This is a genomic window from Lacticaseibacillus hegangensis (assembly GCF_003946465.1).
Lineage (GTDB): Bacteria > Bacillota > Bacilli > Lactobacillales > Lactobacillaceae > Lacticaseibacillus > Lacticaseibacillus hegangensis.
On record NZ_RHOL01000019.1, the window covers coordinates 1 to 56,082 of the forward strand.

Sequence of the window (56,082 nt, forward strand, 5' to 3'; positions counted from 1 at the left end):
CAGCGCCTTGAGACGCAGCCAGCAACAGGGGCTTATAGCCCCAGAGAAAACCACCCGTTCGACGGGTGGTTTTTATTCTCAAGCGGCCGCCAGTGAGGGAGGACATAATGGAAACCATTCAGGATCAATTCTTTGATGGCGAGCGGCCGTTGTTTGGCCAGCACGACGCGCGCATCATCCGCACGACCTTTGGCGAAGGCGAGTCACCGCTGAAGGAAAGCCGCGACATCACGCTGCGGGATAGCACCTTCACGTGGAAGTATCCGCTTTGGTACAGCAAGCACGTCGATGTGATCAATACCATTTTTGAGACGATGAGTCGCAGCGGCATCTGGTACACTGACGATATTTCGCTGCGCACTTGCAGTTTTCAGGCGCCGAAGCTGTTTCGGCGCGCGCATCACATTACCCTGCAAAACGATTTCTTCGCTGATGCCCAGGAGACGCTTTGGTCCTGCTCGGACATCGCAATCGAAAATGTGAACGTGACCGGCGATTATTTTGCCAAAGACAGTGAGAACATCTACGTTGATCACCTGAACTTGGTGGGTAATTACGCCTTCGACGGCTGCAAGTACGTCGAGGTGCACAACTCCACTTTTGTCACTAAGGATGCGTTCTGGAACTGCGATCATGTGGTGATTTTTGATTCCGTGATTTCCGGCGAGTACCTGGCCTGGAACACGAAGCACCTGACCCTGATCAATTGCACGATCGCCAGCGACCAGGGCCTCTGCTACAGCGATGACCTGACGCTCAAAAACTGTCGGATGATGGAAACCGATCTGGCCTTTGAGTACTGCACCAACATCGATGCCGAGGTGACGACGCCGATTCGCAGCGTGAAGAATCCAATCTCCGGCAAGATCCGGGCCAAGGCAATTGGTACCCTGATTTTGGATCCGACCAAGATCGACCCGGCCAAAACCGAGATCAGCACTGACAATCAGCCAAAGGTGGTGCAAGCATGAGCGAGTTTGACCAGCTGATCGATCGCACCGGGACCGACTCGATCAAGTGGGCGGTAAAACCCGGTGAGCTGCCGATGTGGATCGCTGACATGGACTTCAAGACCGCACCGGCCATTATTGCCGCAATGCAGCAGAAAGTGCAGTTTGGCGTGTTCGGGTACGAGGAGCCGCCCGCGGCGTATTTCACCGCCGTGGCCGACTGGTATGAAAGTCAGCACGGCGCGCGGCCTGACCCGGCTTGGATGCTGTATTGCACCGGCGTGATCCCAGCGGTGTCCTCAGTGGTGCGGCGAGTTTCGCATCCCGGGGACAACGTGGTGGTCCAGGCGCCGGTGTACAACATGTTCTACCACTCGATTGAAAACAATGGGCGCCACACGCTGTCGTCGGATCTGGTGTACGACCAGGCAGCCGGCACCTACCACATCGATTTTGAAGACTTAGAGCAAAAGCTCGCTGATCCGCTCAGTACCCTGATGATTCTGTGCAACCCGCACAACCCTGTCGGCAAAGCCTGGTCAAAGGCGACGTTGACGCGGATCGCCGAGCTTTGCTTGAAGCACCACGTGGTCTTGCTTTCAGACGAGATTCACGGGGACCTCGTCTTCGGCGCCCCCGCTTACACGCCGGTGTTTGCCCTGCCAGAGCGGCTGCGCAACAACGCGGTAATCTGCGTGTCACCGTCTAAGACGTTTAATGTGGCGGCACTGCATGCTGCCACCGTAATCGTGCCGGGAGCGGCGCTGCGTGAATCGGTCACCCGCGCCCTCAATAACGATGAGCTGGCCGAGCCTAACCTACTGTCGCTGCCGGCCAGCATCGCGGCATACACCCAAGGCGCGGCTTGGCTGGCGGATTTGAAGGCGACACTGCTGGCCAACCGGCGGCAGGTCCAAGACTTTCTGCAGTCGTCGCTGCCTGCCGTGAAACCAGCGTTTGAGAATGCGACGTATCTGCTGTGGCTCGACATCTCGGCGCTGCACACCGACAGTGAGACCTTCTGCCAATTCCTGCGCGAGCAAACCGGGTTGATTCTCTCGGCCGGCGGCGAGTACCGCGGCAATGGCGCGCAGTTCATTCGCATGAACATCGCCTGTCCCAAGGCGCAGATCACCGATGGGTTGCAACGCCTGGCCAAGGGTGTTCATTTATTTGAGGAACAAAATCTATAGGAGGCATTACAATGGCATCTTCGATTTTGACAGAAACCTATGAGTTGGCAAATGGCGTTAAGATTCCCAAAGTTGGCTTTGGCACGTGGCAGATTCCCCAGGCCGAGGCCCAAGAGGCAGTCTATAACGCATTGTCTCTCGGCTATCGCCACATCGACACGGCGCTGGCCTATCACAACGAGGAAGGCGTTGGGGCGGCCATCAGCTACTCCGGCATTCCCCGCAATCAGATCTTTGTGACCACCAAGCTGCCGGCTGAGACCAAGACCTACGAGGGCGCTAAGCAGGATTTTGAGACCTCGCTTAAGAATCTGGGCCTTGATTACGTCGACTTGTACCTGATCCACGCACCGTGGCCATGGGCCAAGCGCGGGAACTACGACAAGGAGAACAAGGACGTCTGGAAGGCCATGGAAGAGATTTACCAAAGCGGCCGGGCCAAGGCCATTGGGATCTCAAACTTCGGCGTGCCGGAGATGAAGAACATCTTTGACGGGGCCACCGTCAAGCCGATGGTCAACCAGATTCAGTACCATGTTGGCTACACGGAAAACCCCATCACGAAGTTTGCCAAAGATAACGGCCTGCTAGTCGAGGCCTACTCGCCGCTTGCCACCGGCCGCCTGCTGCAGGACCCTGATTTGACGGCGATGGCCGAGCAGTACAACGTGTCCATTGCGCAACTGGCCATCAAGTTCTGCCTGCAAAATGGGGTGTTGCCGCTGCCGAAGGCCACCCACCGGTTCCACGCGGAAAGCAACGCCCAGTTGGACTTCACCATCAGCGATAAAGACATGGACCAGCTCAACCGGCTGGAAGAAGAATAATAAAGGATTGATCCGCTTTACGCCGTTGCCTTCGGGTGACGGCTTTTTTGGCGCGAACGAAAATGCGTGTCACTCATCTGCTTGTTAACGAACTGTAATGAAAACGTAGGGCTTTTTGCTTGAATTCGCCTCCTGACCCGGTATAATAGGCAAAGCGTACTAAACTTATGGTTTAGTTTGACAAAACCGACGCTGGGGGTGGCCGAATGGACATAGGACAGAAAATCCGTGATTTGAGGATCCAGAAAAACCTGACTCAAGAGGAGTTGGGGGAACGCACCGATTTGACGAAGGGCTACATCTCACAGCTGGAACACAACCAGTCCTCACCGTCGATGGAGACGTTCTTTGATATTTTGAATGTGCTGGGCCAGACGCCGGCGCAATTTTTCACCGAGGATCAAAACCAGCAGCTGGTGTACGCCGTGGCGGATCAAACCGAATACGTGGATGAAGAACGCGGCTATCAGCTGCGCTGGCTGGTGCCGGAATCCAACGAGAATGAAATGGAGCCGGTTCACATCACCTTTGAGGCTGGCGGTGAATTTAAGACTTTCGAACCGTCACCGGCGGAGACCTTCATCTATGTCGTGTCAGGGCGCGTGAAGCTGGAGCTCGGCAGTGCCACCTACCTGGCCAAGCGTGGGGAGACGATTTATTTTCACGCGACGCAGCAGCATCGCATTGTGAATGCCGCCCGCGGCAAAAGTGTGATTTTGCTGGTGGCAACGGCGTCTTACTTATAGGGGGAGTGAAAATTGAGCAAAACGATCATCGAATTGAAGCATGTCAGCAAGGTTTATGGGGACACGACCGTACTAAAGGACATCAACATTGAAATCGAGCAGGGCAAGTTTTACACGCTGCTTGGCCCCAGCGGCTCTGGCAAGACGACAATTTTGCGCGCCATTGCGGGCTTTCTTGACCCGACCTCTGGCGACGTGCTCTTTGACGGCAAGCGCATCAACGACATTCCCGCCAATGAGCGCAAGGTCAACACTGTCTTCCAGGACTACGCGTTGTTTCCGCACCTGAACGTTTTTGAAAATGTTGCGTTCGGGCTGCGCATTCAAAAGCACACGAAGGGTGAAATCAAAACCCGAGTGGAGGATGCGCTGAAGATGGTGCGCCTGGAGGGCCTGGCCGACCGTGAAATCGCCGAGCTTTCAGGCGGGCAGCAGCAGCGCGTCGCCATTGCCCGGGCAATTGTGCTGGAGCCTGAGGTGCTGCTCTTGGACGAGCCGCTGTCAGCCCTTGACGCTAAGCTGCGCAAGGACATGCAGTACGAACTGCGCGAACTGCAGCAGCGCCTCGGGATCACCTTTCTGTTTGTGACGCATGATCAGGAAGAGGCATTGGCCCTGTCCGACGAGATTTTCGTGATGAACGATGGTGAGGTGCAGCAATCCGGCACGCCGGTAGATATCTATGATGAGCCGGTCAACCATTTCGTCGCGGATTTCATCGGCGAATCAAACATTGTGTCAGGCCACATGGTCCAGGATTACCTGGTGGAATTTAACGGCAAGCAGTTCGAGTGTGCCGATGCGGGGATGCGGGCGAATGAATCGGTTGAGGTCGTGCTGCGGCCTGAAGACCTGGACATCACTGCGGTTGGCGCTGGTAAGGTGACTGTTGACGTCGACACCCAGCTGTTCCGCGGCGACTATTACGAAATTGTGGCTTACGACGACGCGAAGAACGAATGGCTGATCCACTCGACGAACCCGGCGAAGGATGGTGATCGCGTCGACTTGACTTTTGATCCGGAAGACATCCACGTCATGCGGCTAAATGAATCCGAAGAGGACTTTGACGCGCGGCTGGAAAGCTACGAAGGCGAATAGGAGGCCGGCGATGAAAAAATCAACGCAAAATCTGGCCTTTTACGTGCCCTACATCCTTTGGATCGTCCTGTTCGTGATTGCGCCGATGGTGCTGATTGTCTACCAATCCTTCTTCAACATTGAAGGTCAGTTCACCCTGAGCAATTACGCCACCTATTTTCAATCCGGGACATACATCATGATGACCATCAACTCGGTCTGGTACGCCTTTTTGATCACGGCCCTGACGCTTTTGATCTCGTACCCGGCGGCGTACCTGTTGCATTACGCCAAGCACAAGGAGCTGTGGCTGCTGCTGATCATCTTGCCGACCTGGATCAATCTGCTGCTGAAGGCCTACGCCTTTATCGGCATCTTCAGTCAGGACGGCGGGATCAACACGTTCCTGCGGATGATGGGGCTGGGGCCGCACCAGTTCCTGTTCACCGACTTTTCGTTCATTTTCGTGGCCAGCTACATCGAGATTCCGTTTATGATCCTGCCGATTTTCAACGGCATTGAGGAGCTCAACGAGGGGCTGGTCAATGCCAGCCGCGATCTTGGTGCCAAGTGGTGGCAGTCGTTTACCCGTGTGATCTTGCCTTTGACCATGAGCGGAGTCAAGGCAGGAGTGCAGGCGGTGTTCATTCCCAGCTTGAGCCTCTTCATGCTGACCCGTTTGATTGGCGGCAACCGGGTCATCACCTTGGGGACGGCAATCGAGGAGCACTTCCTGACGACGATGAATTGGGGGATGGGCTCAACCATCGGCGTTGTGCTCATTGTCGCCATGGTCATCATCATGTTCCTGACCGGTGAGCGGAAGAAGAAGGGAGGACGGCAAGCATGAAAAAGTGGAAATGGTCGAATCTCTACCTGATTTTTGTGTTTATCATGTTGTACGTGCCCATCGCTTACCTGATCATCTACAGCTTCTCCAAAGGGGACACCATGAGCAACTTCCGCGGGTTCACTTGGGCGCATTACAGCGAGCTGTTCGCGGATACCCGCATGATTCAGATCGTGGTCGATACCCTGATGCTGGCGCTGCTGTCCAGCTTGATCGCGACCATCGTGGGAACGCTGGGGGCGCTGGCCATTAGCCGCACCACCAAGCCGGTGTTGAAAAACTCAATTTTGTCTTTGAACAACATCCTGATGGTGTCTCCTGATGTCATTATCGGTGCCAGTTTTCTGATTTTCTTCACGGCGCTTCACGTGCCGCTCGGGTTCTTGTCCGTGCTGCTGAGCCATATCGCATTTTCAATTCCGATCGTGGTGCTGATGGTGCTGCCGCGGCTATCTGAAATGAGCCCCTCACTGCTGGACGCGGCGCGGGATCTGGGCTCGACAAACACGCAGACGCTGACGCGGGTCATCATGCCGTTCATCACGCCGGGGATCCTGTCTGGGTTCTTCATGGCCTTCACCTACTCCCTGGACGATTTTGCCGTGACCTTCTTTGTCACCGGCAACGGGTTTGAGACCCTCTCTGTCGAGATTTACGCCCGCGCGCGGCAGGGTATCAGCCTGGAGATCAACGCACTGTCCGGCGTGATGTTTATTTTCTCGCTGGTGCTGGTGGTGGGGTACTACTTCATCCAGCGCGGCAGTGCGTCCCACAAGGCCAAGTTGAAAGCAAAGGGGGCGGCGCTCAATGAAACGACTCATTAGTATGGCCGCGGTCATTTTGGCCGCCGTCATCGGGCTTGCCGTGTGGAGCAACTCCCTGCAAAAAGCGCAGGGGGCGACCGGCGACAACACGCTGAATCTGGCCAACTGGGGGGATTACATCGACCCGGCGCTGGTCAAAAAGTTTGAAAAAGAGTCCGGTTACCACGTCAACCTGGAGACTTTTGATTCCAACGAAGCTATGTACACCAAAATTCAGCAGGGCGGGACGTCCTATGACCTGACCGTCCCTTCTGAATACATGGTCGAAAAAATGGCCCGGGCGAAGATGCTGGTGCCGCTGGATAAAAGCAAGCTGCACGGGCTGAATAATTACGGCTCGCTGTACATGAATCGCTCGTTTGATCCCGGCAACAAGTACTCACTGCCCTATTTCTGGGGTACCCTGGGGATTATCTACAATGACAAATACGTTTCTGCCGATGAGGTCCAGCATTGGAATGACCTGTGGTCCCCGAAGTTTAAGGACAACATCATGCTGATCGATTCGGCGCGTGATATCATGGGCTTTTCGCTGCGGTCGATGGGCAAGTCGATGAACACTACCGACCCCAACACGCTGGCTTTGGCCAAGGCCAAGCTGGACCAGATGTCTCCGAATGTGAAGGCCGTGGTCGCCGATGAAATCAAAATGTACATGGCGGCCGATGAATCCGAGCTGGCGGTCGACTGGTCCGGTGAGGCGGCGGATATGATGGCCAACAACTCGCACCTTCACTACATCGTGCCGAGTGAAGGGTCTAACCTGTGGTTTGATAACTTGGTGATTCCTAAGACGGCCAAGCATTACAAGGCGATTTACGCCTTCCTCAACTTCATCACTGACCCGAAGAACGCGGCCCAAAATGCCGAGTACGTCGGTTATTCGACCCCCAATACCGCGGCCTTAAAGCTGCTGCCAAAGTCAGTGCGCAACGACAAGCAGTTCTACCCGGACGCGACCGTGATCAAACGGTCTGAAGTTTACAAGGACCTGGATCCTAAGACGGTTGGTCTCTACAACGATTTGTACTTGGAATTTAAGATGTACCGAAAATGAGATAAGACACGAGAAAGCACGAGCTAGATTTGCTGATTGTCCGGCATTTCTGGCTCGTGCTTTTGTCGTCTGTTCGTGTGTTCTCTCGTCCGAATGGGGTACATTTTGTGGGTACACTATTTTGTACCCCAGTTTTTGTCGTGCGTCGCATTGTCTGTCTGCTTCTTGCCCTTCTTATTGATCTCATGAAAGTTATTGAAGGATATTGACTGGAGTATTTTTTTGCAGATGAAGGTAACGAAACGAAACCATCGAAGGAAGCGAGAGTATGATGTGGTTGCTGATTTCAATCTTGGTTGTTCAAATTTCGATTCTAATCCTCCTCGTCAAAATAAGCCGGGGCTATTATCTCATGTCTGTAAAATGGAAGGTGGCATTGTTTTGGACTTAATAGTAACTTTACTTGGTTGTGCCGTGGCCGTTCTCGTCAGCGGTATTTTTACCCTGGTGGCGAATCGCCTCGCGGAGAGAGCCAAGCGATTTCTTCGGAATAATCAGCATAAGTAGCGTAAAGATGCTAATCAACGAGCTGAGGGCCGCGAACTGAGTAACGTTAAATGCTTCTAGGGAAAAGACCGAAATCCCTACTAAGATACTAATCCTTGTACTCAGTCGCATCACTGTATCAACAGTATCGGCAGTGTTTTGTTTGTTAATCCACAGTCTGGAAATGCCAAGCAATGCATTGGAAATTGAGAAGACAAACGCTCCCGTCAAAAAGCCTAGTTGTAAGGCAACCTCAAGATGCTTTGGACTGATGAATATCTTATCAAGAATGCTTGCTTTAAAACTTGGCAACAGTGAAATAACGCCAATCAGGATGAAAACGCACAGGGGAAATTGCAGCACATATAAAATCGTGGTTCTTCGACGAGTGCGTTTTGCTTCTTTCGCTGCATCTCCGGCCTCACTAATGATACTGTCAATATTTTCATCCAGGGTGTGTTTGAGCTCTGGGTGGGCCTCAATAAGTGACTGGTATCTTTCTGATTCTCGCTCGTGCTTATAGCTGTCCTGAAGTTCAGCAGAGGTTTTCAAAATAAGACGAAGTTCCGTATCGGTACGCTCTGCATTCATCACTGCATTGATTTGTTTGCTTGTCTCAGACGTAATCGCCTTCAAGTTTGACAGGGCGTCGTGATTTTCTAGATCCTTCATTTCTCCACCTCGTTGTACGGGGGAAAGTCGAGGAGTTCAGTGAGCGGCATCTCTAGTCCAGCAGCAATTTTTCTGAGTGTCCCAATTTTTGGGCTTGCGCTTGCACCTCTAAAGATGGCATTGACTGAGGACTGTCCCATTCCGGACAGTGTGGCAACACGATTTACCGTCAAATTTCGTTTCTGAAGAATGTGCAGCAGATGGGCTGCAATCAATTCTGAGTCAGTTTTCATAAATAGGCTCCCTCAGCAAAGTATTGTTAAACACCAGTTTATCAGGCACATGAAGCAATTCTGTCAAAGTAGCAAAGCTTTGTTTAAAATTAACAAAGAAATGCTAGTATGCGTTTATGGATGCTAGCAAAACTTTGATACTCCCATTAAGGGGGTAAAGAACTTGAAGGCAGGTGAGTTAGTTAAACAGTATCGTAATGCTCAGGACATGTCCCAGACGACGCTATCTGATTGGAGTGGGGTTTCGCAGACAACAATCAGTGCTATTGAACATGGCGCTGACCCGACATGGGGAAACATGCGAAAACTTGCAATTGCCCTGTACCGAAAATAGGAGAACGGCCTAACAAAAACACGAGCCAGGGAATCGCATCAAAGCGAACTTCCGGCTCGTGTTTTGTTGTTGGCGGTTGAGAAGCAGCTTACGATTTGCTCACTCAGCGACCTCAAACTGCTTATAATCCGCTGTCTGAGAGTGGGCCACGATGGTTTTATCCGCGTACAGTGCCACGTAAATGCCGCGGTCGCGAATGTGATTGGTGAGGCGCTTTTGCTTAGCCAGTGCGGTCAAAGCCATCTCTTGCGCGTGACCAGCGAGTTCTTTGCGCGACTCTGCCACCAGGGCGGAAACTTTGAAGTTATCCGCCTGGGCAACGATCTCTTGCTCACTGGTCAGAGTCACGCTTTTCAGATACAAGGACCAGTCGTATGAGTGGTCCGGTGTGCCGGTTTGAACCGCGTGACCGCTGGCGTCGAGCGTGCCTCGTGATTGACCCTGGAACAACTTCAACTGGTCGGCGAGCGTCATGTTCACCGCGGCCAGGGTCTTCGCATCCGTGGGTACGCCGGCTGTGTGGTGGCGCGCGGGATGACTGCTGGTTGTTTGCTCAGTGTTCTTTGAGGAAGAGGCGCTTTGCCTGGGGTCAGCTCGGCGGTTTGCAAATTGGCCCGGCAGGTTGGGCATAATGAGGCCAATCGCGACTAGAAACAACCCGACTGCCACAGTGAATCGAGAAAGCCACCGGCCCCGGCGCGCAAGAAAAAAGCCAATCGAGACCAAAATGATGATCACGCCGCTCACGATAAGTGGCAGTCTAATGGCTGACATGGTTTCCCCCTTTCCCAGCGCTCAAGCGGCACTGGTATCAGTGGTTAATGGCATGCCTTATATTAGCACGTGCTCAATTGATCTGGAAGCTTTTACTCATTCCTCGTTGGAAATTCGGGCAGGTGGTCGATTTTTGCGGAATGTATGCACAGACCAACGAAAGCGGGTTGGCCATCACAAGAACGGAGGGCTGTGCAATGTTTAATCACGTGTCTTTGACCGGTCACTTGGTGAGAGAAGTTGAGCTGAAGAAAACTTCCAGTGGCCTTACTTTTGGAGTGTTTACGTTAGCGGTGTCACGCGGCGCAAGGGACAAGCAAGGAAATCGGCCAGCAGATTTTATTCGTGCGATCGTCTGGGACAAACGGGCGGAACTCATGTCGACGTACTTACACAAGGGGGCTTTGCTGGGCATCGAGGGCCGGCTGCAGTCCTATTCGCATGAAACCGGAGAGGGTCAGCGCCGAACGGAATTGGAAGTCGTTGTCCAAAACGTGATATTTCTTGAATCGCGCAAGGTTTACGAATTCAGGCAGGGTCAAAAGGCCCAGGCGGCCGGTTCAGACACCGCAGGGGCGGGCTTCACGCAAGCCGATCCATTTGACCCAGTCAAACCCGATGTCGCAGTTCCCGAGGAGGATCTGCCTTTTTAAAGTGGTCATAAGAAAAGCGCCTGTTCAAGGCGCTTTTCTTATAAAATTCACTTCTCGCTGTGCAGGGATGCGTTCTTACGTTGCACACCTTTCAGCGCGGTATCGTACAGTAAGGCGACGTCCTCCGGCGATTTATCGCGCAGGTCCTGCTGGCGGAGCCATTCCAATGCAATTGCCTCATCGCGGCAGGTTGGGAAAAACTGGGTCGGGTGTTCTAATGGCATACTCTCATCTCCTGAAGATATTATGCCACATGCGCCCGTAAAACGGCCAGAATTAATCGCCTTGGCGTGCGTTGGCTGGCTTGTGTAATCCTGGTTTCTCCCTTATACTGAACGCCAAACCGAGTTTAGTCGAGGACGGTGCCGCACAATTAGGCAGGGCGCAGTAAAGGAGACGGTCGCATGTACAAAGCAGCATTGGTTCTTGAAGGCGGGGCGCTGCGGGGGCAGTATACAGCCGGGGTGCTTGACACCTTTTTGACGCATGAGATTTGTTTTGAGCTGGTGATCGGGGTCTCGGCTGGCGCACTGTGTGGGACGAACTACCTGTCCGAGCAGATTGGCCGAACCAACGTGATCAACACCAAGTACCGCACCGACAAAAACTACATTTCCGTCAGCCGGGCTTTGCACCGCCAGGACATCATCAATTTGGATTACCTCTTTTCTGAGCACGGTGGCGACTGGGAGGACTTCGACGACCGGACTTACCGCACTTCCCCCAGCGAGTTTGTGGTGGTGGCAACGTCGATTGAGCAGGGCCACGCTGTGTACTTCCGCCATCCGCAAGGCCGAGACATGGTCGCGGATCTTAAAGCCAGCGCCGCAATGCCGTTCATTTCGGCCGAGGCCTATACCAGTGCTGGCCCGTGTCTAGACGGCGGCATTGCGGATTCGATTCCGTTCGAGTACGCGCAGCAGCGTGGCTACGACAAGGTCGTGGTGATCCGGACTCGGGAGCGCGCCTATCGCAAGTCGCCGACTAGTGCGGTCCTGCGGCGGGCGTATCACCGCACCTTTGCGGCGCACCCAACGTTTGTGCAAACCGCGATCGGCCGCCCGGAGATGTACAATCGGCAAGCTGAGGCCTTGGAAGCTCAGGAGAAAACCGGGCAAGTATTTGTGATTGCGCCCAAGCAGCCGGTGACAGTGGGCCGGTTGGAGCATGATGTCAACAAGTTGGCCGCGCTTTATCAAACCGGTGTGAGTGAGGCGGCTGCCGCTTTGCCAGCCATGCGGGACTACTTAGATCTTGCCTGATGGGCGGTTTGAGATGACTGCTTGTACTAGTCGCACCGCTTTTATATACTGAAGAAAAGCCAAGGAGGGGTGCGCATGCTGGAATACGATGAGATCGCCAGTCAGTTTGAGAAAGACCAGAAAATCAACTTCGACAAAATTCTTCAGCGAGTGATTGCAGACTGGCAGCAACATGATCGGCGGCCGCGGCTGTTGATGCATTCGTGCTGCGCCCCTTGCTCAACATACACGTTGGAATACTTGACTCAGTATGCAGACGTCACCATCTACTATTACAATCCCAACATTCATCCACGGATGGAGTACGAACGCCGCAAACTGGTGCAGGAGCAGTTTATCGCGGACTTTAACCAGCGGACGGGCAACGCCGTGAATTTCATTAGCGCAGATTATCGACCCAGCGACTGGCTGGCCCACACCAAAGCACTGAAGGATGAACCGGAAGGCGGCGCCCGCTGCAAAGTTTGCTATAATTTCCGGCTTGATGCCGTGGCGCAAAAGGCCCAGGAGCTTGATTTCGACTATTTTGGCAGTACCTTAACCATCAGTCCAAGCAAGAATGCGCAGTGGATCAATGAGGGCGGCCTTGAGATCCAGCACATTTACAATGTGGCCTATCTGCCCAGCGATTTTAAAAAGCGCGGTGGGTATGCCCGGTCGGTTCAGATGTGCAAAGAGTACAACGTCTATCGTCAATGTTACTGCGGCTGCTTGTTTGCCGCAAAAGCGCAGGGTGTTGACCTCAAGGCGGTCAACCGCGACGCTACCGCCTACGTGGCTCAGCATGAGAATGATGATTTTGCGCAAATTCAATTTCGGCTTCACCGCCAAGCTGAGTAGCTCGCACTTGCTGCGGGCTTTTTGATTGTGCTCAGTTGTTTTTGACGAGGCACCGGCTTAAACTGAAGCCAGATGGATTCGATTCAGTCTGGAGGAGGCGAGTACCATGGCAAAAGAAGTGACACCGGTAGCCGCCGGCATTGGCGTTGACTACATGCTGAGCTTTGATCAGCCGCAGCCTGATCGTGAGGTGCGACTGGCGTTGAACCCAGTTGTTGCGTACTTACGCCCTTATCAAGGGGGTTATCGCTTCAGCTCAAATATGGGCCCGACTAGCCTCCGAGTGCGCTTGAAGCATGCGCTAGGCCTCGATCCTAAGGCATTTACGCTTCAATCAACCAGCGCGGCTTTTGACCAGCTGCTGTGATGGGTTCCTGGTCTTCTCATGGGGTACGAAAAAATCAGCCACTTTCTCGAATAGAGAAGGTGGCTTTTTGATGATTGCACAAAAAATCCGCCCAGTTTGATGACTCAAACTGAGCGGATTCATTAGTTAAGCGACTGCTTGGGCGGCTTTCCCGAGCCGGCGCCGGTCGATCCATTTGCGTAGCTGTTCGATTAAGAAGATCGGAATTGGAATGGCGAAGAGGAAGAGCCAGTCGGCACCTTGAAGTACGGTGGTGTTGAAGAGTTCTTGAACCCCTGGCGTCATGGTCAGGAAAGCGAACAGGATGACTTCAAACACGATCCCATACCAGACCCGGCGGTTGGAGAACAGGCCCACTTGCATGACCGAAGCGGTCTTAGTCCGGCAGTTAAGCGCGTTGGCGATCTGGGAGAAGACGATCGCGCCGAGCACCATGGTGGTTGCCCGTGAGTAAACCTGACCGGAGGCTGCTAAGGCAATGCTTGGCCAGCCGTTTTGGACGTTGACGAAGAAGTAAGCAAACGTCGAAACGACTGAACTGATCAGACCATACCAGAGGAACGCTTTCCAGACGACGGATTTGTTCATCAGGTGCGCATTCTTAGCGCGCGGCGGCTGCTGCATGATCCCAGGTTCAGCGCGTTCAGAACCCAGACCCAACGCAGGCAGCATGTCGGTCCCAAGGTCAACGGTCAGAATCTGCATGACGGTCATTGGCAGTGGAATCAAGCCGCCAGAGAACAGGAACAAGGCTGATGGCACCGCTTCTGGCACGTTCGAGGTGAGAATGTAGGTCAGGAACTTTTGCAGGTTGGAGTAAACGGTCCGACCTTCTTCAATCGCCGCAACGATTGAAGCAAAGTTATCATCGGTGAGGATCATGTCTGCGGCATCCTTAGCAACATCCGTGCCAGTGACCCCCATGGCGACGCCGATATCGGCCTTCTTCAACGCTGGGGCATCGTTGACCCCGTCACCGGTGGAAGCGACGATTTCGCCGTTCTTCTGCAGCGTGGATACAATCTTGTACTTCTGTTCAGGGGCGACCCGGGCAAAGATGATTTCACCCTTCAGCGCATCCTGCAGTTCGGCTTCACTCATGGCCTCAAGCTCGGTACCAGTAACGACCCGGGCCTTGTCTGAGGTCAACCCGATTTTAACCGCGATCGACTTGGCGGTCAGGGAAGAGTCCCCGGTGACCATGATGATCTTGATGTTGGCTTCGTGGCACTTCTTGACCGCGTCGTAAATTTCTGGACGCGGCGGGTCAGCCATCACAGTTAACCCGACGAAGGTCAAGTGGTTTTCAGCTTCTTCAATCGTCATCGCGTCCAGCTGCTTTTCTTGGTCTGCTTCAGCCGGGATTTCCCGGTAGGCAGCCGCCAGGGAGCGCAGGCCCAACTTTGCGTACTTAGTGTTGGCAACGTCGATGGCGCGACGGTCGTCTTCGGTGATTGGCCGGACTTTGCCGTCGACTTGAATCGTGTCGCACTGGTGAACAATGTCAGACAGGGAGCCCTTGACGCAAATGGCCAAGGTCGAGTCATTGATCTGATGCACCGTGCTCATCCGCTTGCGGTCGGAATCAAATGGGAATTCCTTGAGCCGCGGCGTTTCTTTGGTGGCAGCCGCCAGGTCGAAGCCGGCTTTTTGAGCCAAGATGACCAAAGCAGCTTCGGTTGGGGTACCCAAAATCTTGGGCTTCCCGTTTTCCTTGTCCTGCTGGACTTGGGTGTCGTTGTTCAAGGAGGAGACGCGCACCAGCAGGCCAAGCTCTGGTTCCTTCATCGGGTCGACTTTTTGCCCGTCCAATTCGATGTGACCATTGTTCACATAGCCCTGACCCGTAACTTTGTATTCCTTGCTGCGAGTCCAGACGTGATTGACAGTCATTTGGTTTTGCGTCAGTGTCCCGGTTTTATCCGAGCAGATGACGGTGGTCTCGCCAAGGGTTTCAACGGAGTTCAGATCCTTGACCAGCGCGTGTTTCTTGGCCATGCGCGTGACGCCTTGCGCCAGGCTCAAGGAAACGGTCGGGAGCAAGCCCTCAGGAATGAAGGCGACGATCATGCCCAGCGCAAAGATAAAGGCCTTGGCGACGGGGTAGTGGACGAAGAAAATTGAGGCAACGAAAAATGCGACGCCGATCCCGATGGCAATGATAGAAATCTGGCGAGTCAGGTGATCCAGTTCAATGGCCAACGGGCTCTTGGCCTTTTCCTGCTGCTGGGTCAGCGCCGCGATTTTACCGAACTCAGTGTGCATCCCAGTGGCGATCGCGACCGCCTTACCGGTGCCGGCACCAATCGTGGTCCCAGCGTAAATCAGGTTGCTTTCGGCAAATTGACCCTCGCCTGGGTCGTACTTCACAAACTTGGACTCTGGCACGGATTCACCAGTCAGCGCGCTTTGGTCGACCTGCATCGAAGTTGCTTCGATCAACCGGGCATCAACTGGAATCGCGTTACCGGCTTGAAGCATAAAGACGTCACCTGGCACCAGCTCGGTCGCGTTTTTCTGCTCCAACTTACCATCGCGGTAAACCTGGGTGAATGTTGGCAGCATGGCCATCAACGAATCAGTGGCCTTTTTCGCCTGAAATTGTTGCCAGTAGCTGAACAGGCCGTTGATGATGTCAACCAACCAGATCGCGATCCCCAGTTCAAGTGTCCCGGAAAAGATCGCCACAAACCCCGAGACCCACAGAAGAATCGCCATCAAACTGGTGAAGTTCTTGATGAATGCTTTGAAGCGTGATTCTCCCTGAGCTTTGGTGATCGTATTATCCCCGTACTGGGTGAGCCGCTTTTTTGCTTCGGCCTCACTAAGCCCAGTGGCGGTGGTGTTGAGGTCCTTCAAGACCTCATCGGGTGAATCAGTCGCGTACTGCGCTTTTTTTTCTGTTGCAGACATAATCTATCTAACCTCCACGTTTCGGCAAGCGCCGAAAAAATGGCCCGGCTGGGCCGGGCACCCCAAACTTTACGGACCATAAAGCCGCATGGTTCATAGGGACATTCTAACGCTTTGCGCGAAATTGAACACCCATTTTTGCGCTTTGTTCAAGCGGGTTAAACGCATGCACGCAAAACGCCAGCCGACTCGCGCTGGCGGGCCAAACTGGCGTGCAGACAAAATGAGAAAAAGATTAATTTGCGTGGATCAAATCACGGAGTTCACCGATCAGCTCGTTGGGATGGCGAGTAGCGCGCGCCACGGTTTTGATGTTCAGCAGGTCCATGGCGGTCAGGTTATGTGAGATGGAATTCTTGCCATAAGAGCCCGTCCCTAGCGTCAGCGACGGGGTCAAGTGGTTGAACAAACCGCCAATTCCGCCCAAGGACGCAGGCGAGTTGACCAGAATCCGGCACGCTGGCATGCGTTCACCAAACGCGGCGATCACTTTTTCGTCGGTGGTGTGAAGCGCCGCGGTGTGGCCGAGGCCGCCATAGTTAAGCAGGCCTTGGCACAGGTTGAAGGCGCTGGCCTGGTCATTGGCGATGTACAGGCCGAGCACTGGGCACAACTTCTCCCCAGACAGCGGGAAGTTCTGGCCAATCCCATCAAGTTTGGCAATCAGCAATTTGGTGCCTTTCGGGACTGTAATGCCGGCCAGCCGCGCGATTTTCTCGGCACTTTGACCGGCAATCGGGCCGCGTACGGTGTGTCTTTGCGGATCGATGACGGTCCGGCTGAGCTGCGCGATTTCACTTTCAGGCACAAAGTAGGCACCGCGCTGGCTGAACGCCTTGCGAACAGCCGGGTAAATGGCCCGATCGACAACGATGCTGTTTTCTGAGGCGCAGACCATCGAGTTGTCAAAAGACTTACTTAATAGGATATCGTTGACCGCTGAAGCGATGTCCGCGGTCTTTTCTATATAGGCAGGGGCGTTGCCCGGGCCGACGCCCAGGGCGGGCTTACCAGTCGAATAGGCGGCTTTGACGAGACTCGGCCCGCCGGTCGCCAGCACCAGTGCGACGCCTTGATGATTCATGAGGGCACTAGACGCCTCGATGCTGGGGTGGTGAATGCATTGAATGAGGCCGGCTGGGGCTCCGGCCTTGACCGCGGCAGCTTCGAGGATTTTGACTGTGGCGGCGCCGCACTGCTGGGCCTGTGGGTGCAGGCCGAAGATGATGGCATTGCGGGTTTTAAGTGCGAGAATGGCTTTAAAAATAACTGTGGAGGTCGGGTTGGTCACAGGGGTGACGCCGGCCAAAATGCCGAGTGGTTCTGCGTATTTAGTCAGTCCGTTGACGCGGTCTTCCTCAATCATGCCGACGGTTTTCACATCTTTGATCGAATTCCAGATGTATTGGCTCGCGTAGATGTTTTTGATGGCCTTGTCTTCGGCATTGCCGCGGCCGGTTTCCTTCCAAGCGAGAAATGCCAAGTCCTTGGCGTGCGCACGGGCGGCGGCTGTCACCGCCTGGGTGATGTTGTCGACTTGCTTCTGGGTGAATCGAGAGTAGGTGTTGAACGCGAGCTGAGCCGTGCTGACCAATGTGTTGACTTCGGTGCTTGGGTCTGCCTGATATTCCGCGTGTTTCATTGCAGCAACTTTTGCCATGATGATCGACCTTTCCGTGTCTGATTACCTTCATCCTAACGTCTTGAAAACAAATGTAAACACGCTGAAAACATGGTATAACAGGTGATGAGCGACGTTTCAAACAAGCCTTGGCCAGTGCGCTGATGACGCTCAGGGCACAGTGTCTGTTCATGATTTCACTAGAGGTTCCCATTTTTTGCAACCGAATACATATTTTCTGAACTGGTACAGAAAAATATTTTGCCGAAACAGGCGCGCAAAAGGGCTGAAAGAACGATGGGGCCGCCGTGGTATAATAAGTCGATAATAAAGATGGAGGACAGGCTATGCAGGATTTTCTCAGTAATATACTGCGCTGGTCGACAGTGACCAATCTGATCGACATTCTTGTCGTTTGGTATGTGGTCTATCGCCTGATTATGCTGGTTCGTGGGACCAAGGCCGTCCAGCTGCTCAAGGGCGTGTTCGTGATTGTGGCAATCAAGGTCGTGTCACTGATCCTGCAGCTGCACACCGTCGGCTACATGGTCGACATGATCATCACCTGGTCGGTACCCGCAATGGTCATCATTTTCCAACCAGAAATTCGGCGCGGGCTGGAGCACCTGGGCCGCGGCTCGGTCCTGCCATGGACGCGCACCGACGAGCATCAGCAGGAAGAGCGACTGGTCAAGGAGCTGGACAAGGCCATTCAATACATGAGCAAGCGGCGGATTGGCGCTTTGATCACGATTCAGCAAAACACTGGCCTCGAGGATTACATTGAAACGGGGATTCCCATTGATGCGGATGTATCGGGCGAACTGCTAATCAATATTTTCATTCCCAACACGCCGCTGCATGATGGCGCGGTGATCATTCGCGATAACCGCATCGCCGTCGCCGCCGCCTACCTGCCGCTTTCGGAAAGCAGCCTAATCCCCAAGGAATTAGGGACTCGGCACCGGGCCGCAGTCGGGATCAGCGAAGTGACCGACGCGCTGACGGTTGTCATCTCCGAGGAAACAGGCGGGGTGACCGTCACGACCAACAACCATTTGATCCGCGATTTGACGCGGACGGATTACCTGAAGCTGTTCAAGGCTCAGCTGATTCCACAAGACACCGAGAAGCAGAATCGGTTCCAGACGTTCTTCTCTGATTTAAAGCGCAAGGGAGGGACCAAACGATGAAATTTGACTTTAGCAAACTCTGGGACAGCAAGTGGTTCTACCGGGTCCTCGCCTTAGTGCTCGCCATCGCGCTTTTCGGTTACGTTAATGCGGAGCAGATCAATCGGGCACAGAATAATGGCAACAATGGCGCCGCAGTCACGGCGACGACCAAACGCACGCTGCGAGTGCCCTTGGAGTTAAAAGCGGACACCGACAAGTATTTCATCACCGGTTATCCGCAGCGGGTGACGGTGGATCTGGAAGGCAGCACCAGTTTGGTTACCATGACTGCCAACACGTTAAATTTCCGTGTTGTCGCGGATCTGACTGGCCTTGGTGTGGGCACCCACACCGTCCGGCTCAAGGAGCAGGGATTGAACAAGGACCTCACTTACGCCATCAAGCCGCGGACCATTAAAGTGACGATTCAGGATCGGCGCACGCGCAAGATGCCGATTCAAGTCAAGTACAATGCAGATAGTCTGGCGCCCGGTTACAGTGCGGATACGGCCCAGTTGAGTTCGGAAACGGCTGAGGTCACCGGCGGTAAAGGCGAAATCAACCGGGTCTACCAAGTGGTCGCGAACCTGGTGATGACGCGCAACACCAAAGCCGACGTCGATCAAGAAGTCCTGCTTCAGGCGCTGGATGAGGACGGCAACACATTGAACGTGGTCCTTTCTCCAGCGACAGTTCACGTTCACCTGCCAGTCAGTCTGCCGAGCAAGAAGGTCGCGGTGGTCTTGAAGCAAACCGGGACGGTGCCCCATGGCACCAGCTTCACGTTGAATACTGACACCACGACTGCCACGATTTATGGCACACGCGCGGCACTGAAAAAAATTGACACGCTGACCGTGCCAATCGATATTTCAAAAATCAATAAGAGCACCTCCCTGACGGTTCGCCTGAGCACGGCGGCCACTGGGATTGTTTCCAGTGATCCGCGGACCATCAAGGTTCAGGTGACCCTGATGACGGATCCCACTGCCGGCGGTACCGGCGCAAGCGAGTCGAGCAGCAGTAGTGACTCGACCAGCGTCTCGAGCGCATCGAGCAGTTCTGTGGAAAAATAAATCAACCATAAAAAATTCAGAAATGAGGCATTTGGCATGACGAAGTATTTTGGCACTGACGGGGTTCGAGGTATCGCAAATCAGGAGCTGAGTCCGGAGCTCGCGTTTCGGCTTGGGCGCTGCGGCGGGTACGTACTGACTGAGCACGCGAAGGACACGGCAAAAAAGCCCTTGGTGCTGGTTGCTCGCGATACCCGTGCATCTGGTGAAATGCTGGCCGAATCTCTGATCTCAGGCCTGCTGTCGGTGGGCATTGAGGTGCTGTCACTGGGCGTCATCACGACGCCTGCAGTGGCCTATCTGATCAAGGTGCAAAGCGCCGACGCCGGCATTCAGATTTCCGCCAGTCACAACCCGGCAGAAGACAATGGCATCAAATTCTTCGGCCCGGATGGCTACAAGCTGTCAGATGAAACCGAAGATGAGATCGAAGCCTTGCTGGATGCCCCGGAGGATACCTTGCCGCGCCCGGCGGCCGAGGGTCTGGGCCACGTCAATGACTATCCTGAAGGCGCACTCAAGTACACTCAGTTTCTCGAGCAGACCTTGTCAGATGATTTGACCGGGATTCACGTCGCACTGGATGCGGCGAACGGGGCCACGAGCGCTTTGGTGGCGCGTCTGTTTGCTGATCTGGACACGGAGTTTGACACCATGGCGACCCACCCTGACGGCATCAATATCAATAAGGGCGTTGGCTCGACGCATCCGGAGGCGCTGGCCAAGTTTGTGGTCGAAAAAGGGGCCCAAGTCGGGCTGGCTTTCGATGGTGATGGTGATCGGTGCATCGCGGTGGATGAAAATGGCCAGATCGTTGACGGCGACAAGATCATGTTCATTCTAGGCAGCTACATGAAGGCCCAGGGTCGACTTAAGCAAGACACTGTCGTGACCACGGTTATGTCCAACCTCGGGATGTACAAGGCGCTTGAAGCAAACGGCATGAAGTCGGTTCAGACCGCAGTTGGCGACCGGCATGTGTCCGAGGAGATGCGGGCGCACGGGTACAACATCGGCGGCGAGCAAAGCGGCCACGTGATCTTGTTCGATTACCACAACACCGGGGATGGCATGCTCACCGGCATTCAGCTGCTGAATGTGATGAAGAAAACGGGCAAGCCGCTGTCCGAACTGGCCGCACCGGTGCACACTTACCCACAAAAGCTGGTCAACGTTAAAGTTTCGGACAAGAATAACTGGCAACAGTACCCTGCGATCCAGGCCGCAATTGATACGGTCGAAAAAGAGATGGCCGGCGACGGCCGCGTGCTGGTCCGGCCAAGTGGGACCGAACCGCTGCTCCGGGTGATGGCTGAGGCTAAAACCACAGACCTGGTCAATCAGTATGTCGATCAGATTGTCGCCGTCGTCAAAAGCGAAATGGGCGGCGAAGCGTAAAACATTGGCTCTTCGTCAAGTGAAGTTGCGCATCATTTATGAGAGTATCTAGACCTTAATTGGTCTAGGTACTCTTTTTTAAGCTGCCAGGTTGTGGGCTTTGGGGTTAAACCAGACACGCTCAAGGAAAATACGGTTGATAAAGTTATCCCAGTTTTTATAACCATAGGCAGTGTTCTTGATTTTCTTGATAAGACTGTTAATGCCTTCTAGAAAGCCATTTGAGTAGTCGAACCTCAAGGCGTTCAGGACCTGCTTTTTGTACTTTCGCAGCGAGGTAATTGATTGATCCATTCGGTTTTGAAGAGGCTTATAGGAGCTTAGAGCCTGATCAAGAGCGACTGCGTCACGCGCTTTGACAGCTGAGAGGATAGCTTGGTATGTCTCGTATGTGGCGCGAAATGTCGGGGAGAGATCAAGACACTTGGAGACGAGGTTCACTGTGGTTTCGTAATAGCCCACACTCACGTGGTATGTAGGCCTAACGGCTTCGAGTTCCTCAAAGCGTTTCAGGAACACCTTCCATTCTCGCTTCATGAATCGGTATTCGCCGCTGGTTTTGGGTACGGTCTTCATGACCTGAACACGCACCATATTGAGAGCAGTAGAGACCATTTGCACGATGTGGAACCTGTCGACGACGACCTTGGCGTTAGGAAACAGGCGTGGAATCAAGTTAATATAGCCTGCATTTAAGTCTAAGGATACTGTTTTGACCTGTCGGCGTACTTTGAGTGGGAACCGTTCAAAGTACTTGGTGATCTGATAAGAGGTTCGAGAGGGCAGAATGGCTCCGATTTCACGCGCGTCACTATCAGCCCAGATGAAACTCATCTTGTTTGTGGATTTGAACTCGTCGAATGCTAGGTGTTTCGGTAACCAAGTCGCTTGGGTGAAATTATGAAGCTCTGCCTCAGCATCTATGATTCGTTGAATCGTTTTATCCGAGACATGATAGCGTTGAGCGATGTCTGTCAAAGAATGGTTGGATAATGCCTCATACAGTAGCATGCGGCGCACAGGCTCACTGATTTCGCAGTTGGGGCGGACGTAGTCGGTCTGACTTTGAAAGATTGAGTGACACCGTTGGCAGCGAAATTTCTGGCATCGCAGTTTCAAGTATGTCGGTCGGTAGCTGAATCCGGGAGCAATGATTCGCGACTGATTAAACCCATAACGAACGATCTTATCGGTAAAGCCACAGTTCGGGCAGCAATCTGGACGAGCCTTCAGGTCAGCCGTGTACACAAGTGCGGTCTTATCCTCAATCTTCTCGAGCTTCGCGTCCTCCGTGAAAACTATATTTGGGTCTGTAATTTCAAGGGCAAATCGAATAGACTTACTAGTTAGGGACATTACACACACTCCATTTCTAATTTCTTTGGTCGGAGAGCAGACAAGGGATAGTGTAATGTCCTCTTTGTGTGCTCAGACATAAAAATGGTATATAAAAAGGAGTTTCCAGGCAACCCGCCTTTCAACTCCAAATATCGTAGCGCCAAAACATTTTAATCAGGCCCTTGGCTCAGTGATGACGAGCCAAGGGCCTTTTTTTGAGGCTGTTCACTATACCAATTTTATCAATAAGTCCTATACCACCAGACATTTTTGTTGACAATATCCAGACACAGCACTATATTTGGACATAAATCATCTTAACCAATATTCAGAAAATGGTTTATACCAATAAATGAAACGGATGTGGGATTATGTGCGGAATTGTCGGTGTCGTTGGTAAGGAAAATGCCCCGGAGGTCTTGCTCAAGGGATTGGAAAAGCTGGAGTACCGCGGGTATGACTCGGCCGGTCTCTACGTGAACGACGGTCAAGGCCACGATCACCTCGTCAAGCGGGTGGGGCGGATCAGCCAACTGGTGGCCGCCGTCGGGCCCGAGGTGCAGGGGACCATGGGCATTGGCCATACGCGTTGGGCGACAAACGGCAAGCCGACGATTGAAAATGCGCACCCGCACGTCTCAAACGATGAGCGGTTCTACCTGGTGCACAATGGCGTGATCACGAACGCTGCGGCCTTGCGGGCCAAGTATCTCAGCGACGTGCCCTTCGCCGGTCAGACGGACACCGAGGTGGTGGTCCAGCTGGTGGCCTTTTTTGCCCGCGAAGGACTGAGTGCCAAGGCGGCCTTTGCCAAAACGCTGAGCTTGCTTGAGGGCTCCTATGCCTTCTGCCTCGCAGATCGCACGGATGCCGATCACCTGTATGTGGCCAAGAACAAGAGTCCACTGCTGGTTGGCAAGGGGCAAGGCTTCAATGTCGTCGCCTCAGATGCCTTGGCGATGCTTCAGGAAACCGATCAGTTCATCGAGCTCAATGATGGTGAACTCGTCACGCTCACTGCTGATGACATCGCGGTTGAAAATGCGGCTGGCGAGCGTCTGGACCGGGCGCCAATCACCGTCAGCATCGACGCGGCTGACGCGGAGAAAGGTACTTTCCCGTTTTACATGCTCAAGGAAGTTTCCGAGCAGCCGGCCGTGATGCGGCGCTTGATTAGCCGGTACGTCGACCAAGCCGGCGCCCCACAGTTCGATCAGGCGATGCTCGAGGCGTTGGCCTCAGCAGATCGGCTTTACATTGTCGCGGCCGGCACCAGCTATCATGCCGGGCTGGTGGGGCAAAGCCTGTTTGAGCAGCTCGCCAAGGTGCCAACGGAGGCTTACCTTGCCTCTGAGTTTGGCTATCACCAGCCGCTGCTGTCAGCCAAACCGATGTTCATTTTTCTCACGCAAAGCGGCGAGACCGCGGATATTCGGCAGGTGCTGGTGAATGTCAAGCAGGCAGGCTACCCGTCATTGACCTTGACCAATGTGATCACCTCAACTCTGGCGCGTGAGGCAGACTATGCCGTTGAATTGGCCGCTGGGCCGGAAATCGCCGTTGCTTCGACCAAGGCGTACACGGCGCAAGTGGCCGTCGAGGCGCTGCTGGCCAAGGCGTTGGGCATGGTGAAACAGGTCCCAGCAGCGGCCGCGTTCGACGTCGCCCACCAGCTCAGCCTGGCCGCGACCGGCCAGCAGGCGCTCATCGACCAGCAGGAGCAGCTCCATCTGCTAGCCACAGACATGTTCGGTAAAACGCGTAACGCTTTTTTCATTGGGCGTGGCACCGATTACTTTGTGAGCCTGGAAGCGGCGCTGAAACTGAAGGAAATCTCTTACGTGCAGGCTGAGGGATTTGCGGCAGGGGAGCTGAAACACGGCACGATCGCGCTGATCGAGCAAGACACGCCGGTCGTCGCCTTCATCACCGATCCGGTGACGGCGGCCCGCACGCGCAGCAACGCCGAGGAGGTTGAAGCGCGCGGCGCCAAGGTACTGCGGATTGCTTCCGCCAGCTTGGCTGAGCCGGGCGATCAGGTGATCGTTGATGACCTCGATCCGCTGCTGACACCGCTTCTGACCATCATTCCCGGGCAACTGCTGGCCTACTTTACCAGCCTGGATCGCGGTTATGACGTTGATCGGCCGCGCAATCTGGCCAAGTCGGTGACCGTCGAATAATCAACAAAAAAGGGTCCCCATCATCGGCCTGCGCATAACAACGCGCAAGTTGATGGTGAAGGCCCTTTTCTTGCCCATTCATGCTTTGCTAGCCAATGAAGTTGTGGCTTTGCAGAGCAGTTTCGGAGTAATCATCTGCTGGGCCGTAGCCATGGCTCAGCAGGTCGTTGATGTACAAGCGATTGTAGATGAACGAGAACACAAGGCCGACCAGTGCCCCACCAAAGCCGAGCGTCGGCACGCCCAAGATGATCGTGATGGCGAGAAGAATGAAGAACCATTTCCAGTCGCCTCGAATTAGCGGAACGAACAGACCAAAGAAGAACACTGTCCACGAAAAGCCGATCTTAACTTGCTTGATCTGCCGCGTGGCCGGATTTGTCAGATTGATTTTCATATTATTGCCCCATCCCAAAGTTTAATGACATCATGCCTGCGCTTATTATAGCGAAATGTGTCTGCTTTAGATAGAAAAAATGCGGCGCCAATGATGTTTCTGCTTGACGCTGCGAGCGCTGGTCTCAAGCCGGGTTTTGATGTGATAAACTGAGGGTAGCGGAGGCATGTCGATGTTCAAAAAATACAACTGGCTGTGGCTCGACCTAGTCGTGATAATCGGTTTGTTCATCAGCTCCAGCATGCCGTATCACGCCCAAAGTCTTGTGCCTGAGCTGAATGCGCTGCTGCCGGCGCGTTCAGGCTGGGCGTTTGTGAATCAAATCGATTTTTTCTGGGCGGCGCAGCACGTTTCCATTCAGGCGATGGGACTGTCGGGGCTGGTTGAGTTTTTCCTGCGTAAGCTGGCACATTTCGGGAGCTTTTTTCTATTTGGGCTGGCCGCTTTTTTGGGGCTGCGAGACTGGGTCAAGCCGCGGTGGCTGCGGCTGGTGCTGGCGCTGCTCAGCAGTACTGGGGTCGCGGCCTTTGATGAGTTCCACCAGATGCTGACTGCCGACCGCACGCCGCTGTTTCAGGATGTGATGCTCGACACGGCCGGGGCGTTTTTGGGCATTTTGGTTGCGTTGCTGGTTGCCGGTCGGCGGCAGAAGCACAAGAAGGCCGCCAGGGCGCGTTGAACAGCCCCTGTTTTTTTGCTATACTCAATAGCGTTTATGTCCATACTAATTTTTTCGAAAAGAGGGTTTAAGATGTCAGGACATTCCAAGTGGCACAACATCCAGGGCCGTAAGAACGCTCAGGATGCCAAGCGCGGTAAAATTTTTCAAAAAATCTCCCGTGAGCTTTTCATGGCAGCAAAGCAAGGTGGTTCTGACCCAGACAACAACCCGTCGCTGCGGTTGGTCATGGATAAAGCCCGGGCGGCCAACATGCCCAAGGACAATATCAAGCGCGCGTTAGATAAAGCTGAAGGTGGCGACACCACTCAATACGATGAAGTCCAATACGAAGGCTACGGTCCAGCCGGTATCGGCGTTTTAGTCGAAGCACTGACCGATAACAAGAACCGCACCAGCTCCGATGTGCGCGTGGCGATCACGCGTCACGGTGGCACCATGGCTGGCGCTGGTGCAGTTTCCTACATGTTTAATCGTAAAGGCTACTTTGTGATTGATCGCGAAGGGCTGGATGTTGATGAGGATCAAATGCTCGAGGCCGTACTTGAAGCCGGGGCAGAAGATCTGCAGACCTCAGACGATGAGTTTGAGATTTACACCGACCCTAAAGATTTCGCCGCTGTGCGCGATGCGCTTGAGTCCCAAGGCTTCCATTTCACGACTTCCGAGCTGACGATGGTTCCGGAAAACACGGTGCCGATTCCAGAGGACAAGCTTGAGACCTTCCAGAACATGATTGATGCGCTGGAAGATAACGACGACGTGCAAAACGTCTACACCTCGGCCAAGTGGCCCGATGAAGATCCCGCCAACTAAGGTCATTTGAGTCAAATGCGATTCTTGCACCCCTCAACTTCTGAGGGGTGTTTTTGTGTCCCTAGCGAAATCTTTTGGCGAGGTGAGAAAGATGGAGGCTGGACTGCTTGAGATATTTGAAAAGGCGCGCGCCGCACTGGCCAGTGATGTTTATTTTCTGCCCAAACCCACTGGCGTGACTGTGCTGATCCGAACGGCAACCGGCTGGGGCGAGGCTACGGTTCGGACGCTTGGGGAAGGGGCCAGCTGGATCAGGGCGTTGAAGTATGACGCCGGGATGAACGTTGCCGAAACCAGAAGACCGCAGCTCGGGGCGCTGCCGTTGGCGCAGCTTGGCATCACGCTGCGACTCAGTACAGTGGGCGACTACACGAATCAGGAGGCACTCGTCGCACGGCTGATCTACGGCGTACCAGGCCTAGACGAATGGACCGCCCCGATTGTCGAAGACTTGGTCGATCGGTTGAATCGGCAGCGGATGCTTGCGTTGTGTGGCCCGACCGGCAGCGGCAAGACGACGCTCCTGTATCAGGTGGCGACGGCGCTGGGGCAGGCGCGCATGGTGATGACGATCGAGGACCCGGTGGAAATCGCCGCCCCGGCGTTTTTGCAGCTGCAGGTGAATCCCGAGGCGGGAATGAGCTACGCCAGTTTACTGAAGGCAGCGCTGCGGAAGCGGCCCGATGTGCTGGTGATCGGCGAGATCCGGGATTTTGAAACGGCGCAGGCGGCGTGTGAGGCCGCAATTTCCGGGCATGTGGTGCTGACGACGGTGCACGCGAAGCAGGCGGCGCAGGTGCCGCTGCGGTTGACTGCGCTTGGGGTGGCCAGGCCGCTGGTGCAGGCGGCGCTGCGCATGAGCGCGGATGTGCACCTGGAAAGCGACCCAGTGGTCCACCCGGTGGTTTCGGTGCTGGTGCACGAGGAGGGAGCAAATGACTAAGCGGCGGTTAGCCTTGGCCACTCAACTGGCCGTTTGTGAACAACTCAGTCAGGGATTGTCCGCTGGGTTTTCACTGCGCCAGGCCCTGACATTGATCACATTGACCTTCAAGGAGCAAGCCGGATTGTGGCGGCTGCTGGACGAGCGGCTCACGGCAGGCAACGGTCTGGGCGAAAGCTTAGCCGAGCTTCACTTTCACCCTCAGATTATCGCGCAGTTAAGGTTGGCGGAGCACCACGGCCACCTGGCAAGCGCGCTTCACGATGCTGTGGCACTGGTGCGCGTGCAGACGACTAGCCGCCACAAACTCAGACAGCTCATGGTGTATCCGGTGCTTTTACTGGGCCTGCTGGGAGTCATCCAGACAGTGTTGTTGGTGGGGGTTTTGCCAATGCTGGGCGGCACTCACGCGAGCTTCGTCCGTACGGAGCTGATTGGCGGCGGTGTGCTGGCCATGCTGTTGGGCGGTGGGTTCGTTGCCCTTCGCCGGCTGACCCCGGTCGGGCGAGCCGGCCTGTTTCAGCGCGTGCCGGTCATTCGAGTGCTGGCAATCGAATACTATCAGTATCAATTTGTCAGCGGTCTGGCGCAGTATCTAGGGGCCGGTCTGCCGTTGGTCAGTTACTTTGAGGCGCTTAGTGAGGACGCGGCCAATCCCTTGGTCCCGGTAGGCTTGATGGTGCAAGCCCGCTTGACTGCAGGGGAGTCGATCGAGTCAGCACTGAATCATCGCCTGATTTTTCCCCCGGCGCGGGAACTGCTGCTGATGGGTCAGCCGCAAGCTCTCGTGGAGGCGGGGATGGCGCTGTTTGCCCAGCAGCTGTTGGCGCGATTTGAAGAGCGCATTGAGCGCTGGCTGGCGATGGTGCAACCGGTGATGTTTATTTTGATCGGACTGCAAATCGTCATGATGTATCGAGAATTATTGCTACCGCTTTACGACAATTTAGGAGGATTGCCATGAAGAAACGCAAGGCGTTTACCTTGATCGAGGTGCTGGCAGCATTGGCGCTGATTATTGTGCTGACGTTGACGTTAGTGGTCACGATCCAAGGACAGGTTGAACAGGCGAAGGTGCGTCAAAGCCGGGCAATGGTCAAAACCGTCAACGCGCAAATCACGATTGCGTACGAGCAGCCTGACAGCGACAAAACCGAGTTTCGGAGTGTTGAAGCTTTGGTGCAGGCCGGAATCATTACTAGGGCTCAAAGCAGTCAGCTGGGAGACGTGGCCAATTACTCGGCGGACTCGCCACCAGGATTTAAGCTCAAATGAGACGCGCATTTACAATGGTTGAGGTGCTGCTGGCACTAAGCATTTTCATCATGATGAGTGCCGGCGTGATGGTGGTCGGTCGCGGCCTGGTGATCCGCGAGCGCGAGGAGCAGTTTTTGGCTCAGGTCGTCGACGGGTGGGACCAACTCCGCCAGCACGTCAGACAGGGCGACGGGCAAGGATGGATGACCATTACGACTCAGCGCGTGAGGTTTCAGGAGCAAGGCGCACTCGGTGCAGGTGATTATTTCATTGCGCTGCCAGATTCGCTGTCGCTGTCCCCCATTGGGGTGTTAACAGCCAGCGGACTCAAGACTTCCAAGGTGCAGTACAAATTTTTTGCGAGTGGGGCCGTCGACAGTGGCACCATCGTATTTCGCCGAGGCAATGGCAAGTATGTGAGGCTGGTGGTCATGATGCAGTGGGGGGTGATGGTACGCAAGAACGAATGAGAAAGGCGAGTGTGTTGGCGGAGCACCTGGGCGCGCTGATCGTCACCGCCATTTTGGTGAGCTGGTTGACCCTGCTGGCCCATCAGTATCAGGTGCAGGTGATGCCAGTGCGGCAGGCAGTGGCGGTTCGCTATGCCGCTCGCACCGCGCTGGCGGCCCATCCCGGTACTGGTGAAACGACGGTGTGGTTTGGAAAAGAGACCTACGCGGTCGCAATCAAGGCCGATGGGGTGGAGGTGCGGCAAACGGATGGACAAAAATTCTGGTTTCCATTCAGCGATGACGCTCGCTGAGGTGCTGGTGGCCTTGGCGCTGATGAGTGGCTTGCTGCTGATCTGGCGGCCGGTACTGGGTGCGGTGCGTCAGCTGCCCAATCTAAATCAAGAGGTGGCCATGCTGCAAATGGCGAACACGCTCACCCCGTACATGGCCAAAAGGGCTGAATTCAAAACTGTCATGCCGACTTCTTTATACTATAACGTGCCGGACCGCGACCCAACTTCCGTGACCGGTGGCGTTCAATATCAGCACCTCAAACTAGAGGTTCGGCGCACCGCTTCTGGATCCTACCTTCAAGGGTCAGGGACCGAGAGTGGCCCCGGCACCACACCGCTGATTTATGGGGTGGCCAAGATTCGGTTGACTGACATTGGTCCGGGCAGCGTGCGTTATGAGTTGTTTATGCTCAGCGGCGCCCGCCTGACAGGAGTGCTCAATGATAAAACGACGCGCTAGTGCACTACTGAGTGCTATCATGCTGCTGCTTTTGGTGACGCTTGTCAGCACTGCCGCGTTGCGGCAGTTTGCCAGCTGGCGAGTCACCTATACCCGGCAGCTGCAGCTCGAAGAGCAAGCGTTCACTGCAGCATACGAAAAATGGAAGCGGACCCAATCCCCGGAATCCGGGGGTGAAGTTGTGCAGCCCTGAACATTATCAGCTTGAATAAGCCCCCCTGCATCGGTAGAATGGTTTTGTACGATTATAAGGGGGCAACAGCGTGGCCAACGAGCACATGGAAACACTGTATCAGGCACTGGATCAAGCAACCAGCCTGCTGCATAAGCAGGTCAAGACTAGTTACCTTGAGGCGGCAACAGAGGCGGGTGAGGACCTGCTTGCCGGCACGATCACCGTTCAAGACGGCGTGCCGGATCAGGGGACCGTCAGCAAGCTGACCGCCATTTTTGATCCTCTGGATCTGACCACTTTTACCGCCGAGGAATGCCGGCAGGCGTTGCAGCTGGTCCTGGTCAAAGCCATTCAAATCGATGCTATCGAACCGAATAAGCAAGTGACGCCGGATGCGATGGCCGAGCTGGCAACCTTTATTGCCAGTGTCTTCCTGCAGCCGGTTCCTGAGGCGCTCACCGTTGCCGATTTGGCGGTGGGCACAGGAAACTTGCTGTTTGCAGTGATGAATCAGCTGAAAACAGCCCTGAATGTTAAGGTCAAAGGCGTGGGTGTCGATAACGACGAGACGCTGCTGGCGTTTGCGGGAATGAGCAGCCAGATGCAACACCAAGATGTTGAGCTGCTGCACGAGGACGCACTGGGGCCGCTTGCGACCCACGATGCGGCGCTTGTCGTGTCCGACCTGCCAGTGGGCTTTTACCCGCTTGATGAGCGAGCTAAGCAATTTGCCACTGCGGCCAAAAGCGGGCACTCGTATGCGCACCACCTGTTGATCGAGCAGAGCCTGCGGGCGCTGAAAGCTGGCGGCCTCGGGCTATTTTTCGTACCGAGCACGGTGTTCCAGTCGAGTGAGGCAGAAGGCTTGACGGCCTGGCTGACGGCCAGCGCCCACTTTCAGGGCTTGCTCAACTTGCCGCAGTCGCTGTTTGCCAAGGCCTCGGCGCAAAAGTCGCTGTTGATCCTGCAAAAGCCAGGGGCAGGGACCAAGCAGGCCAAGCAAGTGCTGATCGGGTCGTTCCCTGAGCTTACCGATCGGGATGCATTCAGTAAATTCATCGACTCAGTGCACAGCTGGGCCGCTCAAAATCTAGCGTAGGAGAGATGTTCAAATGCCAAAAATTTTAGCCATTAATGCCGGTAGCTCAACTCTGAAGTGGAAACTGTTCAACATGCCTGAAGAAAAAGTCATCGCCGAGGGTATGGTTGATCGCATGGGGCTGCCGAATTCCGAATTTAAGGTCAAGTACGGCGACGGCCAGAAGTACGTGGTCAACCAGGACATTCCCACCGCGGACATGGCCGTGGATATGCTGCTCAAGGCGCTGCTGGACCTGAAAATCATCAGCGACTACCAGGAGATCCAGGGTGTTGGCCACCGCATTGTTGCTGGGGGCGAACGCTTCAAGGAGTCGGAGAAGCTCGACGAGAAGTCCTTGAAGGAAGTTGAAGCCTTGTCCGAGTATGCGCCGCTCCATAATCCAGCGGAAGCCGAAGGGGTGCGCGCCTTCATGAAGCTGCTGCCTGGCGTGCCGGAAGTTGGCGTGTTTGATACCTCTTTCCACACGACGATGCCAAAGATGAATTACCTGTACTCCATCAAGCCGGAATACTACGAAAAATTCGGTGCCCGCAAGTATGGCGCGCACGGCACCAGTCACCGCTACGTGTCCCACCGCGCTGCTGAACTCTTGGGTAAGCCGCTAGAAGACCTGCGAATGGTCACCATGCACCTGGGCTCTGGCGTTTCGATCACGGCGGAAAAAGACGGCAAGTCTTTTGATACCTCGATGGGCTTCACGCCACTGGCCGGGGTGACCATGAGTACCCGCAGCGGCGACATCGACGCCTCACTGGTGGCGTTTCTGATGCAAAAGCTCAACATCACCGATCCCGAAAAGATGATCGATATCTTGAACAAGGAGTCCGGAATCTACGCGTTGTCAGGCCTGTCCCCGGACATGCGTGAGCTTGAAAAGACCCGCGATACCCGCCCGGCTTCGCAACTGGCCATCGACATCTTTGCCAACCGAATCATCAAGTACGTCGCCGGTTACATCGCCGAAATGGGCGGTGTTGATGCCCTGGTCTTCACCGCGGGCATGGGCGAAGGCGACATTGTGATGCGCAAGCGGATCATCGATGGGCTTGCTGTCTTTGGCGCCAAGATCGACGACGAGCGCAACAACGTCATGGCTAAGGAACGCCTGATTTCCAGTGACGATTCCAAGGTTAAGGTGCTGTTGGTGCCAACCAACGAAGAGCTGATGATTGCCCGCGACGTGGTGCGCCTCGGCAAGTAGGCAAAAGCGGCCCCTGTGGCCGTTTTTTGAATGGGGGAGCCCAATGACGATTTTTAGTTATGTCTATCTCGCGGTGTTTGTGATCGCAGCTGCGGTGCTGGTCTACGTGCGGACGCAGCTGGTGTTCACGGCCCGGCCCAACCGCTTTTTCCAGTGGTTTTACTGGGCGGCCGCGGTGATGATCGGGATTTTCACGGTGCTGACCAGTCGCACGCCAGCCGACTACATCAGCGGCTTCTTCATCACCGGGATGTTGGGACTGTTCGGCTTTTGGCGCAATGGCGTGACCGCCGATTCCCTGATCACGCGAATCGGGGCGGTCCGCGGGCTGAATTCGCTGACGGCGCTGCATCTCACGGTGCTGCCGACGGGGTTGACCGAGGTGGCGCCAATGGTCGGCAGTGTGACGATTGCCAAGTTGCGTTTGACGCAGTCCCCGGCAGTCCTCAAGGCATTTTTGGATAAAAGAATGGATCCCGCGCGGGTCATCATTGATGAGTGAGATAATTTCATCAAATAATTAAGAAAATGAATACAGCCGCGGTCTCATCGCGTTGAGGCCGCGGCTTTTGCGTGAAACCGGCATGCTTGGCTTTGAATGGCGGTAAATCGGCTATTACAATGGAATTACTATGTCGGAGGGAAGTTCATGCAAGCCAAACCAGAACAAGAGCTATCACGCAGTTTAAAAGGGCGCCACGTTCAGCTGATCGCCATCGGCGGCACCATCGGGACGGGCCTGTTTCTTGGAGCGGGCCAGTCGATTCACGTCGCCGGGCCTTCGATCCTTTTGGCGTATCTGATTGCCGGGCTCGTGTGCTTCCTGATGATGCGTGCGATGGGCGAGCTATTGATGTCCGATCTGTCGCAGCATTCGTTCGTCGACTTCATCAAGCGTTACCTTGGCGCGCGCGCGGGGTTTGTTGTGGGGTGGACTTACTGGATCTGCTGGCTGGCGATCGCGATGGCAGAAGTCACGGCGATTGGGCTGTACATTCGGTTCTGGTTCCCAAGCTTGCCGCAGTGGCTGCCGGGGCTCATCACGCTGGTGATCTTGTTGCTGATGAACCTGATTTCGGTTGGCGTATTCGGTGAAACCGAGTTTTGGTTTGCCCTGATCAAAGTGGGGGCCATCATCGGGCTGATTATTATCGGCTGTTGGATGATCGCGACCCATTATCCGACTGCCAGCGGGCACGCCGCCGTGTCCAACTTGGTCAATTACGGGGGCTTTTTCCCCAAAGGCGTGCGCGGATTTCTAGCGTCGTTTCAGATGGTGACGTTTAGTTTTGCGGGCATCGAAATGGTCGGCATGACCGCTGGGGAGACGGCCAACCCGAAAAAGGTGATTCCTGAGGCCATCAATGAGCTGCCGGTGCGGGTGATCCTATTTTATCTGGGCGCGCTGGCGGTGATCATGTGTATCTATCCGTGGTCTGCGGTGTCACCGGACTCGAGCCCCTTCGTTCAGGTGTTCAGTAATGTGGGCATCAGGGCCGCCGCTGACATCATTAACTTCGTGGTCCTCACGGCCGCGGCGTCGGCCTGCAACTCCAGCCTCTTCACCACCGGGCGGATGCTGTTCTCGCTGACCATTGGCACCAAAAACCGAGTCCTAAAGCCGTTTGGACGGTTGTCCCGGCGGCAGGTGCCGGCCAATGCGATCCTGGGCTCGGCGGCTTTGATCGCCATCGCAGTGCTGCTCAACATTTTCCTCCCCAGTGCCGTGTTCACGCTGATTTCAAGTGTCGCAACGACCAGTTTCCTGTTCGTGTGGGGGATGATCATCCTGGCGCACATCCGTTATCGCCGGCAAAATCCGCACGCGCAGGGGTATGTGGCGCCGTTTTATCCGGTAGGCGATTATTTGGTCTTGCTGTTCTTTATCGCAGTTGCTATTATCATGCTTATGTCTAAAACGACCGCGATTCCGGCGCTGCTTGCCGCGGCCTGGGTGATGCTCGTCACCTTTGGCCGGGTCTGGCACGACCGGCACGAACAGAAAGGATCATTGCATGGCTGACCATAACACTCAAGATGAACTTGCCCGCAACCTCTCCGCCCGGCACATCCAGCTGATGGCCATCGGCGGTACAATCGGCACCGGCCTTTTCCTGGGGGCGGGCCAATCTATTCACGTCGCCGGCCCGGCGCTGATTTTTGCCTACCTGCTGGCTGGCGTGATGTGTTTTTTCCTGCTTCGCGCGCTGGGAGAGCTGCTGCTGGCCGATTCCGGCGACCGGTCGTTTCTCGATCTCATTCGACATCACCTGGGGCCACGAGCCGCTTTTGTGACCGGCTGGACGTATTGGTTTTGCTGGGTCGCGATCGCGATGGCGCAGGTTACGGCGATTGGGGTTTACATTCGTTTCTGGTGGCCAAGCTTACCGCAGTGGCTGCCGGCGTTGGTTGCACTGGTGCTGCTGTTGGCAGTCAACCTGAGCGCGGTGGGATCATTTGGCGAGTTCGAGTTTTGGTTTTCGATGATCAAAGTCGTCGCGATTGGCGCCTTGATCGGCATTGGCGCATTCATGATTTTTGGCCACGCGCCCACCACTGCAGGCGCCGCAAGCCTTGCCAACTTGACCGGCCACGGTGGCCTTTTTCCCAAGGGGCTGTGGGGCTTCATGCTGTCCTTTCAAATGGTGGCTTTCTCCTTTACCAGCATCGAGCAGGTGGGGCTAACGGCCGCCGAGACCCATGATCCGAAGCGTACGCTGCCGCGGGTGCTCAATTCGCTGCCAGTGTTGGTCATTGTGTTGTACGTTGGTGCCTTGATTGTCCTAATGAGTATATTTCCGTGGTCAAAGGTCGCGGCAAACGGCAGCCCGTTTGTGCAAGTGTTCAATAGTCTGCACATTCCCGCCGCGGCCAGCCTTGTCAACTTCGTGGTGCTGACTGCCGCCGGTTCGGCCTGCATGGCGGCGATATACAGTGCCGGGCGTTTGTTGTTTGAACTCAGCATTACCCGGCCGCGGCTGCATGCACTGGCCAAACTGTCAAGGCGCCAGGTCCCGGTGCGCAGTTTGCTGGTCAGTAGTGGGGTCATCGCCATCGCAGTAGCACTGAACGCCGTGCTGCCGGCCTCTGTGTTCACCCTTGTCACGAGCGTTGCCACAGTCTGTTTCCTGTTTGTTTGGATGATGATCATCATCGCCCATTTGTGGTATAAGAAACGTCACCCCGAACGCGGGCTGTTCTCGGCGCCGCTGTTCCCGCTTGGTGATTGGTATGTCCTGGCCTTTTTGGCCTTTGTCTTCGTGGTGATGTTTTTCAGCCGGGACACTGCCATCGCGACTGCCGCGGCCCTGGCCTTGCTGCTGGCGCTCGCAGTGTTGGCCCGGTTGCAGTATCCAAAGAAGTCGTGAGTCAGCAAGTGAAAGCGCACCGTTAGTTCGGGTGATAAGCGAATCTGCTTATCGGCGAGCTTGCCGGTGCGTTTTTTTTACGGTCAACTAGTCGTGATTGACTAACTGACACCAAGGCAGTAGAATATTTCTGATTATTCATAACTTATATGCAAAAGTCATTCTTATGGCAGGAGGTCGCAGGCATGAATTATGGTTACGCACGGGTCACATCAGCAGCTCAGACAGTTGGTCAGCAGGTTGCGCGGCTTAAAAAATATGGCGTTGATCAGGTTTTCAAAGAAAAATACACCAACAAGCGCGTGAATCGGCACCGCCTCAATTCATTGCTGAATCAGGTGCGGCAGGGTGACACAATCACGGTGACGAGACTGAGTCGGCTGACTGCCAGCCCGAGCGAGGCACTGAATCTGATTAAGACGTTGCGGGAAAAAGGCGTTGCCCTCAACGTTCTCAATTTAGGTGTGATCGACGACACAATCGTTGGGCGGCTGACTGTTAGAATTTTGGCGGCAGTCGTGGAGATGGAAAACACCGGCATTGTTGAGCGCACCCAGGCGGGCAAGGATTTTGCTAAGGCGCACAACCCCGACTATCGTGAGGGCCGCAAGCCGGCACTCACACCAGAGCAAACGCGCAAGATGCTCCAACTGATCGACGAAGCCGGCAAGTCGCAGGCTGAGGTCGCCAAGCTGCTCGGTGTTTCGCAGTCGACGATCTCGCGAGCCTATCGAACTGAAAAGCTAACGATTCAGGCGTATGCGGAAGATGGCGGCATCAGTGCAGCCAGCGCCTATGACCGCCTGGGTGAAGGCGGTCGGGCAATTGTTGCACAAGCTCAGGCGGATGGTAGTTGGCCAGTTGAAGACCCGATTTATGATCAAAAGCCGGCGGGGGTTGACGACGTGACAGCCGCCGAAAGGGCCAAGATGGCCGCCCAGATTGAAAAGTATTTTGGTGACCCGGCTAAGGGCGGCGAGTCCACTCCCAAATAGTGGCTAAAATACGAAGCTGGAGAATTAGCTTGGGTTTGACAGTTTCCGGCCATCGACTCGGCAGGTTTTTGTTCAGAAACTAGTCGTTGCTATCATAAAATCTTCATAATTTAATAGCGGGTATTTCGTACCCGTGCGAGATACTGTCTGTGTACTGAATGTGCACCTGGAATTCTAAACAATGCAATTCTGACTCAAACAAAAACGCCATAAACCCGTTCTCACGGTATTTATGGCGTTTAATACAAACCAATACTCACTAACAATGGAGACGAGGGGAATCGAACCCCTGTCCATCAGCCTTCCTACCAACAGCTCTACACTCATAGTGCGCCTACTTGGGATTTCGCATTGCGCGAGCGCCGACGCGCAGGGCTAACGGCACAATGCTAACCTGATTATCTCTTGGCCGCGCCTTCAGGTGGGAAGGCGACCCGTAGCACTATTGATTGAGACCCAGAGCCGGCGCTAGTGCGACACCGGGAGGATCACGCTAAAGACTGTTGTTAGGCAGCCAGAGCGTAAGATGATTCATTATTGTTTGCAGTTAAAAACTGTGTTCCGTTGATGACGGAGCCGAGCCTCCGGAGTGCACCACTGGCGAAACGACCAATGTCGAGACCATTACGTCCCCATAACTTGCAAACTACATCCTATCACGCTGTTAAAACCTTTGTCAAAGAACTGTGCAGCGTGCTACGCTGGAATTATAATGTGATAGTGAACGATTAATTAGAAGAGGCTGTCAAATGAAAATCTTGATGATCGAAGATAATGAAAGTGTTGCCCAGATGATGGATATGTTTTTCAAAAAGGAACAGTGGGAGGTCGAAAATGCCTACGATGGCGAGTCCGGTCTGGCCATGTTTAAGGCGGCGCCGGACTCCTTCGACATCATTACGCTGGACTTAAACCTGCCGAAAATGGACGGTATGGAGGTGGCCCAGGAGATTCGGAAGCTGTCCAAAACCGTGCCGCTGATCATGCTGACGGCGCGCGACTCCGAAAGTGACCAGGTGCTCGGCCTTGAGCTGGGTGCGGATGACTACGTGACTAAGCCGTTTTCCCCGATCACCCTAGTGGCGCGCATCAAGGCGCTGCATCGCCGGGCCGAGACCGTCGAGCCGGCCGCGGCAGAGCAGCAAAGCGAAGACGATTTTGATGTGGTCACAGATCACTTCAAGCTGAGCACGAAAACCCGTGAGGCCTTCCTGGACGGCAAGGAGATCGAAGGCCTGACCCCCAAGGAATTTGACCTGCTCCACACCTTGGCGGCGAACCCGAAGCAAGTCTTTTCCCGTGAGCAGCTGCTGCAGCTGGTTTGGGACTATGAGTATTACGGTGACGAGCGGACCGTGGATGCGCACATCAAAAAGCTGCGCCAGAAAATCGAAAAGGCCGGGCCGCAAATCATCCAGACGGTCTGGGGAGTCGGGTATAAGTTTGACGATTCCGGGTTGGACCAGTGAAACTGCTCTATCAACAGATGCTGGCATTTTTCGGCGTCCTGATCGTGGCAATGGCGATCATTTCGGTGATGTTCATTCGCTCGACCTCAAGCACGGTGTGGCAGAACAGCTTTGACCAGCTGGAGGAATACACCGACGTGCTCAAGGATCACGCGGTGGATCCAAACACCTACCTGATCAACACGGAATTCATTGCGCACTCCGAGGAAATTCTGAAGAAGCAGAATGTCCATTTCATGATTTATGATGCCACCAATACCGTGCGTTACCCGCAAGCAGCAGAGGAACAAGGCACGGCCATCGCCAGCAAGTACTGGAAACAGCTGGAAAATGGGGATGCGGTGGCGCTGCCGGAGCTCACGACGAACCCGCGCAACGGCAAGCAGCAAAGCATGACGATTTACTACAAGCCAGTCTTTTTGTCCGGCAAGCTGCTGTTTGTCATCGCGGCCTTCGCGCCGGTCGACAACATTCAAAGCTCGCTTAGGCGGACTGAGTACAATTTGTTCATCGCCTTTTTGCTGTCGCTTTTGGTCGCCATTGTCCTCAGCTATGTGTTGGCGCGGTATCAGGTCAACCGGATCAACCGGTTGCGGCAGGTCACGCATCAAGTCGCGGAAGGCAATTACGATGTCGATGTCAAAATCAACAGTCGCACTCATGATGAGGTTGCCGGTCTGGCCGATGACTTTCAAGACATGGTCGGCTCGCTGCGAGACAGTCAGGCAGAGATTCACCGCCAAGAGGAGCGCCGCCGCCAGTTTATGGCCGATGCCGCGCACGAAATGCGCACACCGCTGACGACTATCAACGGCCTGCTGGAAGGGCTGGCCTACGATGCGATTCCTGAGGAAAGTAAGGGTGAGTCCATCCAGCTGATGCGCAATGAAACCAACCGGTTGATTCGCCTGGTCAACGAAAATCTGGACTACGAGAAGATCCGGACCAACCAGATTTTACTGAAGAAACAGACGTTTAATGCGACTGAGGCACTGGGCGAGATTAAGGTCCAGCTTCAGCAGAAGGCGGCTGACGCCAAGGATAAACTCGTGCTCAAGGCCAGTCCGGACGTTCAGGTGTACGCGGACCGCGACCGGTTTGTTCAGGTGATGGTCAACATCATCCAAAATGCGATTCAGTTCACTCAAAACGGGACGATCACGGTCACGGCCAAAACTGGGTACCATCAAACTGAGTTGAGCGTTGCCGATAGCGGGATCGGGATGACTGAAGACCAGGTTAAGAACATCTGGGAACGTTACTACAAGGCCGACCCATCCCGGAAGAACACGAAGTACGGCGAATCCGGGTTGGGGCTCGCCATCGTGCACCAACTGGTCACGCTGCACGGCGGCACGATCGATGTGCAGTCCAAGCAGGGTGAGGGGACGACTCTCACCGTCGCTTTCCCGGACCAGGAGACTGCGCCGAAGCAGGCGCCCATTACGCATACGAAATAAGCAGACACCCAAGCGCACTTCAGTTGGCTTGGGTGTTTTCGTCGTTTAGGCCGGACTTTCTGTGCGCAACTGTTCACCACACGTGATACAATAGGGCTATTTGATAGGGAATCGAGGATTTACTGTGGAAAAATACTATATCGTCGATAGTTCAATTTTGCCTGACGTGGTTGAGAAGGTCATCGCGGCCCGGACGATGATTGAAAACGGTCAGGTCCGCCAGGTTTCAGAAGCGGTCAAGCAGGTGGGCATCTCCCGGGGGACCTATTACAAGTACAAGGATTATGTGTTCCTGCCTGACGCCGGCCTGGCTCAGCGCAAGGCCGTGATTTCGCTGATGCTTCACCATGATCGCGGGATCCTGTCTGAGGTCTTGACGACGCTGTCTAACGCCGATGCGTCGATTATTACGATCAACCAGAACATTCCGATTCACGACTGGGCCAGCGTCGTGATTTCTTTCGATATCAGTAACCTGACCGGCACGGTTGACAGTCTGCTCGCCGCCTTGAAAAAGTCGCGCGGGGTGACCGATGTGACCCTGATCTCAGTGGAGTAGCGCAAAATCGTCAGATTAAACTTGCAAGTGAATTTAATGAGGTATATTCTAATTTGCAAGTACAAACGTGGGTTATGGGAGTGACCTGCGTTGTCTGAGACGATTATTGTCGTTGGGGGGCTTTTCTGAATGAGCCGGATTGTGAAGCTGTTTTGTGGTATTTTATTCGCACTGATCGCGGTACTGCCGGCGCTTTTGCTGGTGGCAATGATTCTACTGATTTCGGTTGCTTTTGCCGGGGTCAGCGCCCCGATTGCCTTGGGGCTGGTACCGCCGCTGCTTGTTCTGGGACTGATTGGTGTCCCGCTGCTTTCAGCAATCCTGCTGGTGGGCCTCTGGTTTGCCCATTTTCATCAGGCGACGCTGCATGTGCTGGATAACGGGGTCAAGCGTGAGCTGACAATCAAAATCAACTTGACCGGCCGTCAAATCTTGCGCCAGCTGCAAAATGAGACCGTCATCGCACATCACCACGGGGGCAGCTGGTTTTCCGCCTTCGACCACGCCCTTGAAGGATTCTTTCACGACGAGCTGCGCGACTACCTGCTGCATCAGGTCAGCGAGCAGTACGGGCTGGACGTTGAGGAAGTCATGCGCCTGGCGGATGACCGGGATTACCATTTCTCACTTTAACTGAAAACGCGGCTGAGCTATAAAGCGGTTTTAGCCCAAAACACAAGGACCTCTGGGCCACGATTCGTTCTTAGAATCGCGGTGCAGAGGCCCTTGTGTACTTGGATGTTGCTTTATTATGTCTGGCGCCGATTTTGGGCCCTCATTCATAGCTGTTGCCGCCGTTGTGGCCGCCGACCAGGCTGGCCCGCTGAATCGCGGTGCCGCCGCGCAGTTTACTTTTGGCGTAGACCACTGCTGTAAAGCCAAATTTCGTGCGCAGCGTGTCCACGGTGCGGGCCAAATCGGTCGTGCGGACCTGCTCGGCCACCGGTTGCAAAAGACTGAGCTGCTCGCCGGTGTCTGGACCCAGCCGGCCGGTGTACACGGCGATGTTGCGGATCACCTCGCCGTGCCAATAGCGGCGAAACAGCATGATCAGGGCTTCGTTCAGCTCGTCGTTGCGATTGGTGGGAAAAATGCGCAGCGCGTGGCTGAAGCCGCTTTTGCCCGAAGCCTCTGCGGCCGCATAGGAAAAGCCAATGCCGAGGCTGATGCTGCCGGCCTTCTTGTGATGATGGCGGAGCCGGGCGGCCACCTGCTCACCGATTTCCTTGATCACCAGCTCGATTTCGCTTTGAATCGCGTAGTCGCGTGGCAGCACTTGTGAGTTGCCGATGCTTGGTGCTCTAGTCACCACGCGCTTGGCGATGGTGGTGCGATCGATGCCCCAGGCCAGGGCAAACAGCTGCTGGCCGATGATACCCATTTCCTGTTCCAGTAGGTAAGGGTTAGCGTGCGCCAGCTCGTAAATCGTGGTAATGCCCAGCCGCCTAAGATGCGCGGCGGTGCGGTCGGCGATGCTCCACACGGCAGTCATGTCGTCGATCGACCACAGCTTTTCCGGTACCGTGGCGTAGGAGATCTCGCCAATGAGATCCGGCTGATGTTTGGCGTACACATCCAAGGCAATCTTGGCCTGGACCGGATTTTCGCCAATGCCGACGGTGGTGTAAAGGCCCAGCGCATGGTACACCGCCTTCTGGATGCGCTTGGCCACCTCGCGCGGGGTCTTGCCGAAAAGCCGCCAGGAGTGCGTGAGGTCCAGCACCGATTCGTCGATCGAATACGGCCATAGATCAGAGTCCGCGACAAAGCGCCGGAAGATGTCGTTGATCTGCAGATTGCGCTGGATGTAGAGGTTCATGCGCGGCGGGACCACCATCAGGTTGGGGTCGTCAGGCAGGTCGCGCTGACGGCTGACGTTTGCCTGCAAGCCGTACTCCTTTTTCGCGATCGGCGAGGTGGCCAGAATCAGGCCGCCGTTGGTATTTTCCTGCTCAGACATGACGACTAAGGCGACCTTCAGCGGGTCCCAGCCGCGGGCGACCGCCTCAACGGAAGCGTAGAAGGATTTATTATCGATTAAAAAAACGACCCGGTGCGGCTCGTTTGCATAAATAGACGGTTCACTCATCGCCAATCACCTCGAGGTTCATTATACGAACAAACGTTCTATTTTGGCAAGCAATTTGATTCGCAGTGAGTGCTATAATTTTAATGTTCAGATTAAAAAATGAGGTGAAAGAATGTCAGTATTAACAGATTCATACACCCTGCCAAATGGGGTCAAGATCCCGCAGGTCGGCTTTGGGACCTGGCAGATTCCTAATGGAGACAAGGCTTATCAGGCGGTGACTGAGGCGTTGCGCCAGGGTTATCGTCACATTGATACGGCCCATGGCTACGGCAACGAGGAAAGCGTGGGCAAGGCGATCCGCGATTCTGGGATCCCTCGCGATCAGATTTTCGTGACCTCGAAGCTTCCGGCAGGTGCGAAGACGGCGGAGGCAGCACAACAAGCCTTTGCGGAGTCCATGGCGCGGCTGGACCTCGGCTACATCGACATGTACCTGATCCACGCCCCGTGGCCGTGGGAGGAGTTTGGGGCCGACTACCGGGTGCAGAACCGGACGGTGTGGGCCCAGATGGAATCCTTCTACACCAGTAAAAAAGTGCGTGCGATTGGGATTTCTAACTTCAACCTGCGCGACCAGGAGGATCTGTACGCGCACTGCAAGATCAAGCCAATGGCGCTGCAGCTGCAGTATTACATCGGTTTTACCGAAGATGACAACGTCCAGTGTGCTAAGGAGAACGGCCTGTTGGTCGAGGCCTTTTCACCGCTGGCAACTGGCTTCTTGCTCAACAATGATGCGGTCAAAACCGTGGCGGCGCATTACGGCACCGGGGTGGCTCAGGTGGCGATCCGCTACGTCCTGCAAAAAGGGCTCCTGCCGCTGCCAAAGGCGACCAGCCCGGCGCACATTAAAGCTAACACCGAGTTGGACTTTACGCTCAGTGCTGAAGACATGAAGACGCTGGACAGCCTGAAGGACACCGCACCAGGTGAGGACAATAACCGGTACTGAGACAATAAAAAACACGCCTGATTTTTAGGCGTGTTTTTTGGTGCCATCTGACGCGGCTGCCAAGCTGGGGGCGCGTGTGAAGCTGTGGTCTGGATGGGCGTCGATCAAGCTTTGATCGGCTGTGAGAATCACAAACCGCGAGTGAGTGCCTGCCAGCGCCTGGTTGGCGAAGCTCAGGAAGGCACGCGTCTCGGTCGGCACCATTGCGGCGGGCAACCCCTTGGCCAAAATGACGGGTCGCTTGCCCATGAGGCCGCGGAAGAATTGGACATAAAGACTTTCCGCTGGGGTCAGCTGGCTTGCGGGCTGATCTAAGAACAGAGTGTCTTGGCGCAGTGCTTCGGGCAGCTGGTTCAGGGCCTGGCCGCGACTGTTGATGAGCAGGTTGGCGCGGACCGACAGATAGGGCACGATGCCGGTGTCGGTTTCATCGACCAGGGCCAGCGCTTTGGTGCAGCCGCCGCTGACAAAAGCCTGGGTGTAGGCGGCGAACGTCTGACTCAGCGAGTCAGCGGAAACAAAGACAAAACTGGTGGTTCCCGGCGCGAAGAGGGTCTGAACATGATCGCGGAAACTTTGTGCCATTTGGGGATGGAAAAGCGTCATAGACAAGGCTCCTTAAGAATTGACTTGATCGGTTGAAGACGCGGTGTGCAGCAGCTGCCGCCTGAGTAAACTCAATTCGGCAAGCGCGGCAGTGCCTTGCCCTAAAATAATCGTGCCACACCCGGTCAGCAGGGTCGGGACAAAGCCATAAAGTTGGTGCGACGGCTGTGGGGCATTCGGCGGCGGGCCAGGAAAGAAGAGTCCGGGGCCGGTAAACTCAGTCAGTTTGTGTTCAAACAGTGCCTTGAGGCTTTGGGTCGCCGTGCTGCTGGACACCGTGCTGCTGAACTCGGCGGTCAGCGCGTTGCGGCTTTGCGTCATCAGCAGGTGATTGAGCGAGTCGCTCAGCAAGAATGTGACCAACCCGACGAACAGGAAGGCCCCGACAAACACCAATAGGCTTTCCACCACGTATTGGGCAGCGACGTCAAACGGACTTTTGCCTAAGATCAGGTAGGTTTCCGACTCTGCCCGCCGGTTGTGTGCGGACCACCAGCCGAACCCTAAACTCAGCAGCAAGGTGATCGCAACCGCCAGCCACCAGGTGGCCACATACCGGCCATCAAGGGAGGCATAGCCGGCCTTGACCGCTTGCACGACTCGGCTGGAAGTCGTCTGACCATTGGTCGTCAGCATTTCCAGGCGGTTGAGAAAGCCTTGGCGCATATTGGCATTAGCGTGGCGAAGCGACCATAACGCCAGACTAGTGAGGCAAAACAGGGCGGCAAGCAGCAATTCGCCGAAGTAAATGCGTTTACGATATCGAATGGCACTGGTTACGCGCTCCATGAACCGCATGCTTGTCACCACCTTTTGACTCAAAGTATAACGGGCAGTTTTGAACAAAGTGTGAAGCCGACGCGAAAAAGTGAGTGTCAAAAAAGGCCCTGATTCGCATCAGAGCCAAACAAGGTTATTTGCTGGTTTGCTTGGATTGCCGGACCTCGCCATTGGCTTGGTCGGCAACCTTGGCAGGGTAGCTGCTGAGCACGCTGGAATCATTTGCGACCTCGGGGGCGTCAGTGCTGAAGTCAGACATAGTTGACTGGTCATTGTTTTGGCTGAACACCGAGGTCGACTTTTTCCCGGCCTGTTGCTCCACGTGCATCATTTGTGCCAAGCTCTGCGAAAAGTCGGCCTGGGCCGGGTTGACCGGGGTATAGCCTTTTGGCACGTAGAAGCGGAGCAGATTTTTGTTGGCGAGGGTGTCCGAAAGCGCCAGTTCCTGATCGACGTGCTTTTGTTTTGCGTCAATTTTGGCCTGCTCAGCGGCTGGCAAGCTGACCAGTTGGCCGGTCTTATTGTCATAGACACTGCCGCTGAGCACGGTGTAGCGCGGGGTGACAAAGTCATGGTCGCGAAAGGCGACGGTGGTGTCATGCTGCGGGGAAAGCAGATCGGTGCCGAATTGGACAAAATGCTGCGTGTTCACACCAAGCAGGTGGAGCAGTGTCGGCAAGACGTCGATCTCGCCACCGTATGTGTGGTTGATGCCGCCCTTGAGCCCCGGCATGTGGAAAATTAAAGGCACGCGCTGGAGCTGAGCGTTGTCGAAGGCGTCCCAGTCGTCTGCAGTGGCGTCGTTGGTGAGCTTCGCGGCCGTGGGATTGGCGTCCGGCGTCAGCATGGCGGCGAGGTTCTTGTTGCGGTCGTCCGACAGGCCGTAGTGGTCACCGTACAGCATGACCAGCGAGTTTTTCTCCAGCCCAGACGTTTTCAGGTAGGTGAAAAACTCTGCCAGCGCTTGGTCGAGGTAGTGGGCGGTTCGGAAGTAACCTTTGATATAGGCGTCATCGGTGTTGGCCTCAGGAAAATCGGAATCCTGGTCGGTGATGAAAAACGGGTAGTGATTCGTCGTCGTGATGACCTTGGCGTAAAACGGCTGCTGCAGGTGTTCCAAGTACTTGACCGTCTCGCCGAATAGCAGCTTGTCCTTGATGCCATAAGCCGTGCGGGTGTTGGCGTCGTGATTATAGAAATTGCCGTCAAAAAAGTAGTTATACCCAAGGCTCTTGTACACGTTGTTGCGGTTCCAGAAGGTGCCCACGCCGCCGTGGAACACGGCACTGGTGTAGCCGGCGTACTGCTGCAGCAGGCTGGGCGCACCCTGGAAGGTGTTATCCGTCCCGAGCGCGGAAAATAGCGAGCCAGAGGCCAGCCCAAACGTACTGGTTTCGAGCATGTTCTCGGCGTCGGAGGTCTTGCCGGGCCCGACCTGATGGTAGAAGTTATCAAAGCTCAGCGTGTCCTTCTGCTTGATCAGCGCGTTTAAAAACGGGGTGACCTCTTGGCCGTCCACCTTTTGGCCAATCAGGAATTGCTGGAACGACTCCAGGTGGATGATGATGACATTTTTGCCTTTCGCCGTGCCTTCGTAGCTGACGTTAGGGGCGGCGTAATGGCTTTGGGTGTACTGCAAGATTTTGTCCATGTCGGCGCTGTCGGCGCTGGCGCGCACCTGATTGTTGCGCGCGGTTTGGAAGCCATCGTAAGCCGTGAACGGCACCAGACCCAGGTACTTGACGGTGTAATTATGATCGAAGTTGCGCGTCAGCAGCTGGGGCCGGTTCAACTCGCTGACTGCCATGGTGACGCCAAAAAAGGCGACGGCGACCAGTGACACGGCCTGGGCGAGGTGATAAGTGACTGGACGGGGGTCCAAAGTGAGGCCAAAGTGCGGCCACTGCAGGGATTCGTGGTGAATGTAGCGCCAGAGGTTGCGCAAGCCGTAGACGAGGTAGGCCAAGACCACCAGTACGACGTCGAGCCAGTAAACTAAGTCGCGCGGGGTCAGCATGTTTAAGGTGCTGGTGCCAAGCCCTTGACTCACCTTGGAGACGCCCAGCATCGTCTGCACCGTCATGAAATCGCTGAATTCTCGGTAGTACAGGACATTGGCAAAGACCAAGATGGTCAGCAGCACGTAGACCACGATCGCCAAGACGTAAGCGCGACGCGGTTTTTTAAGGTAAAGGGCCAGGCCCAGCAGGAAAGCGTCGATGCCCAGCGGATTGATCAGTTGCAGCACTTGCTGCAGCAGTCCTTCGGCGCCGAGCGTGAAGTCGACGTAATAAGCGAACTCCGTCTTTACCCAGAGCAAGGTCAATAAGATAATCAAAAACCCTACTCGGGTCGTTCTAAGCCGGTTGCTCAGGTCTTTCACGGCGCGCCTCCTTACAGAATAGTCGTTGTCATTGTACCTGTATGAGCGAAACGGGGCAAACAAGCAGCCGCCAAACAGGGCTTTTGTAAGAATGATTTAAACCCTTGAGGCTGATCAAGAGGGGCTGGCCCGCATTGCTACAATCAAGATAAAGAAACAAAAACGGAGGCAGCCATGCTATTTCTGGGCCCATTATATCAATATGCCCAATCACGGCTGGCAGGGCACATCAATCATTGGCCACTGGTGAAGCTGGCGATTTATAGCTTGGACAAGACCCTGTTCTACTTGCTGATTGCCTTGGTCCTGCGGTGGGGTTACTTGCGGCTGCGGCACCAAAAGCCGCGGCTGCGCGGGGAGCTGCGGTGGTTCTTTTTCACCGGCTATCTACTGCTGCTCCTGATGCTGACGGTGTTTCGGAATCACTACTTTCCTTGGCAGTGGCCGGTTTATCTGCATCGCCCCCTCAGCGACATTAATTTTGTGCCGTTGGTCAACACGCTTAAATTGCGGTTCGGCAGTCCTGTCGATTTGTGGTATCAGTCGCTGGGCAATGTGGTTTGGTTTTTACCCTTCGGCTTCGGTCTGCCGGCGATGACCAAGCACCGCCTGCGGCCATTTGGAGTCGTTTGGCGCGCGGCTTTGCTGTCTGTTGTTATTGAGGCACTGCAGTTTGTGCTGTACACCGGGGTCGCCGACATTGATGATGTGATTTTTAATACCCTCGGCGGGCTGCTGGGTTACGGCATCTATCGGTTCCTGTTTGGCCGGGGTAAACGGCAGTGACGGTCTGAGAAGACCGTTTTTTTTTATGAGATTTTCTGAAAGCAGGTACGGCTTTTTACATTTGGTGAAAAAATCGATTGTGCAAGCGCTGATTTGAAAAAAAGTTTGGTTCCGGGGGTATACTGTTTGCGGACGCGGATTAACCTCACGCTTTGCGGCGGGTCACCGCCGTCCCCAGCCCGTCTGCAACCGGCTTCAGAAACCGCTTGCGGGCATGCCTGCAAGGGCGTGTAGGGTTGTGCTGAAAACGAAATCACGATAGACTGAATACTTGTGTCTTTAACTATTTGCCCAATATTTAATTCATTAATAAGGAGACGACTCATGGGAATTATTATCGCGCTGATCCCCGCGATTGCCTGGGGATCAATTGGTTTGGTCAGCGGCAAACTCGGTGGAAACGCCTATCAACAAACGCTGGGGATGACCTTTGGGGCCCTGGTTTTCGGTATTGGGACCTTCATTGTGGCGCAACCAACGCTCGATACCCGGGTCTGGCTGTTCGGCATTCTGTCCGGCTTGTTCTGGAGTCTTGGTCAGAGCCAGCAGTTCCAAGCCATGAAATACATTGGGGTGTCGCTGACCGTCCCAATGTCCACCGGCATGCAGCTGGTCGCTAATACCTTGGCCGGGGCCTTGCTGTTTGCAGAGTGGCAGACGACCAAAATGGTCGTGCTGGGGCTGCTTGCCCTGTTTGCCCTGATCGCCGGTGCGGTATTGACGTCGCGCACGGAAAAAACGGGTGAGGCAGGCATCACAAATTACAGCGCCGGGATCCGCACGCTGATCATTTCCACTGTCGGCTACGCGGGGTACACGATTGTCGTCAAAGCGGCCGCGCTTGGCGCCAGTGCCGTGGTGCTGCCGCAGGCGGTCGGCATGGTCATTGGGGCCTTGCTCTTTTCGATTGGCCATCACGCCTTTTCCAAAGCCACCGCAAAAAATGTGGTCACGGGGTTGCTTTGGGGCACCGGGAACGTCTTCATGCTGATGGCGATGGCCGATGTTGGCCTGGCTGTCGCATACTCCTTATCCCAAATGGGCATCGTGATTTCCACGTTCGGCTCGATCTTCCTGCTTGGGGAGAAGAAGACCCACAAGGAAATGATTTGGATCGCCTGGGGGTCAGTGCTGATTATTGCAGGCGGCGTTCTTTTAGGTATCATGAAGTAGTCTTAACTGTTCTGCGCGGGCTTGTTACCTGCGTAGGACTTTTTACTTTTGCTAGCCGCTTTCTTGCTTTTTAGCAGGGCGATGCTTAAAGTTGGAGATGTCAAAGACAATAGGAGGAACTCATTAAAATGGCTCACATTTCATTTGATTCATCGAAGCTTTCAAAGTTTGTTCACGAGAACGAACTGGGCGAAATGCAGGCAATGGTGACTGCCGCAGACAAAGAGCTGCGCGAAGGCACTGGCGCCGGTAACGATTTCCGCGGGTTCTTGGACCTGCCAGTGAACTACGACAAGGACGAATTTGCCCGGATCAAGGCCGCGGCCAAGAAGATCCAAGGGGACTCAGAAGTCTTCGTTGCCATCGGCATTGGCGGCTCATACCTGGGCGCTCGCATGGCCGTTGATTTTCTTTCCCACACGTTCCGCAACTACGAACCAGGCCGTAAGCTGCCAGAAGTCTACTTCGCCGGCAACTCGATTTCCGGTTCGTACCTGTCCGATCTGATTGACATGATCGGCGACCGCGACTTCTCGCTGAACGTCATCAGCAAGTCCGGGACCACCACCGAACCTTCCATCGCGTTCCGCGTGCTGAAGGCCAAGCTGATCGAAAAGTACGGCAAGGACGGGGCCAAGGGCCGCATTTACGCCACGACCGATCGCGCTAAGGGTGCGCTGAAGTCTGAATCAGACGCTGAAGGCTACGAAGAATTCGTTGTGCCTGATGACTTGGGCGGTCGTTACTCCGTGCTGTCCGCTGTGGGTCTGTTGCCGATCGCCGTTGCCGGCGGTGACATCGACCAGCTGATGAAAGGTGCCGCTGATGGCCGCGAAGCCTATTCTGACGCCGACCTCAGCAAAAACGAGGCGTATCAGTACGCCGCATTGCGCAACATTTTGTACCGCAAGGGCTACACAACAGAACTGCTTGAAAACTACGAGCCAACGCTGCAGTACTTCAGCGAATGGTGGAAGCAGCTCATGGGCGAATCCGAAGGCAAGGACCAAAAGGGCATTTACCCATCAAGCGCGAACTTCACGACTGACCTACACTCTCTGGGCCAGTACATCCAGGAAGGCCGCCGCAATCTGATGGAAACTGTTGTTTGGGTCGACAAGCCAAATCATGACGTTGAGATCCCGGCAGAGCCAGGTTCCCTTGACGGGCTGGAATACCTCGAAGGCAAAAAGATGTCGTTTGTTAACCGCAAGGCTTACGAAGGCGTTGTTTTGGCCCACACGGATGGCGGCGTGCCAGTGATGACGGTCACCATTCCGCAGCAGGATGCCTACACGCTCGGCTACCTGATCTACTTCTTTGAAGTAGCCGTTGCCGTTTCCGGCTACCTGAACGGGATCAACCCGTTCAACCAGCCAGGCGTTGAAGCGTACAAGAAGAACATGTTTGCCCTGCTTGGCCGTCCGGGCTTTGAGGACATGACCAAGGAACTGAACGCCCGCCTGTAAGCGATAGGCGCGTCTAGTCCACGGATGAATAAAAAGCGCTCAAGTCAAAAGCAAGGCTCACCATTTATGATGAGGCGATGCGCAAGGCTTGAGCGCTTTTTTGGTAGCGGCAAAGCAGGTATGTTAATGGCCAGGAGGGGCAGCGATGCGTGCTGAAACGAAACAGGCAAAAATGCCTAAAACGGCAGTGTCGACCAGCCGTGCCGACCGCAAACCGGTAGTGGGCGTTGTGACTTTGGCGGCGCTGGCGGGTCTTTACTGGTGGCTAGCGCGGGCAAACAAGTAACTCAGACCGATCAAAACGCCTCGTCTTTTAAGTAAAAGGCGAGGCGTTCTTGTTAAGGTATTTAGCGCAGCGCCTTGCGATACCCCGCGGCTTGCGCTTGTTGCTCTGTGGCGAAGTAGACCGCGTTGCTGGAATTCATCCGGTAGCCGGACTGGCCCGGCACGTGGTAGATGTGGGAGTTGCGATTGCCCACGATTTTGCCAGTGCTGGCGGTGTTCATGTCGCCGCGCGCGCCAGCTGCCGAGGCTGGGGCGGTTGGTGCCGCGCTCGCATTCGTACTCCCACCTTGAGGCTGCGGCGCCGTTGAGGTCTCGGCGGCGCTTACCACGCTGGTGCCATCGGCGTAATTAATCGTGACGCCGGCTTCGACGTTGAAGATGTAGACGTTAAAGCTCAAGCCGCTGGCGCCGATGCCTTCCGCCATCATGTGGACGCCCGAGGCGAGGAGGTTGTTGCCCTTGTAGACTGGCCGCACCGAGTACCGCACATAGGCGTTCGGATTGGTTTTCATGAAGTAGGCGATGTCGTCTTCAAACCGCAACATTTCCGGTGAGTTCAGCGAGCGCGTGCCGGTCATCAGGTTCTTGGGGTTGTTGTTCTGGCCGGTGAGCTGATAGCCAATGAGGTGACTGCGGTTGTAGAGGTAGCCGCTCTTCAACTTCTTGTTGTGCCAGCCGGTGGGATCCCAGGTGAGGGGCTCCCGCTCGGCAGTTGGCATCATGGCCTTGTTCATCAAGGCTTCTGCATCAGTCGCGCGGTTGAGCCCGTCGAGGTCGGCGAACCGCTGCCAAGTGCCTTGCTGAGTGCTGAGGTCCGCGGCGGAAAAAGTCGGCCTGCCGCCGTTGACGTCGATGGTTTGCGTGCCACTGTAGGTGAGGTTGGCCAGGTCTTGATCCGCGGCGGCCTTGGCCTTCTCCGCAGCTGCCTTAGCCAGCGCCGCTTTTTTGGCCGCGGCGGCCTTGGCGGCTTTGGCTTTCGCCTTGGCCGCCGCCCGTTTCTTACGTGCCGCTGCCTGTTTGCGCGCTTTTTCCCGCTTGGCCGCTTGTTTGGCGGCATCGGCCTTGGTAGTTTGCTGCTGGCTTGTGTTGTCGGTGCTGGTACTGCTGCAGGCGGTAAGGCTGGTGGTGCCCAGCCCTAACACGACGGTCAAGGTCGTGGCGATCCTCAGCAGCCGGCGCCAGCTGCGATGCGATGATTCAGTTTTCCCCAACATGATTCCCCCTAATTAACTTCTTCTTCCATTATGCCCTTACGCGGCCGGGCTGGTCGAGTCAAACTGGGGATTTGCTGAATTAATAAAATTTTGGTCCAGGCTTTGACCGGTGCGGGCCCCCTGTGCTAGCGTTAACGTATCAATGATGAAAAGGTGATTGCATGCTTAATGTTGGCGTGATCGGACTTGGCAATATCGCGCAAAAGGCGTATTTGCCAGCTTATGCAACAATGCAGGACACAGTTCAGTGGTATTTGGACACGCGTGATTTGGGGAAGCTGACCAAGTTGGCCAATCAGTTTCGGCTGACGGCGGCCGGCACGGATCTTCAGGCTTTGGACAGTCTCAAACTGGATGCGGTGATGATCCATGCGGCCACTCCGGCCCACTACACGCTGGTCAAGCATTTTCTCGAGCGCGACGTTAATGTGTACGTGGACAAGCCGCTGGCGACGACTAAGGAAGCCGTACAGGAGCTGTACATGATTGCCGCCGCACATCGCAAGCTGCTGACGGTGGGCTTTAATCGGCGGTTTGCACTGATGATCAAGGAGCTTGCCGCGCTGCCGAATAAGAATGTGATCCAAGTCGTCAAAAATCGTGTGGCCAGTCCGCAGCCCGCGGCGGAAGCCATTTTCGATCTGCTCATCCACCCGCTCGACACTGCGCTCATGCTCGCCGGTTTTCCTTCCGACCCCAAAGCGCGGTACAGTATGCACGCCGATAAAGATGGCAACCTTGAGCAGGCGACTGTCACGTTTGCCGCGCAGGGGATGCGGGTCGAGGCCGGGATCAACATGGTGGCCGGCGCGAATTTAGAAGAGGCCACGGTCAGCACCACTGATGGCGTGTACCGGGTGCAGGACCTCAGCCGATTGCAGGCCTACACCAAGGCTGGTGAGACCACTAAGCTGGCCCCGGACTGGCAGCCAACGCTTGAGACTCGCGGCTTTGCCCCAGCGGTTCGGGCCTTTTTGACCGCGATTCAAAATCAAACGGATAATCCGGTCGCCCCGGAAAGCAGCCGAATCACGCATCAGCTGCTTGCCGACATGGTTGCTCAGCTCCACTAAAAAAACGCCCGCGGGCGTTTTTTTAGTTCGTTTTCGAAACGGCGGCTTTGATGGTCAAGATGCCGGCACTCAGCGCTAAGGCGCCAGAGACCAAGGTCAGACCGCCCGCGACTGTGGCCAATATGCCAAGTGGCAGGATGTGAGTTTTGCGCATGACTGAATCCCCCCCTATCTGTCTTTAGTTTACCTGATTGGTTAGAAGAACGCGCGACAATTTGTCCCCGTTTCCTGGCTTGCCGAATGTGAGGCGGCACGGGCAACGGGATTTTTTTGCGGATTTTTCTTTGGGCAACAGACGTTATCCGTGCAATTAGGGAAACCACCATGCTAGATTTAAGTTAAACATAGTAAACAATTTATGGTAAAGATAAGGGGGAACCAATATGGAAAAGCCAATCAGCGTCCCCAAGACGCAGGCGCCGGCCAAACCCAAGAGCCGCGTCGGCTCCACCATCGTACTCGGCGTGGGCATTTTGCTCGCGCTGCTTTTCGCCGCGTCGACGGCCTATTCGGGGATGAAGGCAGGGCTCACTGTGGCGGCTGGGATTCCAGGGGCCATTATCGGCTCGGCGGTGGTCCGCGCCTTTGCCCGCAGGCAGGGGTTTGCCGGCACCAACGAAATGCAAGGAATGTCCAGCGGGGGTGAAACCGTCGCTTCCGGGATGATTTTTGTATTACCTGCAGTCCTGTTGATCGGCGCGCAGATCAACTTCTTCGAGGCGGTGTTGGTCGGCACGCTGGGCGTGCTGTTCGGGATCGGCACGGCCTCCATCGTTGAGAATCACTTGATCGTCGGCAGCAAGGACACCCTGCTGTATCCGGAAGCGATGGCGATCTCCGAAACGATCCGGGCCAGCGCGGCAGGCGGCCAGGGCATGAAAATGATGGCCTCAGGCTTTGGCATCGGGGGGCTGTTGACCATGGCGACCGGCTCGATGTTCGGCTGGATCAACAATCATTTTGTAATGTACGGTCCTAAGGATTTTAAGTGGAAGTTTGAGCTGGAGGTTAATCCGCTGCTGGCAGGGATCGGATTTATTGTCGGCATGCAAGTGGCCCTGCAGATGTTTGCTGGGTCACTGCTGGCCAACTTCGCAATTGCGCCATTGATCGGTTACTTTACCGACATGGCGGGCGGCGGCCACGAGGTCTGGAACGCGGCGGGTACCGCAGTGAGTTCGCTGGGGTTTGACGGCATTTCCGGCAGCTACAATCGTTACTTGGGCGCCGGCATGATGCTGTGCGGCGGCCTGATCGGCGCAGTTAAGCTGGTGCCAGTGATCGGGCGCTCACTGAAAGTCGCGTTTGGTGGCAAGGAAAAGAAATCCATGTTTGGCATCATGCTGCTGGGCTTTGCCATTTTGTCAGTCTTTGTGCTCAGCAGTATTTTCTCCGGCAACATCATGATCGGCCTGCTTGGTGGGGGTCTGGCGATGTTGTTGGCCTTCGTCTTTGTGGTCGTGGCTGCGAACCTGACCGGCACGATTGGCACCTCAAACTTGCCAGTTTCCGGGATGACGATTGCCTCGCTGGTTCTGCTCACGGTGCTCTTCGTGGCGATGGGCTGGACCTCTGACTTTGATCTGCGCTCGCTGCTGCTTCTAGCCACCTTTGCGGTCACCGCGATCAGTATCGGCGGGGGCTACTCGCAAACCCAAAAAGCCACCGAGCTGGTTGGCGCGGCGCGGCCAAAGATGCAGCGGCGGTTCCTGCTGGCTGCGGTGATCGGGGTGGTGACGGTGGTCGGCGTAATCGTGGTCTTAGCGCCACAGCTGGCTGATACCAGTGCCGACGCTGCGTTTGGCCTGCCTCAGGCCAACCTGATTGCGGCTTTGACCTCAGGAATCATCACCGGGCAGCTGCCATTCACCATCATCTTCATCGGGGTGGCAATGGGTCTGGTGATGCACTTCCTTAAGCTGCCGATCATGACAGTTGCGATCGGTTTCTACCTGCCGATGGCCACCACGGCGATTATCTTGGTCGGTGCGATTGTTCGCATGATCGTTGAAGGCAAGGGCAAACCGGCCAATCAGGAACGCGTGCAGCACGGCGTTTCGCTGTCCTCAGGCCTGATCGCAGGCGGGTCGATCATCGGCCTGACCGGGATTCTGCTGTCAATCAGCGGGGTGCTGACTCACGGCACGCCGACTGGCATACTAGCCGGAAACGGCGCGGCAGTCGCACTGCTCGCTGTGCTGGTGATTGCGATGCTGTTCTTCCTTCGTAAATCTTCTGTAACGGCGAAAACAAATAAATAATGGTGCCGGCCAGGGTCGAACCGGGCGTGTCTGACCGCTGAACGCACGCTACTGGCGGCCTTACCGGGGGTTTATGAAATGTGACAAAATAGTTACAAATGCGCCGTGAATTTGCACCAATGTAAAAATTGTGTATAATGGGCAACATACAAAGAAAAGAATTAGAATCTTCACGGAGCGTTTGAGGACCGGCAAGGCCACTTAAACGGCGATGTAATCGGCCCGCGAGGAATCCGAATTTTGATATAAAAGGAGGATGACGCAGATGGTCACAGTATTAGTCGGTGCAGCCGCACTCTCGGTTAACGGGTTGTGGGTCTACGCGATGTTTGATCGAGCAGGGCGGACCTGCCGTCACCAAGAAACCCCAAACATGATGGTCGCTAAGAAAAAATAGCGCATGCGAGAGGAAAAAGTACGCCGTTGCAACTTACACTGTTGCAGCGGCGTCTTTTTTCTACGCCTAGTCAAGAGAAATGTTGATGTTCCGGTATTTGTTTTGCCCGGAATTGTTGGTGCGAGACCTCACA

Annotated in this window: 58 protein-coding genes and 1 other RNA gene; 44 read left to right on the forward strand and 15 right to left on the reverse strand. The window is 55.1% G+C overall.

Annotation, left to right across the window (positions count from 1 at the left end):
* Positions 1–107: 107 nt before the first annotated feature.
* The 8 genes from EKM86_RS07085 to EKM86_RS07120 all read left to right on the forward strand — a co-directional run bounded on the left by EKM86_RS07085 (position 108) and on the right by EKM86_RS07120 (position 7,527).
* Positions 108–971 (forward strand): DUF3737 family protein, encoded by an 864-nt coding sequence (locus EKM86_RS07085; RefSeq protein ID WP_125756483.1) that lies wholly within the window; start codon positions 108–110, stop codon positions 969–971.
* On the forward strand, positions 968–2,143 hold the full coding sequence (locus tag EKM86_RS07090) for a MalY/PatB family protein (protein WP_125756485.1): 1,176 nt from the start codon (positions 968–970) through the stop codon (positions 2,141–2,143). Before EKM86_RS07085 ends, EKM86_RS07090 begins: the two co-directional genes overlap by 4 nt.
* An 11-nt stretch (positions 2,144–2,154) precedes the next feature.
* Complete coding sequence (locus EKM86_RS07095; protein WP_125756487.1) at positions 2,155–2,970, forward strand: aldo/keto reductase; 816 nt, start codon at positions 2,155–2,157, stop codon at positions 2,968–2,970.
* A 206-nt stretch (positions 2,971–3,176) separates the two neighbouring features.
* Positions 3,177–3,716 carry a helix-turn-helix domain-containing protein gene (locus EKM86_RS07100; protein ID WP_125756489.1) on the forward strand — a complete coding sequence of 180 codons (540 nt, stop codon included), beginning with the start codon at positions 3,177–3,179 and terminating at the stop codon, positions 3,714–3,716.
* Between the two features lie 12 nt (positions 3,717–3,728).
* Entirely contained in the window at positions 3,729–4,817 is a 1,089-nt protein-coding gene (locus EKM86_RS07105) for an ABC transporter ATP-binding protein (RefSeq protein ID WP_125756491.1), read from the forward strand.
* 10 nt (positions 4,818–4,827) lie between these two features.
* The gene (locus EKM86_RS07110) at positions 4,828–5,646 is read left to right on the forward strand and encodes an ABC transporter permease (protein ID WP_125756493.1); all 819 of its coding nucleotides are present in this window, start codon (positions 4,828–4,830) and stop codon (positions 5,644–5,646) included.
* Entirely contained in the window at positions 5,643–6,470 is an 828-nt protein-coding gene (locus EKM86_RS07115; protein WP_125756495.1) for an ABC transporter permease, read from the forward strand. The genes EKM86_RS07110 and EKM86_RS07115 overlap by 4 nt, the downstream gene beginning before the upstream one ends.
* Positions 6,454–7,527: an ABC transporter substrate-binding protein gene (locus tag EKM86_RS07120; protein WP_125756497.1), complete on the forward strand. Its 1,074-nt coding sequence runs from the start codon at positions 6,454–6,456 to the stop codon at positions 7,525–7,527. The genes EKM86_RS07115 and EKM86_RS07120 overlap by 17 nt, the downstream gene beginning before the upstream one ends.
* A 399-nt stretch (positions 7,528–7,926) precedes the next feature.
* Here the strand turns inward: EKM86_RS07120 and EKM86_RS07125 are convergent, their stop codons facing one another.
* Complete coding sequence (locus EKM86_RS07125) at positions 7,927–8,685, reverse strand: hypothetical protein (protein ID WP_125756499.1); 759 nt, start codon at positions 8,683–8,685, stop codon at positions 7,927–7,929.
* On the reverse strand, positions 8,682–8,918 hold the full coding sequence (locus tag EKM86_RS07130) for a helix-turn-helix domain-containing protein (RefSeq protein ID WP_125756501.1): 237 nt from the start codon (positions 8,916–8,918) through the stop codon (positions 8,682–8,684). Before EKM86_RS07130 ends, EKM86_RS07125 begins: the two co-directional genes overlap by 4 nt.
* Before the next feature lie 163 nt (positions 8,919–9,081).
* Here EKM86_RS07130 and EKM86_RS07135 point away from each other — a divergent pair, with 163 nt between their 5' ends.
* Positions 9,082–9,252, forward strand: a complete 171-nt coding sequence (locus EKM86_RS07135) for a helix-turn-helix domain-containing protein (RefSeq protein ID WP_125756503.1) — start codon at positions 9,082–9,084, stop codon at positions 9,250–9,252.
* A 99-nt stretch (positions 9,253–9,351) separates the two neighbouring features.
* On the opposite strand, the gene EKM86_RS07140 is transcribed toward EKM86_RS07135, so the two are convergent.
* Positions 9,352–10,026 carry a hypothetical protein gene (locus tag EKM86_RS07140; RefSeq protein ID WP_125756505.1) on the reverse strand — a complete coding sequence of 225 codons (675 nt, stop codon included), beginning with the start codon at positions 10,024–10,026 and terminating at the stop codon, positions 9,352–9,354.
* 77 nt (positions 10,027–10,103) lie between these two features.
* On the opposite strand from EKM86_RS07140, the gene EKM86_RS07145 reads away from it, so the two are divergent.
* Positions 10,104–10,679 carry a single-stranded DNA-binding protein gene (locus EKM86_RS07145; RefSeq protein ID WP_164506204.1) on the forward strand — a complete coding sequence of 192 codons (576 nt, stop codon included), beginning with the start codon at positions 10,104–10,106 and terminating at the stop codon, positions 10,677–10,679.
* Between the two features lie 47 nt (positions 10,680–10,726).
* Here EKM86_RS07145 and EKM86_RS12370 read toward each other — a convergent pair whose 3' ends face one another.
* Positions 10,727–10,903, reverse strand: coding sequence for a hypothetical protein (locus tag EKM86_RS12370; RefSeq protein ID WP_164506205.1), 177 nt, complete (start codon positions 10,901–10,903; stop codon positions 10,727–10,729).
* Positions 10,904–11,083: 180 nt separating this feature from the next.
* Here EKM86_RS12370 and EKM86_RS07150 point away from each other — a divergent pair, with 180 nt between their 5' ends.
* The 3 genes from EKM86_RS07150 (at position 11,084) to EKM86_RS07160 (ending at position 13,148) form a co-directional block, all read left to right on the forward strand.
* Positions 11,084–11,941: a patatin-like phospholipase family protein gene (locus tag EKM86_RS07150; protein ID WP_125756510.1), complete on the forward strand. Its 858-nt coding sequence runs from the start codon at positions 11,084–11,086 to the stop codon at positions 11,939–11,941.
* Positions 11,942–12,016: 75 nt separating this feature from the next.
* Positions 12,017–12,781 carry an epoxyqueuosine reductase QueH gene (locus EKM86_RS07155; RefSeq protein WP_125756512.1) on the forward strand — a complete coding sequence of 255 codons (765 nt, stop codon included), beginning with the start codon at positions 12,017–12,019 and terminating at the stop codon, positions 12,779–12,781.
* 106 nt (positions 12,782–12,887) lie between these two features.
* Positions 12,888–13,148: a hypothetical protein gene (locus tag EKM86_RS07160; RefSeq protein WP_125756514.1), complete on the forward strand. Its 261-nt coding sequence runs from the start codon at positions 12,888–12,890 to the stop codon at positions 13,146–13,148.
* A 126-nt stretch (positions 13,149–13,274) separates the two neighbouring features.
* On the opposite strand, the gene EKM86_RS07165 is transcribed toward EKM86_RS07160, so the two are convergent.
* Positions 13,275–16,064, reverse strand: a complete 2,790-nt coding sequence (locus EKM86_RS07165) for a cation-translocating P-type ATPase (RefSeq protein WP_164506210.1) — start codon at positions 16,062–16,064, stop codon at positions 13,275–13,277.
* Between the two features lie 232 nt (positions 16,065–16,296).
* Positions 16,297–17,721 carry an aldehyde dehydrogenase family protein gene (locus tag EKM86_RS07170; protein WP_164506206.1) on the reverse strand — a complete coding sequence of 475 codons (1,425 nt, stop codon included), beginning with the start codon at positions 17,719–17,721 and terminating at the stop codon, positions 16,297–16,299.
* A gap of 308 nt (positions 17,722–18,029) precedes the next feature.
* Here EKM86_RS07170 and cdaA point away from each other — a divergent pair, with 308 nt between their 5' ends.
* The 3 genes from cdaA to glmM are packed head-to-tail and all read left to right on the forward strand — an operon-like array spanning position 18,030 to position 21,331.
* A complete protein-coding gene (gene cdaA / locus EKM86_RS07175; RefSeq protein ID WP_125756518.1) occupies positions 18,030–18,875 on the forward strand; it encodes a diadenylate cyclase CdaA in 846 nt (281 codons plus the stop codon).
* A complete protein-coding gene (locus tag EKM86_RS07180; protein WP_125756520.1) occupies positions 18,872–19,933 on the forward strand; it encodes a CdaR family protein in 1,062 nt (353 codons plus the stop codon). The genes cdaA and EKM86_RS07180 overlap by 4 nt, the downstream gene beginning before the upstream one ends.
* Before the next feature lie 36 nt (positions 19,934–19,969).
* On the forward strand, positions 19,970–21,331 hold the full coding sequence (gene glmM / locus EKM86_RS07185) for a phosphoglucosamine mutase (protein ID WP_125756522.1): 1,362 nt from the start codon (positions 19,970–19,972) through the stop codon (positions 21,329–21,331).
* 78 nt (positions 21,332–21,409) lie between these two features.
* Here glmM and EKM86_RS07190 read toward each other — a convergent pair whose 3' ends face one another.
* The gene (locus EKM86_RS07190; protein WP_125756524.1) at positions 21,410–22,687 is read right to left on the reverse strand and encodes an ISL3 family transposase; all 1,278 of its coding nucleotides are present in this window, start codon (positions 22,685–22,687) and stop codon (positions 21,410–21,412) included.
* A gap of 353 nt (positions 22,688–23,040) precedes the next feature.
* Between EKM86_RS07190 and glmS the strand changes: the two genes are divergently transcribed.
* Positions 23,041–24,852, forward strand: coding sequence for a glutamine--fructose-6-phosphate transaminase (isomerizing) (gene glmS, locus EKM86_RS07195; RefSeq protein ID WP_125756526.1), 1,812 nt, complete (start codon positions 23,041–23,043; stop codon positions 24,850–24,852).
* Positions 24,853–24,940: 88 nt separating this feature from the next.
* Here the strand turns inward: glmS and EKM86_RS07200 are convergent, their stop codons facing one another.
* Entirely contained in the window at positions 24,941–25,249 is a 309-nt protein-coding gene (locus EKM86_RS07200) for a DUF2628 domain-containing protein (RefSeq protein ID WP_125756529.1), read from the reverse strand.
* A gap of 172 nt (positions 25,250–25,421) precedes the next feature.
* Between EKM86_RS07200 and EKM86_RS07205 the strand changes: the two genes are divergently transcribed.
* From EKM86_RS07205 to EKM86_RS07275, 15 genes are all read left to right on the forward strand, one after another.
* Positions 25,422–25,928: a VanZ family protein gene (locus EKM86_RS07205; protein ID WP_225419377.1), complete on the forward strand. Its 507-nt coding sequence runs from the start codon at positions 25,422–25,424 to the stop codon at positions 25,926–25,928.
* A gap of 72 nt (positions 25,929–26,000) precedes the next feature.
* A complete protein-coding gene (locus EKM86_RS07210) occupies positions 26,001–26,744 on the forward strand; it encodes a YebC/PmpR family DNA-binding transcriptional regulator (RefSeq protein WP_125756533.1) in 744 nt (247 codons plus the stop codon).
* Positions 26,745–26,835: 91 nt separating this feature from the next.
* The gene (locus EKM86_RS07215) at positions 26,836–27,687 is read left to right on the forward strand and encodes an ATPase, T2SS/T4P/T4SS family (RefSeq protein ID WP_125756591.1); all 852 of its coding nucleotides are present in this window, start codon (positions 26,836–26,838) and stop codon (positions 27,685–27,687) included.
* Positions 27,680–28,651 carry a type II secretion system F family protein gene (locus EKM86_RS07220; protein ID WP_164506207.1) on the forward strand — a complete coding sequence of 324 codons (972 nt, stop codon included), beginning with the start codon at positions 27,680–27,682 and terminating at the stop codon, positions 28,649–28,651. Before EKM86_RS07215 ends, EKM86_RS07220 begins: the two co-directional genes overlap by 8 nt.
* Entirely contained in the window at positions 28,648–28,962 is a 315-nt protein-coding gene (locus tag EKM86_RS07225; RefSeq protein WP_125756537.1) for a prepilin-type N-terminal cleavage/methylation domain-containing protein, read from the forward strand. The genes EKM86_RS07220 and EKM86_RS07225 overlap by 4 nt, the downstream gene beginning before the upstream one ends.
* Positions 28,959–29,414 (forward strand): type II secretion system protein, encoded by a 456-nt coding sequence (locus tag EKM86_RS07230; RefSeq protein ID WP_125756540.1) that lies wholly within the window; start codon positions 28,959–28,961, stop codon positions 29,412–29,414. The genes EKM86_RS07225 and EKM86_RS07230 overlap by 4 nt, the downstream gene beginning before the upstream one ends.
* Positions 29,411–29,707, forward strand: a complete 297-nt coding sequence (locus EKM86_RS07235) for a hypothetical protein (RefSeq protein ID WP_125756542.1) — start codon at positions 29,411–29,413, stop codon at positions 29,705–29,707. The genes EKM86_RS07230 and EKM86_RS07235 overlap by 4 nt, the downstream gene beginning before the upstream one ends.
* A complete protein-coding gene (locus tag EKM86_RS07240) occupies positions 29,664–30,149 on the forward strand; it encodes a hypothetical protein (RefSeq protein WP_125756544.1) in 486 nt (161 codons plus the stop codon). Before EKM86_RS07235 ends, EKM86_RS07240 begins: the two co-directional genes overlap by 44 nt.
* A complete protein-coding gene (locus tag EKM86_RS07245; RefSeq protein ID WP_125756546.1) occupies positions 30,130–30,342 on the forward strand; it encodes a hypothetical protein in 213 nt (70 codons plus the stop codon). Before EKM86_RS07240 ends, EKM86_RS07245 begins: the two co-directional genes overlap by 20 nt.
* Before the next feature lie 70 nt (positions 30,343–30,412).
* Entirely contained in the window at positions 30,413–31,423 is a 1,011-nt protein-coding gene (locus EKM86_RS07250) for a class I SAM-dependent methyltransferase (protein ID WP_125756548.1), read from the forward strand.
* A 13-nt stretch (positions 31,424–31,436) separates the two neighbouring features.
* Complete coding sequence (locus EKM86_RS07255; RefSeq protein ID WP_125756550.1) at positions 31,437–32,627, forward strand: acetate/propionate family kinase; 1,191 nt, start codon at positions 31,437–31,439, stop codon at positions 32,625–32,627.
* 43 nt (positions 32,628–32,670) lie between these two features.
* On the forward strand, positions 32,671–33,129 hold the full coding sequence (locus EKM86_RS07260) for a hypothetical protein (protein WP_125756552.1): 459 nt from the start codon (positions 32,671–32,673) through the stop codon (positions 33,127–33,129).
* 147 nt (positions 33,130–33,276) lie between these two features.
* Positions 33,277–34,650, forward strand: a complete 1,374-nt coding sequence (locus EKM86_RS07265) for an amino acid permease (protein ID WP_125756554.1) — start codon at positions 33,277–33,279, stop codon at positions 34,648–34,650.
* Complete coding sequence (locus EKM86_RS07270) at positions 34,643–35,995, forward strand: amino acid permease (RefSeq protein WP_125756556.1); 1,353 nt, start codon at positions 34,643–34,645, stop codon at positions 35,993–35,995. Before EKM86_RS07265 ends, EKM86_RS07270 begins: the two co-directional genes overlap by 8 nt.
* Before the next feature lie 185 nt (positions 35,996–36,180).
* Entirely contained in the window at positions 36,181–36,990 is an 810-nt protein-coding gene (locus EKM86_RS07275) for a recombinase family protein (protein ID WP_164506208.1), read from the forward strand.
* A 263-nt stretch (positions 36,991–37,253) separates the two neighbouring features.
* Here the strand turns inward: EKM86_RS07275 and ssrA are convergent.
* Positions 37,254–37,624, reverse strand: a transfer-messenger RNA (tmRNA) gene (gene ssrA / locus EKM86_RS07280).
* 115 nt (positions 37,625–37,739) lie between these two features.
* Here ssrA and EKM86_RS07285 point away from each other — a divergent pair.
* From EKM86_RS07285 to EKM86_RS07300, 4 genes are all read left to right on the forward strand, one after another.
* Positions 37,740–38,459, forward strand: a complete 720-nt coding sequence (locus EKM86_RS07285) for a response regulator transcription factor (RefSeq protein ID WP_125756561.1) — start codon at positions 37,740–37,742, stop codon at positions 38,457–38,459.
* Entirely contained in the window at positions 38,456–39,919 is a 1,464-nt protein-coding gene (locus EKM86_RS07290; RefSeq protein ID WP_125756563.1) for a sensor histidine kinase, read from the forward strand. The genes EKM86_RS07285 and EKM86_RS07290 overlap by 4 nt, the downstream gene beginning before the upstream one ends.
* A gap of 124 nt (positions 39,920–40,043) precedes the next feature.
* Entirely contained in the window at positions 40,044–40,478 is a 435-nt protein-coding gene (locus EKM86_RS07295; RefSeq protein WP_125756565.1) for an ACT domain-containing protein, read from the forward strand.
* Between the two features lie 129 nt (positions 40,479–40,607).
* Positions 40,608–41,111, forward strand: a complete 504-nt coding sequence (locus tag EKM86_RS07300) for a hypothetical protein (protein WP_125756567.1) — start codon at positions 40,608–40,610, stop codon at positions 41,109–41,111.
* A 142-nt stretch (positions 41,112–41,253) separates the two neighbouring features.
* Here EKM86_RS07300 and EKM86_RS07305 read toward each other — a convergent pair whose 3' ends face one another.
* A complete protein-coding gene (locus EKM86_RS07305) occupies positions 41,254–42,567 on the reverse strand; it encodes a Y-family DNA polymerase (RefSeq protein ID WP_125756569.1) in 1,314 nt (437 codons plus the stop codon).
* Positions 42,568–42,679: 112 nt separating this feature from the next.
* Between EKM86_RS07305 and EKM86_RS07310 the strand changes: the two genes are divergently transcribed.
* The gene (locus EKM86_RS07310; protein WP_125756571.1) at positions 42,680–43,522 is read left to right on the forward strand and encodes an aldo/keto reductase; all 843 of its coding nucleotides are present in this window, start codon (positions 42,680–42,682) and stop codon (positions 43,520–43,522) included.
* A 24-nt stretch (positions 43,523–43,546) separates the two neighbouring features.
* Here EKM86_RS07310 and EKM86_RS07315 read toward each other — a convergent pair whose 3' ends face one another.
* The 3 genes from EKM86_RS07315 to EKM86_RS07325 form a co-directional block, all read right to left on the reverse strand.
* Positions 43,547–44,107, reverse strand: coding sequence for a branched-chain amino acid ABC transporter ATP-binding protein (locus tag EKM86_RS07315; RefSeq protein WP_125756573.1), 561 nt, complete (start codon positions 44,105–44,107; stop codon positions 43,547–43,549).
* Positions 44,108–44,140: 33 nt separating this feature from the next.
* The gene (locus EKM86_RS07320) at positions 44,141–44,926 is read right to left on the reverse strand and encodes a hypothetical protein (RefSeq protein WP_125756575.1); all 786 of its coding nucleotides are present in this window, start codon (positions 44,924–44,926) and stop codon (positions 44,141–44,143) included.
* Positions 44,927–45,041: 115 nt separating this feature from the next.
* Positions 45,042–47,282, reverse strand: coding sequence for an LTA synthase family protein (locus EKM86_RS07325; RefSeq protein WP_225419378.1), 2,241 nt, complete (start codon positions 47,280–47,282; stop codon positions 45,042–45,044).
* A 183-nt stretch (positions 47,283–47,465) separates the two neighbouring features.
* Between EKM86_RS07325 and EKM86_RS07330 the strand changes: the two genes are divergently transcribed.
* The 4 genes from EKM86_RS07330 (at position 47,466) to EKM86_RS12375 (ending at position 51,005) form a co-directional block, all read left to right on the forward strand.
* A complete protein-coding gene (locus EKM86_RS07330; RefSeq protein ID WP_125756577.1) occupies positions 47,466–48,077 on the forward strand; it encodes a VanZ family protein in 612 nt (203 codons plus the stop codon).
* 324 nt (positions 48,078–48,401) lie between these two features.
* On the forward strand, positions 48,402–49,250 hold the full coding sequence (locus EKM86_RS07335; protein WP_125756579.1) for a GRP family sugar transporter: 849 nt from the start codon (positions 48,402–48,404) through the stop codon (positions 49,248–49,250).
* Between the two features lie 128 nt (positions 49,251–49,378).
* The gene (locus EKM86_RS07340) at positions 49,379–50,719 is read left to right on the forward strand and encodes a glucose-6-phosphate isomerase (protein WP_125756581.1); all 1,341 of its coding nucleotides are present in this window, start codon (positions 49,379–49,381) and stop codon (positions 50,717–50,719) included.
* A 145-nt stretch (positions 50,720–50,864) separates the two neighbouring features.
* Positions 50,865–51,005 carry a hypothetical protein gene (locus tag EKM86_RS12375; RefSeq protein ID WP_164506209.1) on the forward strand — a complete coding sequence of 47 codons (141 nt, stop codon included), beginning with the start codon at positions 50,865–50,867 and terminating at the stop codon, positions 51,003–51,005.
* 61 nt (positions 51,006–51,066) lie between these two features.
* On the opposite strand, the gene EKM86_RS07345 is transcribed toward EKM86_RS12375, so the two are convergent.
* Positions 51,067–52,218, reverse strand: coding sequence for a DNA/RNA non-specific endonuclease (locus EKM86_RS07345; RefSeq protein WP_125756583.1), 1,152 nt, complete (start codon positions 52,216–52,218; stop codon positions 51,067–51,069).
* 161 nt (positions 52,219–52,379) lie between these two features.
* On the opposite strand from EKM86_RS07345, the gene EKM86_RS07350 reads away from it, so the two are divergent.
* A complete protein-coding gene (locus EKM86_RS07350; RefSeq protein WP_125756585.1) occupies positions 52,380–53,291 on the forward strand; it encodes a Gfo/Idh/MocA family protein in 912 nt (303 codons plus the stop codon).
* Positions 53,292–53,313: 22 nt separating this feature from the next.
* On the opposite strand, the gene EKM86_RS12580 is transcribed toward EKM86_RS07350, so the two are convergent.
* Positions 53,314–53,445, reverse strand: a complete 132-nt coding sequence (locus tag EKM86_RS12580; RefSeq protein WP_263853475.1) for a hypothetical protein — start codon at positions 53,443–53,445, stop codon at positions 53,314–53,316.
* A 229-nt stretch (positions 53,446–53,674) separates the two neighbouring features.
* Here EKM86_RS12580 and EKM86_RS07355 point away from each other — a divergent pair, with 229 nt between their 5' ends.
* Together EKM86_RS07355 and EKM86_RS12585 are read left to right on the forward strand one after the other, a co-directional pair.
* Positions 53,675–55,552, forward strand: coding sequence for an OPT/YSL family transporter (locus EKM86_RS07355; RefSeq protein ID WP_125756587.1), 1,878 nt, complete (start codon positions 53,675–53,677; stop codon positions 55,550–55,552).
* Positions 55,553–55,817: 265 nt separating this feature from the next.
* The gene (locus EKM86_RS12585) at positions 55,818–55,949 is read left to right on the forward strand and encodes a hypothetical protein (RefSeq protein ID WP_255533251.1); all 132 of its coding nucleotides are present in this window, start codon (positions 55,818–55,820) and stop codon (positions 55,947–55,949) included.
* Positions 55,950–56,082: the final 133 nt, after the last annotated feature.

Excerpts from the sequence above, each read along its gene's own strand:
- EKM86_RS07085 (WP_125756483.1), top strand. The coding sequence starts at position 108 with ATGGAAACCATTCAGGATCAATTCTTTGATGGCGAGCGGCCGTTGTTT.
- EKM86_RS07090 (WP_125756485.1), top strand. The coding sequence starts at position 968 with ATGAGCGAGTTTGACCAGCTGATCGATCGCACCGGGACCGACTCGATC.
- EKM86_RS07095 (WP_125756487.1), top strand. The coding sequence starts at position 2,155 with ATGGCATCTTCGATTTTGACAGAAACCTATGAGTTGGCAAATGGCGTT.
- EKM86_RS07100 (WP_125756489.1), top strand. The coding sequence starts at position 3,177 with ATGGACATAGGACAGAAAATCCGTGATTTGAGGATCCAGAAAAACCTG.
- EKM86_RS07110 (WP_125756493.1), top strand. The coding sequence starts at position 4,828 with ATGAAAAAATCAACGCAAAATCTGGCCTTTTACGTGCCCTACATCCTT.
- EKM86_RS07115 (WP_125756495.1), top strand. The coding sequence starts at position 5,643 with ATGAAAAAGTGGAAATGGTCGAATCTCTACCTGATTTTTGTGTTTATC.
- EKM86_RS07120 (WP_125756497.1), top strand. The coding sequence starts at position 6,454 with ATGAAACGACTCATTAGTATGGCCGCGGTCATTTTGGCCGCCGTCATC.
- EKM86_RS07125 (WP_125756499.1), bottom strand. The coding sequence starts at position 8,685 with ATGAAGGATCTAGAAAATCACGACGCCCTGTCAAACTTGAAGGCGATT.
- EKM86_RS07130 (WP_125756501.1), bottom strand. The coding sequence starts at position 8,918 with ATGAAAACTGACTCAGAATTGATTGCAGCCCATCTGCTGCACATTCTT.
- EKM86_RS07140 (WP_125756505.1), bottom strand. The coding sequence starts at position 10,026 with ATGTCAGCCATTAGACTGCCACTTATCGTGAGCGGCGTGATCATCATT.
- EKM86_RS12370 (WP_164506205.1), bottom strand. The coding sequence starts at position 10,903 with ATGCCATTAGAACACCCGACCCAGTTTTTCCCAACCTGCCGCGATGAG.
- EKM86_RS07150 (WP_125756510.1), top strand. The coding sequence starts at position 11,084 with ATGTACAAAGCAGCATTGGTTCTTGAAGGCGGGGCGCTGCGGGGGCAG.
- EKM86_RS07155 (WP_125756512.1), top strand. The coding sequence starts at position 12,017 with ATGCTGGAATACGATGAGATCGCCAGTCAGTTTGAGAAAGACCAGAAA.
- EKM86_RS07160 (WP_125756514.1), top strand. The coding sequence starts at position 12,888 with ATGGCAAAAGAAGTGACACCGGTAGCCGCCGGCATTGGCGTTGACTAC.
- EKM86_RS07170 (WP_164506206.1), bottom strand. The coding sequence starts at position 17,721 with ATGGCAAAAGTTGCTGCAATGAAACACGCGGAATATCAGGCAGACCCA.
- cdaA (WP_125756518.1), top strand. The coding sequence starts at position 18,030 with ATGCAGGATTTTCTCAGTAATATACTGCGCTGGTCGACAGTGACCAAT.
- EKM86_RS07180 (WP_125756520.1), top strand. The coding sequence starts at position 18,872 with ATGAAATTTGACTTTAGCAAACTCTGGGACAGCAAGTGGTTCTACCGG.
- glmM (WP_125756522.1), top strand. The coding sequence starts at position 19,970 with ATGACGAAGTATTTTGGCACTGACGGGGTTCGAGGTATCGCAAATCAG.
- EKM86_RS07190 (WP_125756524.1), bottom strand. The coding sequence starts at position 22,687 with ATGTCCCTAACTAGTAAGTCTATTCGATTTGCCCTTGAAATTACAGAC.
- glmS (WP_125756526.1), top strand. The coding sequence starts at position 23,041 with ATGTGCGGAATTGTCGGTGTCGTTGGTAAGGAAAATGCCCCGGAGGTC.
- EKM86_RS07200 (WP_125756529.1), bottom strand. The coding sequence starts at position 25,249 with ATGAAAATCAATCTGACAAATCCGGCCACGCGGCAGATCAAGCAAGTT.
- EKM86_RS07205 (WP_225419377.1), top strand. The coding sequence starts at position 25,422 with ATGTTCAAAAAATACAACTGGCTGTGGCTCGACCTAGTCGTGATAATC.
- EKM86_RS07210 (WP_125756533.1), top strand. The coding sequence starts at position 26,001 with ATGTCAGGACATTCCAAGTGGCACAACATCCAGGGCCGTAAGAACGCT.
- EKM86_RS07215 (WP_125756591.1), top strand. The coding sequence starts at position 26,836 with ATGGAGGCTGGACTGCTTGAGATATTTGAAAAGGCGCGCGCCGCACTG.
- EKM86_RS07220 (WP_164506207.1), top strand. The coding sequence starts at position 27,680 with ATGACTAAGCGGCGGTTAGCCTTGGCCACTCAACTGGCCGTTTGTGAA.
- EKM86_RS07225 (WP_125756537.1), top strand. The coding sequence starts at position 28,648 with ATGAAGAAACGCAAGGCGTTTACCTTGATCGAGGTGCTGGCAGCATTG.
- EKM86_RS07230 (WP_125756540.1), top strand. The coding sequence starts at position 28,959 with ATGAGACGCGCATTTACAATGGTTGAGGTGCTGCTGGCACTAAGCATT.
- EKM86_RS07235 (WP_125756542.1), top strand. The coding sequence starts at position 29,411 with ATGAGAAAGGCGAGTGTGTTGGCGGAGCACCTGGGCGCGCTGATCGTC.
- EKM86_RS07240 (WP_125756544.1), top strand. The coding sequence starts at position 29,664 with ATGGACAAAAATTCTGGTTTCCATTCAGCGATGACGCTCGCTGAGGTG.
- EKM86_RS07245 (WP_125756546.1), top strand. The coding sequence starts at position 30,130 with ATGATAAAACGACGCGCTAGTGCACTACTGAGTGCTATCATGCTGCTG.
- EKM86_RS07255 (WP_125756550.1), top strand. The coding sequence starts at position 31,437 with ATGCCAAAAATTTTAGCCATTAATGCCGGTAGCTCAACTCTGAAGTGG.
- EKM86_RS07260 (WP_125756552.1), top strand. The coding sequence starts at position 32,671 with ATGACGATTTTTAGTTATGTCTATCTCGCGGTGTTTGTGATCGCAGCT.
- EKM86_RS07265 (WP_125756554.1), top strand. The coding sequence starts at position 33,277 with ATGCAAGCCAAACCAGAACAAGAGCTATCACGCAGTTTAAAAGGGCGC.
- EKM86_RS07270 (WP_125756556.1), top strand. The coding sequence starts at position 34,643 with ATGGCTGACCATAACACTCAAGATGAACTTGCCCGCAACCTCTCCGCC.
- EKM86_RS07275 (WP_164506208.1), top strand. The coding sequence starts at position 36,181 with ATGAATTATGGTTACGCACGGGTCACATCAGCAGCTCAGACAGTTGGT.
- EKM86_RS07285 (WP_125756561.1), top strand. The coding sequence starts at position 37,740 with ATGAAAATCTTGATGATCGAAGATAATGAAAGTGTTGCCCAGATGATG.
- EKM86_RS07300 (WP_125756567.1), top strand. The coding sequence starts at position 40,608 with ATGAGCCGGATTGTGAAGCTGTTTTGTGGTATTTTATTCGCACTGATC.
- EKM86_RS07305 (WP_125756569.1), bottom strand. The coding sequence starts at position 42,567 with ATGAGTGAACCGTCTATTTATGCAAACGAGCCGCACCGGGTCGTTTTT.
- EKM86_RS07310 (WP_125756571.1), top strand. The coding sequence starts at position 42,680 with ATGTCAGTATTAACAGATTCATACACCCTGCCAAATGGGGTCAAGATC.
- EKM86_RS07315 (WP_125756573.1), bottom strand. The coding sequence starts at position 44,107 with ATGGCACAAAGTTTCCGCGATCATGTTCAGACCCTCTTCGCGCCGGGA.
- EKM86_RS07320 (WP_125756575.1), bottom strand. The coding sequence starts at position 44,926 with ATGCGGTTCATGGAGCGCGTAACCAGTGCCATTCGATATCGTAAACGC.
- EKM86_RS07330 (WP_125756577.1), top strand. The coding sequence starts at position 47,466 with ATGCTATTTCTGGGCCCATTATATCAATATGCCCAATCACGGCTGGCA.
- EKM86_RS07335 (WP_125756579.1), top strand. The coding sequence starts at position 48,402 with ATGGGAATTATTATCGCGCTGATCCCCGCGATTGCCTGGGGATCAATT.
- EKM86_RS07340 (WP_125756581.1), top strand. The coding sequence starts at position 49,379 with ATGGCTCACATTTCATTTGATTCATCGAAGCTTTCAAAGTTTGTTCAC.
- EKM86_RS12375 (WP_164506209.1), top strand. The coding sequence starts at position 50,865 with ATGCGTGCTGAAACGAAACAGGCAAAAATGCCTAAAACGGCAGTGTCG.
- EKM86_RS07345 (WP_125756583.1), bottom strand. The coding sequence starts at position 52,218 with ATGTTGGGGAAAACTGAATCATCGCATCGCAGCTGGCGCCGGCTGCTG.
- EKM86_RS07350 (WP_125756585.1), top strand. The coding sequence starts at position 52,380 with ATGCTTAATGTTGGCGTGATCGGACTTGGCAATATCGCGCAAAAGGCG.
- EKM86_RS12580 (WP_263853475.1), bottom strand. The coding sequence starts at position 53,445 with ATGCGCAAAACTCACATCCTGCCACTTGGCATATTGGCCACAGTCGCG.
- EKM86_RS07355 (WP_125756587.1), top strand. The coding sequence starts at position 53,675 with ATGGAAAAGCCAATCAGCGTCCCCAAGACGCAGGCGCCGGCCAAACCC.
- EKM86_RS12585 (WP_255533251.1), top strand. The coding sequence starts at position 55,818 with ATGGTCACAGTATTAGTCGGTGCAGCCGCACTCTCGGTTAACGGGTTG.